Genomic DNA, 49,969 nt, shown 5'->3' on the forward strand with positions numbered 1-49,969 from the left:
TCGTTGGCTTGAGGAGGCGTATTCTACACTCTCCAGTGTCGGCGTCAAGGGCTTATTTTAATAAGTTTTTCAAGCGATGATTTCTTAATCACTCTCGTGAAAAGAAGCAAACCCGAAGCCCTTAAAGCGCTTGTCACCTGAATCAAATCTCGTGAGAAATTTAACTCTCTAACACTGCTGCAAGTCCCGTACTATCTAACCTTGCGGTAAGTTAGTTGGCCTGCTGTGCCGTGTCAGTGGATGCGCATTATAGGGAAATCCTGATAGAGCACAAGAGGGTTTGCTAATAAAAGTGTTGTTTTGTTACTGTTTGACCACAAAACACCCTGACTAGCTACTTTTTACGCTTTATAATGCTAAAAACAGCCACTTTAAGGATTTTGAGATGACTAGCTCGCAAAACAACAAGTCACTACGTTCATATAAAGGAATAGTGCCACAGCTTAAAAATGATGTTTATATCGATGAAGCATGCGTTCTAGTGGGTGATATCACCTTAGACGATGATTCGAGTGTTTGGCCTTTGGTCGCTGCCCGTGGTGATGTTAATCATATCTATATTGGTAAGAGAACCAACATTCAAGACGGCAGCGTATTACACGTCACTCGCAAATCTCCTTCTTTACCCGAAGGGCAGCCATTAATTATCGGTGATGACGTAACCGTTGGTCATAAAGCGATGCTGCACGGCTGTAAAGTCGGTAACCGTATCTTGGTAGGCATGGGCGCTATCATTCTTGACGGGGCAGTGTTGGAAGATGACGTGATCTTGGGTGCGGGTTCTTTGGTTCCACCCAATAAAGTATTAAAGAGTGGTTATCTATATGTAGGCAGTCCAGCAAAACAAGCTAGGCCTCTTACCGAAGCAGAGCTTGCCTTCTTACCTCAGTCTGCAGACAACTATGTCAGACTTAAAAATGAATATTTGCAAGAAGGCGAATAAAGCACCTTTGCTAGATAGCTTTATAAGAGTGCTATATCAGTAGCACTCTTCCAAGCTCATCGAATGACTCCTGTTCGACGAGCTGCTCTACCTCATCTTCTATATCAAAACGATACTCATCAAACAGAGCCAACGCCCAACTCGCTATATCTCGTTGCTCGGTATTAATCGGAGTCAGGGATAGTTGAGCCAATTTGGCGATCCCAATACGGCACTCTATATTGCTACCTTGTACTTGAACTGGGAAAATTACGCTCTGGGATTGCGGATCCCAGTCTTGTAAATCTGGAAACAATATACTTTGATTCATTTCACTCTCGATTAAAGCTCTGATCGTAACTGCGATAAAACAGTGTCAACGCCTGGCTTAACGTTACGCCATATCAAAAAACTCTGCGCTGCCTGCCCTACCAGCATACCCAAGCCATCAACGGCTTGCTTAGCGCCATGAGCTAATGCCCAGGTATTAAAGCTTGTTTGCTCTTTGCCATACATCATATCGTAGCAAACGGTGTCTTCACCTATCGTTTGGGGACTTATATTAGGTACATCACCGCTTAAGCTTGAGGATGTTGAGTTAATGATCACGTCATAGCTTTGCTCTGTATGCTCCATAGGTAATGTGCTGACATTGCCGTACTGACTGAATATCCCCACTAATGCTTCAGCTTTAGATTGGGTGCGATTAACAATCGTCAGCTTGGCGATGTCTGCTTGTAATAATGGCAATACACTACCTCTTGCCGCACCACCAGCACCAACGAGCAAAATATTTAAACCTTTAAGGCTACCGAATTGTCGTTGTAAGTCAGCAACCAGACCCAGCCCGTCGGTATTATCACCCCGAACTCTGCCGTCACTTAGGACAGATAATGTATTCACGGCACCCGCTAGTTGCGCTTGCTCGCTTAATTCATCACATAGTGTAAAAGCTTGTTCTTTGAAGGGCACGGTAACATTTGCGCCCAAACCTTGATTAGCAACAAAGGTACGAAAGCTAGCTTCAAATGCATCCACCGGCGCTAAAATAGCTTCATAGCGTAATAGTTGTGCTGTTTCAGCAGCAAACATCCCATGGATTTTTGGTGACTTACTATGCCCGATAGGATTGCCAAATACTGCGTATCTGTCCGTCATGATAAACACTCTGTTACTCGCTAAACTTAATATAAAATGAGTTTACCGCGGATTTAGCTGCGAGCAATCTATTCTGTCACAGTTATTTTCAGTACGTGTATTGCTACAACAGCAATCCTTGCGGATCAGATGAGAAGCCAGTAACGCCCTTTGGAGCTGACGAGACTGGTTCACTTAGATGACGTACCTGTAGTCTATGCGCTTAACCATTCTCTTGGCTTAAGATAATCGCTATATAAAGCAGCTTCTGGACTGCCCACCTCTGGGGTATAAGCGTATTCCCAACGCACCAGTGGTGGCATCGACATCAATATAGACTCGGTACGGCCACCCGTTTGTAATCCAAACAAAGTACCACGGTCATAAACGAGGTTAAATTCTACATAACGACCACGGCGATATAGCTGGAATTGACGCTCATGTTCGCCATATGCAGTATCTTTGCGACGCTCAACAATTGGCGCATAAGCGGTTATAAAGCCATTCCCCACTGCTTGCATAAAGGCAAAGCTCTTATCGAAGCCCTCTTCATTAAGATCATCAAAGAATAAACCGCCAACACCACGAGTCTCATTGCGATGTGGCAACCAGAAATACTCATCACACCATTGCTTATACTTTGGATATACCTCCTCGCCAAAAGATTCACACAATGACTTGGCATTTTGGTGCCACTCTACAACATCGTCTAAATAAGGGTAATAAGGAGTCAAATCAAAACCACCACCAAACCACCATACGGGATCAGCGCCCTCTTTATGAGCGATAAAGAAACGTACATTGGCATGAGTCGTTGGTATATGCGGATTTTTAGGGTGGATAACCAGTGAAACTCCCATCGCCTCAAAACTACGCCCAGCGAGCTCAGGACGATGCGCTGTTGCAGAAGCAGGCATAGACGCCCCTGTGACATGGGAAAAGTTAACGCCGGCTTGTTCGAATACCGCACCATTGGTCAATACGCGACTCTGTCCGCCGCCCCCCTCTTCACGCTTCCAGGAGTCCTCTACAAATTGTGCAGAGCCATCTAGCGTTTGGAGTCCATTACAAATTCGAGTTTGAAGATCGAGTAAGAAAGCTTTTACTGCTGCAGAATCTGGTGTGCTCATACTTTTCCTTGGTTAACCTTTTCTTATAATGTTGCCACTCTTGGCATCGACAATAGTAGAAGGAGCCGCCTGACTGCCTAGCTCTCCTACTACTAACCCAGCAATAATCCCTTCAAACTGCTGTAGGACAGCTGAAGGTGATAATGCAGGCTCCTGTCCTGATAAATTTGCACTGGTTGAAACAATGGGTTTATTGATTGCCGCACATAGTGCTTTTACACCGACATGTGAGGTCACTCGCACAGCGATAGAGTCAAAAGTGCCACTCAATAATTTGGACAACCCAGGCTTAATCGGCATGATAAAGGTAAAAGGACCTGGCCACTTACTGTGAACAAATGCCAGCTGCTCAGCGCTAAGCTCTGATTCATCTATATAGGGGAGTAGTTGCTGATAGTCACCCGCTACGAGTATTAATCCTTTTTGCCAAGGCCGTTGCTTAATTTGCAGCAATTGCTTAATAGCTTCGTCATTATCAGGATCGCAACCCAGACCATAAACAGCCTCAGTTGGATAGGCTACAACGCCCCCTTTCTCGATAACTTCGGCCATTTCAGCTGGCAATACTTGTAACATCGATCTCCCTAACCCTTACTTACATTAAGCTGTACCGTGCAATGTCGTTATGATCACTCAAAACCGACATTAGTGGAAGGTAATATGGTCATTTAGAGTGGTTGCTTAGACTGGTCGTTTATATTTGCACGCTTTTTCAGGGCATTCTAAACGCATTCCTGCCGCCCCTTTACGTTCAACTAAAATGCCAAAACCGCAATCAGGGCAAGCTTCAGCTACCGGTGGGTAATTCACTAAGAACTTACACTTTGGATAACCACTGCAAGCATAGAAGGATTTACCAAAGCGACTGGTTCGATGCTCAACATGCCCCGTTTTACATTTGGGACAATCGATTTCATCTTCAGCGTCTGCTTGGTCGTGTTTTTCAATATGACGGCATTGAGGATAATTGGTGCACCCAATAAAGATGCCGAACCTGCCTGACTTAACAGCCAACTCACTGGCACACTCAGGACAGGATGAGCCTTCAATCACTTGAGTTTCGATTGACTCGTGCTGTACTAACGGCCGAGTGTAGTCACAGCTAGGATAATTGTTACATCCAATAAACCCTCCGTGTTTACTGTGCCTAACTGACAGCTCACAGCCACACTTAGGGCAGAGTTCATACTCTTTCTCTAATGCATGCTCATGTGTTGTAAACAGTTGCTGATCGATTTTAGCCATGATTATCTCGGTTCATCAATATAACGCTATTCTACCAAGTATTAGCGTGACTTTTGTATTCATCTAATAGGTTTTCATAAAAAGCAGTGATATATTGTATTCAAAAAACAAAGAGGTGTGATTGATGAATACAAAAACCAAAATAGCGTTAACCATTATCGCTGCCCTATCAGGTTCAATATCTGGTTGTTCAACTACCAACAATGCCCCGCTTAACCCCGAGTTAATACAACAAATATCAACAACTTCAGAAGATGCATTATTTGATGCTGCGAGCCCACTGCTAACCGTTGCACACTTTCAACAGGCAAGCGCTGCTTTGGCCACCTCAGAAGATATTATTAGCGTTGACAAGCTGTTGTATTACTTCCGTGCATTTAGTTACTACGGCCCAACGGATAAGCTAGAAGAAGCAGACTACAGTGGCTTATCTGCTGCACTTGAGCAACTTGCTAATTCTAATCGATTAAATAATCAACCACGCTTGCAAGAGCAGTATGCGGTAACTATTTATCGCTACTTCTCAAGTAATGAACGTGCAGCGCAGCTCGCACCTTTACTACCGCAGTTAAACACTCAACTTGCTCAACTAGCAAACACCGCTAGCCAACAGTCAAACGACTACGCCCTGCTTGAAACATTAAAAGCCTATGGCTTTTTGTTTAGTGTCAGTCGCAAAGATATCGATGGTGAGCTTAATGCCGCTTTGCTATCCGCACAACTCAATGAGCCTTTGGTTGCATTTGCTGCCAGCTCAGCCAGTATTCGTGCTGAAAAAGACTGGCCAAGAACTAACGCATACTGGGCTTTAGCACTTTACCGGCTTGCACTACCATCATCAGAAGATGGCGAAGCAACAGATCTTGAACTTGCCGCCGATGAGGCAGTAGCAACTATTGCTAGGCAAGATGTCGCCATACGCGGAGATAGTGCCAAAGATGCTTACAGCAAGGGCTACCATGTTAATACCTTTGCCGCGCAAGAGCGTTGCCAGGAAAATAGCGATATATGCCGCAGCCCCGATCTTCAAGAAGCGCTTCCAATAGAGCATCATTGCTCCGACTCATTATTTATCTTAGCGCAAGATCTTAACCAGCAAGAACTAGCTGAGAGCTGTACTAAGCTCACCTCTCAAGAGTCACGTTTTCACCAGTTGCTGGAAACGAAACAACAGGCGACTGCCAACGATAACAATGATGCGCTAAGAGTGGTGGCTTTCAAAAACTGGAGCCAGTACCACTATTATGGACAGTTAGTATTCGACATCCAAACCGATAACGGTGGCATGTATATCGAAGGAACCCCATCAAAGCCCGGTAACCAAGCCACTTTCTTTGCCTATCGCCAATGGTGGATAGAACCTGATTTTGCGATTTGGAATTTGAACCATGAATATGTGCACTATTTAGATGGTCACTTTGTAAAGTATGGCGGCTTCGGGCATTTTCCTAGCAAGATGGTGTGGTGGTCTGAAGGTTTAGCAGAGTACATATCTAAAGGTGATAACAACCCCTCAGCCCTTCGCGTAATAAAGCGTGATATAGCGGAAGCGCCGACATTAGAAGAGATCTTTGCCACCGAATATAAAGACGGCCAAGATAGAACTTACAAATGGAGTTACATGGCTATTCGTTTTCTAGCTGAGAACCACCATGCAGATGTTGTACAGCTGAGCAAATATCTGAAAACCGATTACTTCGAAGGTTACGAGCAAGTCATGGCCTCTCTAACTCAACATCAAGCGCAATTTGCTAAATGGTTAGACACTCAAGTAGCCGAGTTTGATGATAACGAAGAGGAAGTAAAGCCAAGACTACACAAGCAAGGGCGATATGATTACCGCGACTATTTGCAACCACAGCACCTAGCTCACGGTGAAAATCACTTAACATTCTAATCAATTAAGGAAGCCACAAGCATACATCTATGTGTTGTGGCATAAATGTTTCGCACACAACTCCCCTCTAACGCTATCCCTGCGCCCGGGGATACATCCATGTACAAAGTCAATTTGTATCCATCCATGGCAAATTGACATAAGTGTTGCAGACACAAGAAAGGAGGCTTCAGCCTCCTTTCTTGTAACGCTATTGGGTAACACTATTATGAGTGCAATCGACCATCTGGCTGCTCAAAGATGAGATCTTCCATCTGCTCATAGGCCAATTCATGACCTGGTGCATTAAATAACACCATTAAGATAACCCATTTAAGATCATCCAAATTTAACGTCGTTTCGTCTAACTCCATGATACGATCGATAACCATCTCACGGGTTTCTACACTAAGCACTTTAATTTGCTCTAGAAACAGCAGAAAACCTCGGCTTTCCACATCAATTTTATTTATCTCATCTTTAGTATAAATACGGAAAGACTGTTGATCATGATTGCAAAGGTAAGGTGTTCCCGCCTCCTGCAACTCCGCTAAGCCTTCTAACCAGGTCAAAGCTTTAATTATCTCTGACTGGTGAAATCCAGCTCGCGTTAGCTCTTTTGTGAGTTCGTCTTCATCGACTAAAAACTCAGCTTCACTATGCACATAGTTTTCAAATAGATACATGAGGATATCAAACATGGCTAGCTCCTCTTAAGTCTTACATAACCACCGGGGACAGCAGTAACCCAACCTTGTAATTCAAGCTCAAGTAACTGCTCCAATACTAGCTCTATGGCTTTTCCACTATGTTCAACCACATCATCAATCGTTGTGGTTTCATAACTTACACTAGCTAACAGCGAAGCAAATGGCAAATCAGAGACTATCTCTCCCCCTATATGGTGGCAGGCCTTCACTTCTTCAAGGTGGAAGCCGGATAAAACCGCAACTTCTTCTAAAATATCGCCGGCCGACTCCACTAATTTGGCCCCTTCACGTAAAAGCTGATGACAGCCTTCGCTTTGACCACTCAATACACTCCCTGGCATAGCAAACACTTCGCGCCCCTGCTCATTGGCTAATCGAGCACTAATTAAAGAGCCACTTTTCAAGCTAGCTTCTACTACTAGTGTACCTATAGTTAGACCGCTAATAATACGGTTTCGTTTCGGAAAATTACCAGAATAGGGCTTAACAAGGGGCCAAAACTCACTTATAACACAGCCATCGTTTTGAATATCATGATAAATACTTCGATGCCTTTTGGGGTAAATAACTTCTGCCCCAGTACCGAGAACTGCGATGCTGGTGCCGCTGTTATCAATAGCAGCCTGATGTGCCGCCCCATCTATCCCTAGCGCCATACCGCTAACAATCGAAAGGTGATGAGCAGCCAATTGCGAAGACAACGAATAAGCCATCTTCAATCCACCTGGCGTTGCATTACGACTGCCCACAATGGCGATGCTCGGGCGCATCAAGCTGGTTATATTGCCTTTTATAAAAAGGATTGCTGGCGGATCGTTAATCTGTTTGAGTAGTGGCGGATAGAGAGGATCACTCAAACACACGAGGTGGTTGAACTCACTTTGTTGCTGCCATTCGAGTGCAGCATCAACTAAGGAGTAATCGGGGGCTAAATTAGCATTGAGTAGCGATTCAGGTAAAGGTAATGCATCGGGTTCATGGGTTAACCTTTGCCTTAACTCTTCCACATCCATGTAGTTTATTAATTGTTTAATCCGAGCGGGTCCTAGCCCGGATACTGTAGAAACAATTAGCCAATCGACCAGCTTTTCATTAATAGCATGTCCTCAGTAATTTCAGCGCAGCATTATCGCTGCACTGAGATTAACTCTAGACTATTCGCTGGCTATCAGCGAATCGGGAATGGTGAGCTTATCGGCCACCCGAACAGGCCTTTCATTGACCAGAATAATCCCTAGACTGACCTTTTCAAATACTTTAAAGACCATTAACTTTCCACGGTAAAGATCGGGCATTTGTGTCGCACTAGCCGTCGAAATACTAGCCAATATTTTCTCGTAACGGTTACGGTCATTAGGCTGTACCGGCTGACCATCACCATCGATAACGACGACATCGCCCTCTTTAAAAATAGAGAACACATGTCCCGTTTCAATACCGTCACTATCGCCACGATCAAGATAAACCACATCAAACTTACCCATCTCTCGAATATCTTGACCAGAAGCCAACACCGTCGTTGCTGCAGTTATTTCTGCTGCCTTCGGCTGGAAGTAGGCTGACATTAGTGAATCATCTTCAATTGGTAGGACGCGGTAACCTGCTTTTGTTTCACGCAAACTACTTAACAGCTCAACTTTCGAAACCGGACCTGACTCAACGACTCGACCACTTGCCGTTAAAACCACCTCTAATCCGAGCGCTACACCCTCCACATTAGAAAACTCACGCCCGCTGCTATATACGCCAAACTTATCACCAACGGTAAGCTCGCCTTGCACATAGACAATATCTGACACGATATGATGTCGAGATTCGCTTTCGCCGCCCATAATCATCGGCTGCTGTTCAAACCACTGCGCATCAACCACTCTATTTTGCAGTAAATAGGACTGGATAAGCGATAAATCAATAACAGGAATTGCGCTGTTCTTCGGTGATATACGCCCAGCTGGACTCTTACTTAAATGAGGTTTTACCACTAAGCGTGGCTCACCATCAATAAATACCAAGGTCAGTCTGTCACCGGGATAAATAAGGTGCGGATTAGCCACTTGTGGGTTTGCGCCCCACAGTTTAGGCCATCGCCAAGGATCTTTTAGGAAAAAAGCTGAAATATCCCAAAGAGTATCGCCTTTTTTGACAACGTAAGACTCTGGATGGCCAGATTTAAGTGTCAGTGTGTCAGCGAAAACGAACGTGCAACCAAATATAAGTGAAGCAAGTAATAGTAACCGTTTCATCAGGGTATCCATGCTATTTGCTCATTATTAAATTATAAGTAGAGCTTTTGCTGTTATTGAATGCCGCTAAGGACTAAAATTGAGCCATTAGCCAAAGCCAGTATAACCAACTGACTTAGATTTGACAGACTTGTTAAGAGTTTAGGTATGAGTTTACTAAAAGTTTTACGTTTTCCAGATGAAAGATTACGCACGATTGCCAAGCCAATAACAGAGTTTAACCCTGCACTGCAGACGCAAATCGATGATATGTTCGAAACAATGTATGAAGAGAAGGGGATTGGCCTAGCTGCAACCCAAGTTAATTTTCATCATCAGCTCATCGTTATCGACTTACAAGATGAAGTGGAACGACCAAAAGTGTTCATTAACTTAGAAATCATTGCCAAAAGCGGTGATTTTTGTAATGAAGAGGGCTGCCTGTCTGTTCCAGGAATATACGCTAAAGTCGATCGAGCAGAGTTTGTCACCATCAAAGCGTGTGACCGCGACGGTAATGAATTTACGTTAGAAGCTGATGGATTGTTTTCCATTTGTTTGCAACATGAACTCGACCATTTGGTAGGCAAACTATTTGTTGACTATCTATCACCATTAAAACGTCAACGTATTAAGCAAAAGCTAGAAAAAGAAGCTCGATTCGATGCGAAACAAGGATAAATTTTTGAAACCATTAAATGTCATTTTTGCAGGTACGCCAGACTTTGCCGCCCGCCATCTCCAAGCACTAATCGAATCTCAGCATAATGTTGTCGCGGTATACACTCAACCCGACCGCCCTGCTGGTCGAGGTAAAAAACTGCAATCGAGCCCAGTAAAGGCATTAGCACTCGAAAATGACATTCCAGTGCTACAACCTAAATCTTTGCGTGATGAAACGGCGCAGCAAGAACTTGCAGCCCTCAACGCCGACATCATGGTTGTTGTTGCCTACGGCTTAATTTTACCTAAAGTGGTGCTTGATACTCCGCGCTTAGGCTGTATTAACGTACATGGTTCAATATTACCTCGCTGGCGTGGCGCAGCTCCTATTCAACGCGCGTTGTGGGCAGGAGACGCTGAAACTGGTGTGACTATAATGCAGATGGATATCGGCTTGGATACCGGTGATATGCTGCTCAAAACTAAGCTCACCATTGAAGATGAAGATACCTCTGCCACTCTTTATGAGAAACTGGCCAAACAAGGCCCAAGTGCACTTATTGAGGCATTGGCTGCCATTGCTGAAGATCGCCTACCCGCTGAAAAGCAGGATGAAAGCTTAGCAAATTATGCTCATAAGCTTTCGAAAGAGGAAGCGCGCTTAGATTGGACAAAATCGGCAGAAGCACTCTGGCGTGAAATAAGAGCCTTTAACCCTTGGCCAGTGAGCCACTATCAGCATGAAGGCAACACTCTTAAAGTCTGGCAAAGTCATGTAAGTACTAGTACTAGCACCGCAGCGCCCGGCACCGTTATTTCTGCAGATAAAACCGGTATTAGTATCGCAACTGGAGATGGGGTATTAACCATTACCAGTATGCAACTGCCTGGCAAAAAGCCATTAAGTGTGGCTGACATTCTCAACTCTCGAGCAGACTGGTTTACTCCAGGCACCCTATTCGCTAACGCAATGGACGACCAAACCTAATGGCAATGAATTTACGAGCGCTAGCCGCAAAAGTGGTATTTCAGGTTCTTGAAAAAGGAATATCACTCTCAGTTGCCCTGCCCGATCAGCAGCGACACCTTGAAAGTGGTAAAGACAAAGGCCTTTTGGCCGAACTTTGCTACGGTGTAATGCGTCACTTGCCACAACTTGATAAGCAAGTGAGTGACTGTATGAGTAAGCCTCTCAAGGGCAAGCAGCGTATTGTGCATCAACTGCTGCTAGTTGGCTGTTATCAGCTTTACTTCACCCGCATACCAAGTCATGCGGCGATATCTGAAACTGCAGAAGCCTGTCGCCAGTTAAAATTCGAGGGTATGGTTAAAGTCGTCAATGGGGTATTGCGCACCATTCAGCGCCAAGAGAAACCATTAGCCACCGATAACGACACGCTAGCGTATAACACGCCAGCATGGATCATTAAGCGCCTCAAAGACGCCTACCCTGAAAACTGGCAAGAGATCATTGAACAAAGCCATCAACGCCCCCCGATGTGGTTGCGTAACAATCAGCAATCACAAACCCGTGACGCCTATCTAAGTGCATTAGCCGAAATTGAAGTTGAGGCGACAGCTGGCAGCAGTGATGACGCGATTTTATTGGCCAGCCCGCGAGATGTCATGCAGCTTCCCGGCTTTGAGACGGGTTCGGCCTCAGTACAAGATGGCGCAGCACAATGGGCTGCGACATTACTCGCACCACAAGACAACGAACTGATTCTCGATGCCTGCGCAGCACCCGGCGGTAAAACCTGTCACCTATTAGAGCTTGCGCCTGAGATCCAATTGGTTGCGGTTGATAATGACGCTAAACGACTCGAACGCGTGCAACAAAACCTAGACAGACTGTCACTAAAAGCAGAATTAATTCATGGTGATGCCGCTGATATTGATTCTTGGTGGCAAGGTGACAAGTTTGATCGCATCTTATTAGATGCACCTTGCTCGGCAACGGGTGTCATCCGTCGTCATCCCGATATCAAATGGCTCAGAAAAAACAATGATATTGAAGAGTTGGCGGCATTGCAGTCACAAATAGTTGATCATTGCTGGAAGTGGTTAAAACCAGGTGGCACACTCTTGTATGCTACATGTTCTATTTTGCCGCAAGAGAACAAAGATCAGGTCAGTGCCTTCTTACAAAGAACAGCAGACGCGACCTTGATACCTATTGAGCAACAAGCGAATCCCGAAGATGTGGGTTGGCAAATTGTTCCTGGGCAAGAAAACATGGATGGCTTTTATTACGCTCGCCTAGTGAAGGATTAGTACGGCAATGAAAATTATCATTTTGGGTGCAGGACAGGTTGGCGGCACATTGGCCGAGAACTTAGTGGGTGAAAATAACGATATCACCATTGTAGACACCGACAAAACGCGCTTACGTACCTTGCAAGATAAGTACGATTTACGCGTGATAGTGGGTCACGGTGCTCACCCAGATGTATTAAAGGAAGCCGGGGCAGAAGACGCCGATATGCTTATTGCCGTCACCAACAGTGATGAGTGTAATATGGCCGCTTGCCAAATTGCCTATTCGCTTTTTGGCACCCCAACTAAAATTGCCCGAATTCGTTCTGAGCAGTATCTGAACCTGCGCGACAAGTTGTTTATTGATAGCGAAACCAAGCATTCAGAAAATCGCCCTCGAGGCGGTTTTATTATTGATGAACTCATTGCGCCAGAACAACTCGTCACCGCCTACATTGGTCGTTTAGTTGAATACCCTGGTGCATTGCAGGTACTTGAGTTCGCTGAAGGCAGATTAAGCCTGGTTGCCGTTCGAGCCTATTATGGCGGCCCTCTTGTGGGTAATGCTTTAGCTGCGCTGCGAGAGCACATGCCCAATATTGATACCCGGGTTGCAGCAATCTTTAGGCAAGGCCGATCGATCATGCCGCGTGGCACCACCATTATTGAAGCTGATGACGAAGTCTTCTTTGTGGCCGATAGTCGCCATATCCGTGCAGTCATGAGTGAAATGCAAAAACTCGATAACTCATATCGCAACATTATGATTGCCGGCGGCGGTAATATTGGTCTTGGCTTAGCAAAACGACTGCAACGCAACCACTCGGTGAAACTGATCGAACACAGGCAAGAGCGCGCTGAAGAGTTGTCAGAAAAACTCGAAAAGACCACGGTATTTTGTGGTGACGCCTCAGATCAAGAGTTACTACTCGAAGAGCACATAGACCAAACTGACGTATTTATTGCGGTCACCAATGACGATGAAGCCAATATTATGGCCGCACTGCTTGCTAAACGTATGGGTGCCAAAAAAGTGATGGTGCTTATTCAACGAGAAGCCTATGTTGATATTGTGCAAGAGGCTAATATTGATATCGCGATCTCCCCACAACAAGCCACCATCTCAGCTTTATTGACCCATATCCGCCAAGGCGACATTTGTAACGTATATTCACTTCGACGTGGCGCCGCTGAAGCCATTGAAGCCATTGCCCACGGCGATAAAAACACCTCCAAAGTTGTTGGTAAGAAAATAAGCGATATTAAATTACCCCCTGGCACCACTATCGGTGCAATTGTCAGAGATGAAGAGGTCTTGATGGCACATGACAAAACGGTTATTGAGCAAGGTGACCATGTCATTCTATTCTTAGTAAACAAGAAGTTTATCGGTGAAGTAGAAAAACTATTCCAACCAAGTGCCTTCTTCTTTTAAACGTGTTCTCGGAGCTTAACGCAACACCATGCTGAACTATCGGCCTCTGCTGTTTATATTGGGGGTTTTCCTGTCAACGCTAACGGCGTTTATGTTAATCCCCGGTGCATTTGCACTTTACTACGGTGAGGAGACCGTCGGTGCATTTATGATTTCATCATTAGTTGCAGGTACCGCAGCCAGCTTTTGTATGCACCAAGGTCAATCTCAAAAACTACACCTCAACATACGGGACATGTTCCTGCTAACCAGCCTTACCTGGTTCATTGTTAGCTTATTTGCCGCACTCCCCTTCACCTTGTATCACGGCATTAATTACACCGATGCTTTTTTTGAGACCATGTCGGGGATCACGACCACAGGCTCAACAGTACTGTCAGGTCTCGACAGCATGGATCATAGTATTCTGATATGGCGCTCATTATTACAATGGCTCGGTGGTATTGGATTTATTGTGATGGCCGTTGCCGTACTGCCATTTCTAAACGTCGGTGGCATGCGGCTGTTTAGAACAGAATCTTCAGATTGGGGCGACAAGGCAACTCCCCGCACCCAACATATGGCAATGAGCCTATTTATTGTTTACGCCCTACTCACTTTTTTGTGTTTTCTGGCTTACCACAACAGCGGTATGAATTGGTTTCAGGCCATCAACCACGCCATGACAACCCTTTCAACCGGCGGCTATTCCACCTCAGACAACTCAATGGCTGCGTTTTCTAATCAAGCACACTGGGTTGGTATTACCTTTATGCTTGCTGGTGGTCTACCTCTACTGATGTTTGTCTATATGGTGCAGCAGAAGTCCCTAAAGGTCTGGAATGACGCTCAGGTAAAAGGCTTTTTAACATTTATCATTTTAGTGTCTTCATCAGTGGCATTTTGGTTATGGAGCAGCCGAGAGATAGACCCTATTGATGCCTTACGTCTAGCCAGCTTTAACGTTGTCTCAGTCGTGACAACCACGGGATATGGCTTAACGGATTACTCCGCTTGGGGCGCCGTTGCAAATATCGTATTCCTATTTCTAATGTTTGTTGGTAGCTGTTCTGGGTCGACATCTGGAGGCATTAAGATTTTCCGTTTCCAAATTGCTGGCGTGATAATGCGTGAGCAGCTCAAGCAACAATTTCATCCTAACGGTGTGTTTAAAGAGCGCTATAACAACCGCATTATCAGAGACGACATTGTGCGTTCACTGGTCACTTTTATCCTGCTCTTTACCCTGGTCATAGTGGGCTTATCTATCGTATTAGTGCTGACAGGGTTAGATCCTGTCACCAGTTTTACCGGTGCAATTACTGCTGTGACTAACGTTGGGCCAGGGCTCGGGCAGACGATTGGACCCGCGGGCAATTTCGCTACGCTACCCGATACGGCCAAATGGGCACTTTCGATTGGGATGTTACTAGGACGGCTGGAGATCTTAACCGTCGCGGTGTTGTTCCACCCCAGCTTCTGGAAGTACTAACGCATCTCTGGACAGGACTTATTCAATACATTAAAAGCCGCATCAAATGCGGCTTTTAAAAAAATTGAATTAACGTAGCGCTTTAATCACTTTAATCGAGCGTTCAATCACGTCTATCGCTTTGTCGCTATCCATATTAATTGACCAATCTTGCTGGTTAATCACTGAAACCCCTGTCGATAAATCGCTAAACCCTAGCTGTCCGAATGATCCAATACTCATTAGAACATTCTCTTCTGGTATGTAATAAGTTTGCATACCATAAGTCACCTTTCCAGCGCCATTTGCGAGGAATTGACCCGCGGGGTTAGCAGCAAGATTGTCATTTTTGACATCCATTGCCATTTCGTAAAAAGCTTTACCTGCTTTACCTTCGGCAATGTATTGGTGAAATAACGCATAGTCGATAGCGCTGACATTAATACCAAAAGACGGTGATGTAGTGCCATCGGAAGTTTTAGCGATAGAAGACTTATCTTGGTAGCCCGCTTCATTTGCTATCTCAGCAAGTAGCTCCGGCATTGCTCTTCCTGTCACTTTTTCAGCAATAAGCCCGAGAGTATCGGTGTTTTGATCGCTATACTCCCACCGTTCTCCCCTTGGAGCGTCGCTTGCCTTGGCCCCTTTAATGGCATTCAAATGGCCTTGAGGAGTACCATTTGTCTGTAAACCAATCTCAAGCTCCCACTCATACCCATTTGAGCCAGGTGTATGGTAATCACCCAACGCCTCTATCCCACTGGCCATATTGGCTATTTCTTGGATTGTGGCTTCCCCAATCACACTTCCCTTTAATGCAGCTAGGTAAGATTCAGCGGTTTTATCTAGGTCAATCAATCCTTGATCCACAAGTTTACCTATCACCACACCAGCGTATGTTTTGGAAGCCGATTGCAAGTTGTTTGTCATTCCTCGGTTATAACCATTGTCGTAAAACTCAACCAACAAGGTGTTACCTTTCATAACCACAAACCCTTTGGTCTGTGTAGCAACTAAATTCTCAATTAGACTCTGACCATTTTTAAACTCTTGGTTTAAATCAAAAACCTGATCAGAATATGTGAGCTTCGCAGACAGCTTCGCAGCTGGAATGTCAACAACACCATAAGCGACAAAGTCTTGCATATTCATGCTGACATATTTGTAATATGGCCAACTCTGCATCTTGCTTAGAGGAATATTTTTAGTATCAAATGCCTGATAGAATTTTTGCAGATCTTCACTTGGCCCAAATGCACTATCGGCTACAGCACCAAACGATAACGTTACTAAGGTAAATACAACCAGTGATTTTTTCATGCCGAATCTCCGTGGGATTAAAGTTAATTCAATTTAGAACACGGACATTATGCATTGGTGAAATATATACTAATATGTAGATTCCATTGGTTGAACCTATAGGTAATAGATGAGCAGTCCCGAGTTACTTCGTAGCTTTATTGCGGCGGCAGATGCGGGCTCGTTTAGCGCTGCAGCAAGGTTGCTTGGCAAGCATCAGGCAACGATAAGCGGAAACATTGCACGACTAGAAGATGAACTCGCTGTAACCTTGTTTGATCGTGTCGGCAAGTACCCTGAGATAACTCAGCAAGGACTCGCGCTCTATGACAGTGCAAAATTAGTCGTTGAGAGCTGTGCCAGGTTTGATAGAAATGCATTAAACCTGTCTGCGGGGTTACCCTTGCTAATAACGCTCGGTTTAGATGAAGATCTGCCAATAAGCCCGTTAATGGGCTTATTGATAAAAATTCGTAGGAAATATCCTTTATTAAAACTCAACATTCTAAGAGAACCTTCACAGCGGCTGTTTCAATTAATAGAACAAGAACAATTAGACTTAGCATTGTCATTAACGCTCGAAGGGCAGTCGAATATTTATGAGTATAAAGCGATAGGCAAGGCGGATTATTACTTGGTTTGTGGTGAACGCCATCCATTTGCTAGAAAAGCAGTCATTAGTACCGATGAGATGATGCACTCAACACAAATCTTACAACGTTCATTGGCTAAAGGTAGCTATACAACTGCAAAAGTCGCGTTCGACACATGGGAATGCCAAGGGTTCGAAGCACAATTAGAAGCGGTTAGAGCGAACATTGGCTGGGCTTTTCTAGCCAATTACCCAGAGCAACCTATGCCAGAGGGGATCACACGCTTTAATGCTGAATTTGCAGCAACTGACTTTACCTCTCAATATGATGTAATCTGGCCAAAAGGACGTGCTATCACAGAAATAGAACAATTTATTTCTGACCAACTGAGTGATCTATTCATTCGGGAATGAGTTAACGTTGACCCCGCAGAACAAAAAAGCCGCATCACATGCGGCTGTTATTTAATTCGACTTAAACGCTAGCGACACTATTTAGTTAGCTTAACCAAATGGTCTGCGTAAACGTTCACATCTTCCCAATCCGTGTAATCAATGACAGCCTTTGGATCGGTTGGACCCTTGGTCATTTTCATAATAAATTGGATCATTAAACGGTCATACCAGCGCCATGATGGATAATCAACTTTACCCGCAATCACCTTTACATCGAGTGGTTTCCAAGGTGAAAGCTCAATAAATTTCTGCAGGTACTTATTATTTTCAGGCACACGTTTCTCTGGGTTGCGGGCTACCACGTTAACGCTGAAGAAGCTGGCAGGTTTCGCTGAAAATGCTGCTTGATGTTCTGTAACAAAATCAAACACCGACTTATGATATGAGCCGTAAAGCACGCAAGCACCAAGTGCGACTGCATCATATTTAGACCAATCTACCCCTTCGGCCTTAGCTTCATTAATATGCATCATGTCGCACTGATGCCCTTCGCTAACGATACGGTCGGCAATCGCGCGACTAATCCTAGCAGTATGACCGCCACGAGAGTAGTAAAGTACCAATACTGATTTATTCATTATTCCAACTTGGAAGATTTCATATTGATTTCATTGTTACAGTAAACTAACGATTTAACAGAAGAATGGATCACAAATTAGGCACAGCTCATATTATCAACATCAAAAATTGAGATCCTTACACTGCATAGGTATATTGTTTTATAACTCCATCTCAATTAGAATAAACTAATTAAAGGCTATCAAGTGAGTAACCGTATGCAACAAGAAATCGATGTAAGTGCAATGGTAACTAATGCCCAGTGTGCTGCAAAATGGCTAAAAGCAATTGCAAACCCATACCGGTTAATGATTTTATGTTTACTCCTAGATAAAGAGTTAAGCGTGACCGAGTTAAATGAAACGGTACCACTAAGCCAATCAGCATTATCACAACATTTAGCCGTATTACGTTCTGAAGACTTAGTCGCTACTCGTAAAAGCTCACAAGTGGTGTTTTACACGCTAAAGAACGAGCAAGTTACCGAAGTCATCTCGATACTACATCGTAAATATTGCGCTTAAGCTTGCTCTTCGACATAAAAAAGCCTGCTCAATAGCAGGCTTTTTTGTCCGTCATAACCAAGGCTGGCGTCGATAATCATTACCGCTCTGCAAAGCTACGGGCAAACTCATCGACTTGAGTCCAATTAGTAAATTCAAATGTACCGCTGGTATCCGTTGGCCCTTTTGTCATCCACATAATAAAACGGATCATTGTCTTATCGAATAATCGATATTTAGGGTAATCAATTTTACCGGCAAACACCCCGAGTTGTTGCGGCTGCCACAATGAAAGTGCCAGAAACTTTTTCATATATGGGTTAGTTTCTGGGGTGTTTTTCTCGGGTTTTCTCGCCACCACATTCACCGATAAAAAGGCATTTGTCTTCGCACTCAATACAGCATGGTGACGATTAATAAACTGGTACAGCTCTGGCCTATGCTTACCATATCGAATACTAGCAGCAACTAAGATCTTGTCGAATTGAGCCAGGCCAATACTTTCAGCTTCATCTAACGATGCCAGCGTTACCGTCGCGCCGAACTGCTGATTAATATTTTTAACCTGTTCACAAATCGCTTTGGTTTGACCATCAACTGTCGAATAGATAACTAGTGTATTGCTCATTAACGTCCTACTATTTTCTGATTCAAATTATGGCCAAGGGCCCACGACTTTAATGTAATGCTGAATGATTAAAGCTAGCTTAGCAATCAATGTCATGCTGTACTTTTTTTAGTTTTTCCAAAAAGTCGGTGTAAACAAGATTAATAAGGTAAAGACCTCTAAGCGACCAAATAGCATCGCAAATAACAACACCCATTTCTCGCCATCGCCGATGCTGGCGTAGTTACTGGCAACCTCTCCTAAGCCTGGACCCAAATTGTTTAGGCATGCCGCGGTCGCACTAAATGCCGTAATCGCATCCATGCCCATCCCCATTAAAATGAGCATACACACCACAAATACCAAGGCGTAGGCAGAGAAAAATCCCCACACAGCATCGATAACCCGATCCGGCAGCGCTTTACCACTAATTCGAATTGAAAACATACCACGAGGATGTACCAATCGCTTCAGCTCACGTGAGCCTTGTAACAGCAGTAAGATAACCCTCATCACCTTAATACCACCAGCAGTAGAACCACCACTGCCACCGATGAAGCTCGAGAAAATCAACAGAATAGGTAAAAACAGTGGCCACGAATGAAAGCTTTCAGTGCCAAAACCAGCGGTAGTGGACACCGATACGGCCTGGAAAAGCGCATAATCTAGCGTTTCTTCAGCAGAGTCATAAATACCAGATTGGTACAGAGTCAAAAAACAGATCGTTGTTAACGCCAATTGAATCACAATCAACACTTTAAATTCAGCATCTTTGAAATAGACTTTAAGGTTGATCCTCCGGCGAGAAAAAGCGGCAAAATGCAGGCTGAAATTCAGTGCTGCAATGAGCAAAAAGACCACACAAACCATATTTATCGCAGGACTATCAAAATAACCCATACTGGCATCGTGAGTGGAGAACCCGCCTATCGCAATTGTTGAAAACGAATGACATATGGCATCAAATACATCCATACCAGCAGCCCAATAAGCGACGGCACAGGCTACCGTTAGGGCTAAATAGATATACCAAAGCGCCTTAGCCGTTTCTGCAATTCTCGGCGTCATCTTACTGTCTTTAACCGGCCCTGGCGTTTCAGCGCGATATAGCTGCATTCCCCCCACGCCAAGCACAGGTAAAATGGCGACGGCTAATACAATAATCCCCATTCCACCTAGCCACTGCAGTAGGTGTCGATAAAAAAGTATCGCTTTGGGGAGGCTGTCTAACCCAACAATAACGGTGGCACCCGTTGTCGTTAGTGCAGAGAAAGATTCAAAAAAACTATCGGTAAGACTAAGAGAGGGTTGGCCGGAGAAAATGAACGGCACGGCACCAATGGAGCCAAGTACCACCCAGAAGAGGACAACTAACAGAAACCCCTCTCGGGTACGCAGATCTTTACGATGACGACGGTTAGGATACCAAAGCGTAAACCCAAGTATGAGACACAAAACAAACGCCTGAATAAACGCCATGCCGCCGCCATCTTTATAGATAACAGCAACAAGGGCTGGCGGAAGTAAAGACATGGAAAACAACCCCATCAGTAGGCCTGTTATTCTTATTATTGTTCTATATTGCATTGGATCCCATTGCTAGCACATTTTTACTCAAATGCATTTTCGCATACTTCGTTATAATGTTCACAACCGATTTACTTATAGTAATCGTAATCCGATTGAGTTTACTCATAGACTGCGACTAACAGCCCTTGGCTAATGGTTGCCAGCTCTTGGTTCAAATCCTTTTTAAAGCGTTTGGGGATAGCAAATTGAATACTGATTTGCTCGGTAAAGGCTTTGTCTTCAATAACAACATCAAACAGTGAAAAAAGATGTTCGACGTCTTTAAGCTGATGATAGCCACACACCAAAAACCCAGGGTATCGGATCTGTTTTAGCTGAGTCTCTAGTTGAGGCAGCCCTTTTTTAAGCCCCGAACTATAAGCCCGAACCAGTCCACCCACACCTAATTTAGTGCCGCCAAAATAACGGATAACCACAGCACCGATCTCACCAATATTAGAGCCTTGTAGCGACGCTAACATAGGTCGCCCCGCACTGCCTGATGGTTCTCCGTCATCGCTAGAGCCTATATTGATACTATCATCCGGTGCGCCAGCCACAAATGCATAACAATAATGGTTAGCACCGGGGTATTCAGCCTTCAGGTTAGTAAGTACACACTTAAACGCTATAGCTGATTGACAATGAAAGATGCAAGAGATAAAGCGGCTATTTTTTATCTCTTCTTCAATCAATAGTTCGGCTGCAGGGATGAGATAACTCTCACTCAAAATAAGCGACTCATTTTATTTTTCAGGGTAAGTACTGCACTAAAATAGCTCATATATTTAGCGATTAAGCCCAAAGTTTCGGGTCATATTTTCAGTTCGGTCACTGTGAACTATCACGTTATCTTCAATGCGTATGCCACCAAATGGACGCAAGATATCGACGGTGTGCCAGTTTATCTGCTGCTGACGCTTATCTTGCTTCAACTCAGCCAATAAGGAGTCGATAATATAGACACCGGGCTCAATCGTTAATACTTGGTTTTCAGCTAAAGTGCGGGTACAGCGTAAAAATGGATGGGCTTTGGGTGAAGCAACATGAGTGCCCTTTTCATCGGCAAGGAACCCCCCCATATCATGCACCTGTAAACCAAGCATGTGTCCTAACCCGTGAGGGAAAAACACGCTGGTGATCCCCTGCTCAACCAAGCCGTTGGCATCACCTGAAACGACATCAAAATCAATCAGTATTTGTGCCAGTTTATGGTGAGTTGCAACATGCAAGTCAGCGTAATTAACGCCTGGTTTCATCATGGCAATGATCTGCAGCTGCATATTATCCATCGCAGTAATGAGATCGTCGAAAATGTTTTTCTCAAATGCGTAACTTCGAGTGATATCTGAGGCATAGCCATGAAAGTTAGCGCCGGCATCAATCAAGAAAGAGTGCCTATGGGCAGGTGTTGTTTGCTCAAGCGCAGTGTAATGCAATATCGCCGCATTCTCATTTAGCGCTACAATACTGCTGTAGGGCACTTGGTTTTCACCTTGCGCAATCGCGCTGAGGTAAACCTGCAGAATTTCAAATTCGCTAGCACCATTGTAGAAAGCCGTCTTTGCCGCTTGATGGCCGGTGACTGCAATGCTATTGGCCTTTCTCATACAAGCTAACTCATAGGCCGTTTTATCGGCTCTATGGTAGTTAAGGTAACTTAAGACTGAATCAGGATTACGCCTGCTAAACCCAAGTACGTCAGCAACATCTAGATGCTCGCCAATATAGGCCCAATCAACGATATCTTTTGGCAAAAACTCTGCCACTTTATCGGCCTTGGTTAGATACTTAATATCTACATACTCAGCCCAAAAATCGGTTGGTTCATCTGCCACTTTATGCCAGAAATCAACAGGACGATAAAAAATGAGTGTCGGTTTATCTCGACCATTAACCACTAACCAGGAGTTGGGATTATCGGTTACTGGTAACCAGGCTTTAAAGTGAGGGTTCACCTTAAATGGATAGTCCATGTCATCTAAAAACTGTCGATGGGGTTGGCCTGAATGGATCACTAGGCCAGACAAGTTTTCACGAGAAGTGATATCGGCCACGCGGCGATTTAACTCGCTAATATGGTCACGATAAAGATGCGCTAACTGTTCCATGAGAGTTACCTTATTGTTATATCGACGTTGGCTCAGTCTATCACAAGGGGGGTAAAACTCTAGATTTGTCGCAGCACGACAACTACTGCGAGCCACGAGCGTAAAAGGATGATATTCATGCAGAATTAAAAGGCGTAGTGCAGGCTGAATTTAGCAAACTCCTCATTTTTTAAGGCATATAAGCGTCGATCATCCTGACTTGCCGATAGTACCCCCATAACCTTGGCCTTAATACGCAAGTAATCACTCAATCGATATTGGCAACTAAGCTCAGCGTATTGACTGGCATAATCAAAATCATAGCTGTATAGCAACCTTATCTGAGCGGCATTTTCAGCAAATTCAAACTTAGTGCCGATAAACAGATCATTTTGCCCATGAGATTCGGCGCGTTCGCCCCGGTCATCAAAAACATACTCAGTAATCACCACCAAATCTTGTATTGTGTCTGCAAACACATATAACGGATATTCAATACCTATGTTACTTGCGACAAAACCACGCTCGAGCTCTCGACCCGTTTTGAACTCCCATTTGTAAGTGAGTGAGTCGGTTAAATAGACGGCGTCAAAGAGCAGATTTTCGGTTTGAATGTAGTAAGGTATCAACTGCTTGGTCTGCTGACTTGGGATCAACAATGGGTCTCGTCGAGTACCGCTAAAGTAGCCAATGGCAAACTCAACATCATCAATATAGAACAGCCCTCTAGCCGCGATACCGCCATCCTCCTTATTATCCTCGAAGGTATTTTGCTCCGATATAGGCAAACCATAAGCAGGTCTCAGTGGAAAATCGCGTGCGGTGAATGTCGGTATGAAATAAACACCTAGCTCCCCTGCATCCAATCGATAGCTCAGTGAGGCAAACACCTGCCCTTGCTTTACCTTAGTATCGAGACTTTCTCTAATGTCAGACTGGTTAATGACGTTGACTAAATTAATCGACTCTGACACCCCCCAAAAGAAGGTATCAATACCACCAGCGACACTGATGTTACCCCAGCGCCCTGACACCTTTGCTTGTCGAATGTCGGTATAACGTCTGTTGTCGTCGGCACTGTCCCATTGAGCAAAAAGCTTGCCATCAAGCTTGATAGGGCCAAAGCGATGAGCCGCTTGAATCTCTCCACGCGCACCATACGCTAGGTCATCAATATTAATTTGCGGGCTGGCAGTCTCTTCAAAGTAATAGCGAGTGGTTGCAGCAAGATCAATATTCAGCGTATCGATTAGGGGCTGTGCTAAGGCGTTAGCACAACCCATGGTAAGCAATATTCCTACAACCAGTTTTGCCGGCAAACCTAATCTCCTAAAGCACTACGATGAAAGTCTTGCTCAGTTAAGCCAGAAGCGAATATGATATTTTGATAACTGAGTATGGTCGCCTTCCCCGTCTGAACATTCTTCATCTGAACCAGATCGGGTCGCCAGTATTTATCTTGATATAACTTAAAACCAGAGGCGCTAAAGACCTTTAATAATGACTTTTTCCTATCGAAGTATTTGATCTGAATAATCTTACTGTCTTGATTATCAATCCATAACTCCTGCTTGCTATAGCCGGAATGTTTATCCACTGGAAAGCGTTCAATAACATCACACTGCTTACCGGCAAACTCTGCCGCACTGGCTGCAATCAGCTCACAGGGCTGACTAAACAGATAGTTATAGCTGTAATCCTCTAGATCTTTATTGGTCATATCCTCAAAGGAGAACTCGCTACCGACAAAGGCGCCCGCTTTATTACGAGAACCGATACGTTTAACTCGGCTAACTTCTGGAAGGTATAACCACTGTTCGTCGGATGCTGATTTTGCCGGGTGAGTCAGCAGTGCAGTGCCATTGATATCAGCAGGGAAGGTAAACTTAATCAGCGACTTATCACCGTCAATTTCATTTTCCAATACGCTAATATCTAGCTTGCGCGTGGTCTTAGCACCGCTTTTGCTATAAAGCTCCATCGTTAACATGGCGCGACTATCTGTAAAGCCTTGATCTCGCTGCTCAACAACGCTGGCAATAGCATAACCTTTTTGCTCCGTGTCAGTATTGGCTTGGCTTACAGCTGCAAAGCACAGGCTGTAACCACAGATCATACCGGCAAGAGTTGTGTTATATTTTTTCATCTTGTGCTCACTTGGCTTGTTCTAGGGTCAATTGGGTTTGTGCTTGCCGATGGGGCAGCTTGCGCATAAACTTTAAGACAATGGCGGGCAATACAATAAGATCAAACAGCAGCGCTAACACTATAGTGCCACTGGTTAATAACCCCATTTGCGCATTCTTTTCAAAAGAGGAGCTCGATAGCAGCATAAAGCCGACAACCAATAAAATGGAGCTGATCACAATCGCACTCATGGTATGTTCAAAGGTGACGGTGACACTTTGCTCTGGCGTCAATCCTCTCTTTAACCCTTCAATATATTGATAAAGAAAATGCACCGTATCATCGACAATAATCCCTATCGCCATCGCCGAGACACCTGCCAAACCCATTGATATATGCCCCTGTACGCAATACCAGAAACCAAATGCGGCGCCAACCGGAATAAGGTTAGGGATCAGTGTGAGGATGCCAATATAGAAAGAACGGAATACCGCCGCTAACGCGAGGGAGATAACCAGAAAAGCGACTAATGCTCCCTGTAACAGGCTATAGATATTGCTCTGGCCAACATGGGAGAAGATAAGCGACGGGCTAGAGTGCTCAAACGTCAGCCCTTGAACATTATTAAGCTGTAACCAAGCGGATACTCTGGTTTCAAATGCTAACATCTCCACCGAGGTCATATTTTTTAACCTAGCCGTTAATTTTAGCGATGACTTATCAAAGCTCACTTGGTTACCGACATCTTTACCAAAGGGCAATGACATCTCATAAAGTAAAAAGTGTTGCGCTGCAATTCTTGCGGTTTCAGGTATGCGGTAGTACTGGCTATCATCACCGTGCATTAATCGATTCAGTTGTTTTATTCGATGCAATGGACTATCGGTGATCACCACCTCTTTTTGCTGCAACAGCCAAGTATCAAACTGTTCAATAAACTGCAGGTAGGATGGCGAGAAAATACCATTCTCTTTATTACTCGAAAGTGAGTAGCCAATGTTATATAGACCAGAAAAGTGCTGATCGATCTCTTCCGCTTGTACTCTAAAAGGAACGCTCTCGTTAAAGTACTTAATCAAGTCATCATCGGTTTCGTTCAAAAAGCTCAATGAAGCAAACAGGATACTAGCAGGCAAGAAGATAAACAGTATTGGGTTGCGGTATTGAATAACGACTGCGGCCAAGCCATTCATGCGCTGAAAAATATGAGTCACCATGGTCTGCTTAGCCGATATTCGCATCGACAAAAGCAGTCGTGGTAATAAGGTGAATGACAGTAATAGAGAAAACAATACGCCAAACGCGACGATGTTACCTAAATCTCTAAACGGTGGCGAGTCACTGGTATTCATCGCCAGAAAACCGATAACAGTGGTTAAATGGCTAACAATAATAGGCTTGGCATTATGCTGATATGAACTCAATACCGCATCAAATTGCGAGACACCCAATATCAACTGCCGCTTTACGTAACTGATAATATGGATGCTAGAAGCAACAATAACGGTAAACATAATGATTGGTGCCGATACCGAAGGCGCTGAAAGATTGATCCCTAACCAACCAGCGAGGCCTAACGCTGCCATTAATGACAGCACTAACACCATTAGAATACTAAGTGCAGCTTGGGCAGAGCCCAGAATCACTCCAGCAGCCACCAGCACAAATACAATCATTAACGGTATTAGGGTGGTGAAGTCTTTTTTAGCGGCTTTAAAAAATGCCCCATTCATAGTGACAAGCCCTGTCACATAAAATGAATGATCTGGATAGACTTTTTCAAACTCAGCGACATACATCTCTACCGCTTGGGTAATGGCGAGTATTTCCGCTTTGTGATTATCACCAGGCATTAGCGTGGTGACATTAATGGCAGTATATAAGCCATCTCTAGTGACTAAGCTGCCGAGTAAATCTCGTTCTCCCTCAGCGGCTTGCTTAATAAAATTTAGTCTGGCTAAGTCCAACTGTTCAGGTTCATAAAGTAGCTCTTCAATTTCGATATCGTCGCCAGTAGCCCAGCTGAAAGGGAAATTAGTCAGAGAATCAACTCTTGACGAAAAGGGTATTTGCCACAGTTTGTCGGTCAGTTGGTAGATAAGCGAGATAGTTTCAATGTTATATATCTGCCCCTGCTTCGGCTTGATCATGATAAAAACATTATCTGTCGCCGTATAGGTTGCATCCATCTGCTCTAAAGCCAGTAGATCGGTGTCTTGCTCATCAAAAAATATTTTATAGTCGCTCGCCAAACCCATATCTTTAAGGCCAACGATACTGATGCCAGTAATAACTAAGCAGATAAATAGCATCCAAGAAGCCGTTTTGGAGGTCAATATGTCGCGCCATAGAGTGTCCTTACTCATAGCAAACTCCTTTTTTAATAAATGATTCAACTTGGCTAATCACCAAGTTAACATCCTTCTCTACGCCTAAAATCAGCTCAGAGGCTCGGCAACTAAGCCACTTTTGCCCAATCAAAAAGAGTCCAGGCTCAGGGGTGAGCCCTCGATCTTGGGTGAAACCTCGCTCATCAATACACTCAGGAATTTTAAGCCAGTCGGTTTTATCACGATAACCAATGGCCCAGATAACGACATCGACCCCATCTAAACGACCATCATTGAAATAAACACGACGATCAGCCACCCGTACCAAACGGCCCTTTAACGTGACTCCCATGGCGCGTAAATGTTTATTATTAAACTGTCCACAGGGCACTGGGTTACGCTTTTTGATGATCTGCGCAACTTTACTACTAGGGTCTGCAAACAAAATACCCGCGACTTTTAGCCACCAGAATATATCCTTACCGAGAATAATATTAGGCGGAAAAGTGCGCTTTTTGCCTTGAGATAGAGTGACATTACAACGCGTCGCCAAGCCACCCGCTATTTGCCGCCCCGTAGCGCCATCGCCCACCACCAGCACTCGAGTCCCACTTTCGATATCTGCTAATGATGGTAATAATGCAGAATGTTGAACGACTTTTCCTGACAAGCCATCGGCAAGCTTGGGGATAATGGGTGATTGGTTTGCCCCAGTGGTATTGATAACCACTTTAGCCGACAGCTCTGTACCGTTCTGAGTTGTAATACAAAACGCCCCCAGCCTTTTCTCCATCGCAATGACTGCAGTTTGCTGCTGAATATTAAGATTGAAGGTGTCGGCATAGCGGCGTAAGTATTGGCCCATCTCCGACACGGCGGGGAAATCTTGTGGGTCACCTGGAAATTCCAGCCCAGGAAGTTGGCAGAACTGACGGGAGGTAAACAACTTCATACCTTGTAAGCGATGATCCCATACCTCACCGATATTATTGCGTTCCAAAACAAGGTAATTAATACCCTGTTCCTGCAATCTTTTAGCGGCATATAAGCCATTTTGGCCAGCACCAATAACAACAACATCGATTAATGACACCCTATGCAACCTCTACAGCTTGCACTGATTTTTTTTCTAAGAATTGAATCAATGAGTTAATCGTTGGGTAATCGAAGGCTATCGTTGGCTCAATTTCAACTTGGGTGTGATCTTCAATAATGGCAGATAGCTGTACATGCCCAGTAGAGTCCAGCCCTAAGCGAGAGAACGAAGTATCAAGATGCTGCTCAGCGCTAAACTCTTCAACCGCTTCGCTGAGATATTGGCTTATAGCCTTGGTTAATGTCTGTTTACAAAATTTCATGGTTAAGTCCTTTAACAAAGTCGAGCTTCATAAGAGTGCACTACAAGCGGTACGTTTGACTTTACCGCTGGTGGTTTTAGGGATGGTGCCAGGTGGGACGACTAAGATACGGTCGAGGGTGATCTCATGTTCCTCAGTCACCATTGCCTTAAGGTCATCAGTCATTCGACTGAGTTTGTTATCAGCTAACGCCTGTCGGCTGACCTCTACAATTGCGGCAAGTTTGGTCTGGGAGTCTCGCTGAAACGAAAATACTGCGGCGCCATTGCCTTTAGCGGCATAGCGATAAGAGCGGCAAGTTCTTTCTATATCATAAGGATAAATATTACGGCCTCGGACAATAAGCAGCTCCTTAATTCTGCCGCTAATATATAACTGCTGAGCTAAGATAAACCCCATATCACCCGTGCGAAGGAAGGTTTGCGGATCACCACTGGATAACTTGGCGTAAAACTCATCTGCGGTTTTAGCGGGTTGATTTAGGTAACCCGCGGCAACAGAGTCACCAGCGATCCAAATCTCTCCCGTTTCATTTGAACGACATATTTCAAACGTATCGGGGTTAACGATACGAACAGTAAAATCGTCATTGATCGCGCCGCAACACACCACTTTGACACCATCGGCCTTAGTCTCTACACGGCCAAGCTCAAATAATGCCTTATCTACAGTGATGGACTGCACCCCTGTACCTTTGGGTCCACCGGAGACAAAAAGCGTTGTTTCTGCCATGCCATAGCTGGGAAAAAAAGCATTGCTATCAAAACCTAAATGATAGAATCGCTGGGAAAACTGCTGCATTGTTGAGGCACTTACGGGTTCGGAACCATTCAAAGCAATCTTCCAACAACTTAAGTCTAAATCGGACAAGTCTTCAGTTTCACGGATCAAATTGACGCAGTGTTCATAACCAAAATTAGGGGCGGCAGAGCAGAAAATTCGATACTGCGAAATGAGCTTGAGCCAGCGACTGGGTCGCTGAATGAAACTCATCGGAGGCATAAAAACATATCGCCCAGCAAGATAGAGCGGCAGCAGCATATGCCCTACTAGGCCCATATCATGGAACTGTGGTAACCAACCGCCAACAACGGCGCCTTTAGGATGCTGACATGACTGCTGCATAACCTGCATGTTATGCACAATATTGGCTTGTGTGACCATCACCCCTTTAGGGCTGCTCGTTGAACCCGAGGTGTACTGAATAAACGCAACTTGATCCGAAGTTACTGCAGGAATATCTATATCTTCCAGCGTTCGGTAATGCTCATCAATCCAGATAAAATCAGACTCATGGCCGCCTTGAGTTTCGGTCAGCTGTTTGCAGAGGGATTTTTGGGTATCGGCAGTGGTTAGAATCGCCTTTACTTTGGCATCCTCTAAAATGGTTAACGTACGTTCAAATTGCTTAGCGTTGCGAGTAACATTAAGCGGGATAGCAATAACACCAGCACGTAAACAAGCTAAGAAATCAACAATAAACTCTAACCCAGATGGGAAAAGCAGTGCCACATGTTTGTTTCTATATCCCAATAAGGTCAGCAGTTTTGCCCTAACTTCAACTTTTTCCACTAAGGCTTTATAGGTCAAGTGTAAGGCGGTCTCTGGGCCTCGAGGTTGAAATGAGCAGGCGATGCTACTGGCTTCATTCCGTGCATGATTTGTGATGATATCAGTTAACAAAGGCGTGGCCGGTGTATTACTCATGACGGTTCACTGCCACTGATCCGCAGCAACTGCTGCACTTCAGTCACTAAGGCATCGACAAACCGACTAATTTGCTGCTCATCAGTAAAACAACCAAAGCTCACTCTAATTGCCCCAAGCACTTGCTCTTCGGTCAACCCCATCGCCGTTAGCACATGGGACAGTTGCTTAGTTTTGTTGTTGCTGCAGGCTGACCCGACGGAAATAATAAAACCATGCAACATCTCCATCCTCAGCGCCAGCGCCTCGCCACGGATCCCATTAATGGAAATGTTGAGTGTGTTAGAAAGTGCTGACGCATAATTCGTAGCGCCATTAAACGTGAGTGCGATAGGAGAGTTTTCCAATAACGTCATCATTTGCTGCTTTAACTTAAAGCAATGACGGTCCCAAAATACCAGATCCTTTTTAGCTTCGTCTGCGGCAATGGAGATCCCCGTCATTGCGACCAAGTTCTCGGTACCTGAACGCATAGAAAACTCTTGCCCACCACCATGGATCAACGGCTCTATGGAGTCTCTGTCTTTTATGTAAAGACTACCAACCCCCTTAGGACCATAAAATTTGTGTGCTGAAAGCGATAGGTAATCCACCCCAAGCTGCTGAACATCAACTAAACGTTTGCCAACGAACTGCACCGCATCAACATGAACAGGAATCGCCTTTTCTGCGGCAACCTTGCAGATCTGTTCGATAGGTTGAATAGCGCCGGTTTCATTATTGGCAAACATAATGGTGGCCAATTGGGTATTAGCTTGGATCGCGGACTCAAAATCGGCAACCGATATATGACCATCGATATTGGGCTGTAAATAGGTCACGCTAAAGCCGAGTCGCTCGACACAGTACTTAACAGTATCGAGTACCGATGCATGCTCCATCGAGGTGGTAATGATGTGGCCAGGATGACTCAGATGTTTAAATAACACCCCTTTAATCGCCCAGTTGTTGGCTTCAGAACCACCGGAGGTGAAAAAAATATTCTCCGAACTAGCACCAAGCAGCCCAGCGAGGTTTTCTCTTGCTTGCGAAATCACCGCTCTATTATTGACCGAATACCGATTAGGGCTAGAGGGATTGGCAAAGAGATTAATAATGGGTTGCATAGACAATGCAACGCCCTTAGAGATTGGCGTCGTTGCATTGTAGTCAAAATATCCTTGCAGATGCTGTTGGTCCACCTGCTAACCCTCTTCCAGTGATACAGCGAGACTTAACTCTCGATGCAACTCATTGAGGATATTGACGCAATGTTGCTGTGAAGGCTCTAACTCTCCTAGCATCGCGGAAATTTCAGCGGTTTGTCGCGCTGAAACCTCAGCAAAGGACTTGCCTATAATTGACCGGCAAAAAACATTCGCAGCGGCAACGGAGGTAGCACATCCCCACGCCCTGAATCGACTGTCTAGGATAGAGTCACCATCTAGGCTAACCTGCATTTGAATACGGTCACCACACACTGGATTGCCTATTTCAAACTGGTGATCAGCGGACTCTAGATCGCCAACAAACTCAGGGTGACTAAAGTTATCAATAATAATATCGTTATACATAACGCAATCTCTTTGGGTAATTGTTGGTAACTTAAGACACTATCGGGCAAGCATTGTCACGCTCAGCTTCAACGTCATCCAAACGCTTATCGAGGTTTACCGCACAACAGCCAAACTCTTTCGATTCAGGTAAACGCATCACATACTGCATTCGCTGTCCGCTGCGGCCAGATTCATCAGTTTTAGGCAATAAACGGATCAGATCTTCAGTCAAAATAAAGCCTGGAGTCGATCGCGATAACGGGTCCAATATAGCCAGCTGACCAATGTCACCGACCTTTACTTCCTTATCTAAATTTTTTGGGTCACGTACAGAGAAATGCACGAATGGCGATACATGCTTAACGCCATTCTCGTCATCGATAGCAATGACGTTCGATTCAACTAACGCGTAGATATCGCGGATTTGCTCCGCTCTTACGCCCAGATACTCGATACACTCTTGATTAAACTCAGCTCTAGACATCATCTCGCCATTGAAGCGTTTCCAACCTCCTAAAGTAATCACCAAGGTATTTTTATCTAATTTGAGTCGAGTATTTGTGGCTTTCAAATAGCGGATAAAGCGATTAATAAGAAACGGAGGCCCAATAATATGACGGTCAAACCTCCCGCCCCACCCTTGCAACTGTTCTAGGGCATCTTCTGGAGCAAAAGTTTCATTTTTAACCATAAACTTATGGGTATCGAGCAGCCCTGATAATAAATTAAGCGCCTTGATCATGCCCATTTCAGGGATCTCTTCAGTCGAAGGGCAAAGATATAAGCCGGCACCTTTTGATAATTTCAGGAACTCGCGATACATGGCGTAAATGCCTAATATCGCGTTATCTACCGTGTCACTGCAACGACGTGACACACTTGGAATGCCGGATGTCCCCGTGCTACGCATTTCCAACTCAATCGTGTTAAGGCTTTTTGAAAGTAACTTATGACTGTCGTTGGCTTTAAAAAGATGGATCGGTAATAACGGAATTTTGATTAAGTCATCAGTACAGAGGATTTGCGTTGGCGTGATACCACGAGCTTCGCAAGCATTGCGAAAGAAGGTGTTATTTTGATAATGAAATTCAAACGACTCAACCACTAATGAATGCTTAAATGACAAAAGATCAATTTCACTCATGGCGTACAATTGTCCAACAGAAGACAGGGCAACCTTGATAGGATCGAGCCCTGCTTGTTCTAACGTTCTATATAATTCCATTTAATTGCAATCGCCTTTATTAATAATCACTTATCACTTTAAAAACCAAGTAGCTCCATCAGAGATAAAGCCCGGCTGATATTTAATTGTTAGTGTTCAAGTCGTAGTTAGGAAGAAAAAAGTGCTGTAGCCAATCAAGGGAGAAATAGCTACAACACGAAACGGTCAGCGAGCACGCCGCTTTAAGACATAAGACTTAGGAGTTAGGACTTAGTGCCACACCCATTAATGTAAAATAATTGCTGTCGAGTATATTGCCTGTCGGCCTAGGAATACTTGAACAAACTGGCTAACTTTGTAGCAGCACTGGTCATTGTTTTAATACAAAGCAGTCGCTGTCAGTCGTTAAATGGGGAGCGTCAATAAGAGGCAAGTTAACGACGTTGATGAGCCATTATAGTGATGCGAAAAGTGCTTTAGCCTGCTGAATTGAAATACCGAACATAGCCCTGAATGTTCGACTTAGATGAGCGCTATCAGCAAAGCCTGTTAGATGTGCCGATTCGGTTGCGGTATGCCCAGACATCATCGCGGTGATAGCGCAGGATAAACGGCGCCATCTTAGATAAGGCCGCCAAGCAATCCCCATCTGGGTACTAAATAGATGCCTAAAACGACTCTCAGACATGAAGAGTTCACTGGCCACCTCACTGGCTCGCCAATTAGCTGGCTTTTGACAGGCACCTTGTAGACATAGGTCGAGCCTGGTTAATAGGGTTTGAATCCGCTTATCCAATGTCGGCGTGGATTGCGGGTCTTTGGCAACAGAGATATTTAATGCTTTCAGCAAGGGTGCTAGCACTTCGTTCGGACTATCTTGGGGTTTTTCAGCTAAGTAAGCGCCTAGCAGATGGTTAAATGGCACCACCTCCTTGTCGGCAATCATCTTAGTTAAATTGATACCAAGCTCACACTGCGGTTCCACCAGCAATATCCAGCCTTCATCTAGCTGCAGTTTATGCTCCACTTGGGAGTCGATAATCAAATTGCCACTCGCATGCCCCCCTGACCATTGGCATGAGGAATCCCCTTTCGCCCACACAAGCTGTATAGCATGATGGCGATGTAATGCTGTATCGAGTGCGGCACCATAGGTAATCAACACTCCATGTCGAATCCAAACTTGTGGCTTCAAAATACCCTCTGTAATAAATGAATTCCCTTCACCGAAATTCGCTTGCAATTGCTATGCAGTCAATCGAAAAGTCGCTGCCTCAATCAAACTACCTTAACAAGCGAGGTTTGCAAGTTAGAAAACCTCACGCTAGTTTACTTGATTCACTAATTTAGCGCTTCAAACACTTAAAGCTGATTTAATAGCTATGCTTTCTAGGTAAAAGCCAATGAAAACCGGCAAGCTAATAAAGATAAGTATTTGATTACACACCACTATTACTTAACAACACAGAATAACTAAACGATCGTTTAAATTGGGTGTTGTAATTTAATGTGATTCATCGCACACTGAGCAACAACTGGTCAAATGATGGCCGAAGCTGCTGTGAAGAAAAGAGTTATATTTACTCATTACACGACGAGTAGATAGTTAACTTACGCTATAAGGAAGCAAGCAATGATCTACCAAAGCCCTACAATTGAGGTTGAGTTACTTGAGGACAACATCGCTCATTTGTGTTTTAACGCACAAGGTTCGGTCAATAAGTTCGATAGAGAAACCATCGACTCTTTAAATGCTGCACTCGACAGCATTAAGCAAAATAACAATATCAAAGGTTTAATGCTGACGTCATCGAAATCAACATTTATTGTTGGTGCAGACATCACTGAATTCTTGGGACTTTTTGCTGAGGAAGATTCAGTACTATTGTCTTGGTTGCAAGAAGCTAATGTTGTTTTCAATAAATTGGAAGATCTGCCGTTTCCGACAATTTCAGCGATTAATGGCTTTGCGCTAGGGGCTGGATGTGAAACCATTCTGGCCACCGATCTCCGTATTGCAGACACCACAGCTCGCATCGGGCTACCTGAAACTAAGTTAGGTATCATCCCAGGTTTTGGCGGTACAGTGCGCTTACCTCGCGTAGTCGGTGCAGACAATGCGCTTGAGTGGATCACGTCAGGTAAAGATCAACGACCAGAAGCAGCATTAAAAATTGGCGCTATCGATGCGCTCGTGGCACCAGAGCAGTTGCAAAGTGCAGCACTAAGAATGTTGAAAGATGCTGTAGCAGAAAAGCTTGATTGGCAGACGCGCCGCGCTAAAAAACTGGCGCCACTAACGCTGCCAAAACTTGAAGCTATGATGTCATTCGCTACCGCTAAAGGTATGGTCTTTAAGGTTGCCGGTAAACACTACCCAGCGCCAATGGCGGTAGTCAGTGTTATCGAGCAGGCAGCCAAGTGCTCCCGCGCTGAAGCCCTTAAGATTGAGCATCAAGCCTTTGCTAAACTAGCAAAGACCGAAGTTGCTCAAGCATTGATTGGCATCTTCCTTAATGATCAGCTGGTAAAAGGCAAAGCTAAGAAAGCCGGCAAACTGGCTAAGAAAGTAAACTCTGCTGCGGTATTAGGTGCTGGGATAATGGGTGGCGGTATCGCCTACCAGAGCGCCAGCAAGGGTACACCGATTGTGATGAAAGATATTGCACAACCGGCGCTAGAGCTAGGGCTTAACGAAGCATCTAAACTGCTAACGGCGCAAGTTAAGCGCGGTCGTTCGACTCCAGCCAAAATGGCTACAGTACTGAACAACATCACTCCAACGCTGGACTACGGACCAGTGAAAGCCGTTGATATTATTGTTGAAGCTGTGGTTGAGCATCCAAAAGTGAAAGCTATGGTGCTTGCAGAAGTTGAACAGCATGTCACTGAAGATGCCATCATCACGTCAAACACTTCAACTATCTCAATCAACCTCCTCGCTAAGAGCCTGAAAAAGCCTGAACGCTTCTGTGGTATGCACTTCTTTAACCCGGTGCACAAGATGCCATTGGTTGAAGTTATTCGCGGTGAAAACAGCTCTGAAGAGACTATTGCTTCCGTTGTCGCTTACGCAAGTAAAATGGGTAAAACCCCTATCGTCGTCAACGACTGTCCTGGTTTCTTTGTTAACCGTGTATTGTTCCCATATTTTGCCGGTTTTAGTGGCCTACTCGCTGATGGTGCCGACTTTGCAGCTATCGATAAGGTGATGGAAAAACAGTTTGGCTGGCCTATGGGTCCGGCATACTTACTGGATGTTGTTGGTCTTGATACGGGTCACCATGCTCAAGCCGTTATGGCTGAAGGCTTCCCTGAGCGCATGGGTAAAACAGCTAAAGATGCTATTGACGTCATGTTTGAAGCTGAGCGATTTGGTCAGAAGAATAACAAAGGCTTTTACCAATATTCAATTGACCGCCGTGGTAAGCCAAAGAAAGATTTAGACCCAACCAGCTATGAGTTACTCCAAGCTGAGTTTGGTGAGAAGAAAGCATTCGAATCAGATGAGATCATCGCTCGTACCATGATCCCAATGATCATCGAGACGGTACGCTGTCTTGAAGAAGGTATTATCGCTTCGCCTGCTGAAGCGGATATGGGCTTAGTTTACGGCCTTGGTTTCCCACCCTTTAGAGGCGGTGTATTCCGTTACCTAGATACCATGGGTGTGGCAAACTTTGTCGCATTAGCTGACAAATATGCTCACTTAGGTGGTCTATACCAAGTCACCGACGCTATGCGTGAACTCGCCGCCAACAATGGCAGCTACTACCAGCAGGCTTAAGCAGCAAGGATTAGAACAATGAAAAATGCCGTAATCGTAGATTGCATTCGCACTCCAATGGGCCGTTCAAAGGCTGGAGTATTTAGAAATGTACGTGCAGAAACTCTTTCTGCAGAACTAATGAAGTCACTGCTTGAGCGTAACCCTAAGCTTGACCCAAACACCATTGAAGACGTGATCTGGGGTTGTGTACAACAGACTCTGGAGCAGGGCTTTAATATTGCCCGTAATGCCGCACTACTTGCGGGTATTCCTAAGCAAGTAGGTGCCGTTACCGTAAACCGTTTGTGTGGTTCATCGATGGATGCACTGCATCAAGCAGCACGCGCCATTATGACAGGCCAAGGCGATACCTTTATCGTCGGTGGTGTTGAGCATATGGGCCATGTACCGATGAACCATGGCGTGGACTTCCACCCAGGCCTTGCCAATAACGTTGCTAAAGCATCAGGCATGATGGGCCTTACCGCGGAAATGCTCGGTAAAATGCATGGCATCACTCGTGAGCAACAAGATGCATTTGCGGTACGTTCACACCAACGAGCACAAGCAGCTACTGTTGAAGGTCGCTTCGCCAATGAGATCGTTGCTATAGAGGGTCACGATGCTGACGGCGCACTGATTAAAGTTGAGCATGACGAAGTGATCCGCCCAGAAACATCAATGGAGTCGTTATCAGGATTACGCCCAGCGTTTGATCCCGTCAACGGAACAGTTACCGCAGGTACCTCTTCAGCACTTTCAGATGGCGCCTCTGCCATGTTGGTGATGGAAGAGGAGAAAGCAAAAGCACTAGGCTTGCCAATTAGAGCACGCATTCGTTCAATGGCCATTGCTGGCTGTGATGCTGCGATTATGGGCTACGGCCCAGTACCGGCCACTAAGAAGGCACTGGCACGTGCAGGCCTTACCGTTGATGATCTAGACGTTATTGAGCTCAACGAAGCCTTTGCTGCACAATCATTACCTTGCGTTAAAGATCTTGGCTTGATGGATGTGGTCGATGAGAAGGTTAACCTTAACGGCGGCGCAATTGCATTGGGTCATCCACTAGGTTGTTCGGGTACACGCATCTCAACGACGCTGATCAACTTGATGGAAGCCAAAGATGCCAAATATGGTCTTGCGACCATGTGTATTGGTCTAGGCCAAGGTATCGCAACCATTTTTGAGCGACCGTAAACTCTACTCGGTCATAAAAAAAGCCAGCTGATGCTGGCTTTTTTATTATCTGAATGCCAACTAAATCTTATTTTGATAAAGCTCTATTCGACTACTTACCTTTTTAAGATAATGCTTGGTCTCATCATAAGGTAGATTATGTAACAGGTGCTGATAAACCTCATCTGGTGTCATCTTGTTAATCACCTTGGCAGCTTTTCTAATATTTCGTGCGCCATCGGCATTGAAAGCTTTAGCCACGTTTCCCGCACCGGTGTTGTACGCCGCAATCATGCAATACAGTCGACTCTCGTCATTTTCAATAGACTTAAGATAGCGCTTATCCAAAATATTTAAATAAGCTGCGCCCGTTTCAACGTTAACACCAGGAACATACAAGTCGCCAGAACTCATAGGAGCACTTATTTTTCTGACGATTTGGTTTACATCATAACCTGCTGTTGTAGGCACAATCTGCATTAGACCATAAGCGGGTATCGGCGATGTAGCTTTTGGGTCAAAACTCGATTCAGAGTGAATAACCGCCATAATCAGTGCTGATGAAATATGCCACTTCTCAGCCTCTAATTGAGCAAAATCAACAACCGCACTCGCCCGTGAACTGAGGCCATTTTTAGGCAATTTAACCTTATACTCGACAATCTTTTTTTCAGTTAATTCTGCAGTCTTCTGCGCTCTGTGTTTATCATAATCACTCGCAACCGCGACGAGTCGCTCTTTGGTTACCACGAGTAACTTTTTCTTTTTCTGAATAGAGACTTGCTCGATCATCTCAATAGATAGGTTATCCGTTTTCGTTAGCTGCGCCTTATCGGACTCTTTATCTATCTCTCTTAATTGTGCTTTTGTTTGTTCAATAATAACCTGTTTAGCTTGTTTCTCGTTTTCAGCAGAAAAGGCCACCTGCGTAACTTTAACTGCCGCTATCGCTTCAGGCTCAATGGACCTAATAACTTTCGATACATTCGATGCTGGCGCAGTAGCAAGTACCTCTATCTGCTTTGTTAACTCAGCCTTTGCATCTTCATCAGAGGTATCACTATCAACGAGTATTGAAACCGATATCTCATTGTTATCATAATCAATGATTGATTTTACGGTTTGATCCGCTGAATACTCAACATTCCGATGGCGTTCAGAGACGTCACCTACGCCCCATTTTTCTATGATTTCGGCACGAAATTGATCAAACTCCTTTAAGTACTCGACGCGCCAATTTTCATATTCAGCCATGTATGCAAAAATAAAATCCTGATATTCCTTATCTATTTGCTCTTGAGTAAAGTTCGCTTTATCAATTTCAGCATCAATCTCTGCAAAACGGTCAGCCGCGAGAACTGACGGCACGCTTAATATTAAGCAGGTCATTAAACCTGTTAAACGAGTTTTCATTATTGAATCCTTTCGTCACCAGATGAAAAGTAAAAGACACAACCAAAAGCAAGAGGGAAGCTTAGCGCTTCCCTCTCTTATCTACTGGTTAAAGCTTTTGTAACGAAGACAACACCGCATCTAACTCTTCAGCTGCTTTCTTGTTATTAAACTTATTCCATAGTTCAGGCTCTTTCTTACCCGCTGCAGCCACAACCTTGGCAATATTATCGTCATAGGTCGCTTTGTCCATGCCAACTAGCGTATAAAGTCCGCCTCCAGGACTGCGCTGAGTAACGATCACTCGACTATTTGATAAGGTTCGACTGGTGACATTTTTAGTCACAGATTCAAAATACTCATTAACCTCTTCTGACACACTTGCTGTTGTCGACACTATGTTTGCTGTTGTCGCTTGCTTAAACAAGGTGTTTACGTTCGACTCGAACTGCTGCGCCAATCTTGCACGAGCATCGTTCGTCGCCACATCACGCATAATGCTCAAACCAGCAACACTTTTCTTAGCATAACCGACTGCACCCATCTCAATGCCTTCTGGCATCACATCACACACCCAACGCGGTGCAGCGACTGTTGGCGCATCAGGATAAGAGCAATCAATTTGCTGTACATTTTGCACTGTATCATTGCTTTGGCAGCCGCCTAACATTCCCAGAACAGCGGCAGTTATCAATATTTTTCTCATTCTATCTCCTTAAAATTTCAGCAAGTCACTTAAACTGGTGTCCGATATTTTTTCATCTGCATCGTGACAAAAACTTCCGAAAAATGAGCCCAATGAGTTACACACACTCTCGAACTTAACTTTAACGGTATCGCCACGCTTTACTTTGCCCGCCATATCTTTGTCGATAATAACCCAAGCATGGTTTGGTTTAATGCCGTGTTCGGCATTATTGATCACTACACCTTCACCATAGCCACTGGTTTCTATCTCCATTACACCTGCATAGTTAATGACTTTTTCATGAGTAATAAAGTCAACATCCCACTCAGGCTCTACGCCATGACGACTACCCATATCGATACGAACCATAGTGCCAGCATCGCATTGACGCATCTCAACGACACTTGCTCTAGGTGCTAGTAAGTTTTTCAATTCATCACTGCGGGTCACCGCACTCTTTGCCGCTTTAGCAATCATGCTGTTAATTTGATCTTGAGGGATAGGACAGCGAGAGTTTGTCGTATCATATGAGTAGGTGCTATCACCCACAAATTCTATTTGATCCAAAGTTAACATATCAGGCAGTGATACCGCTCGAGTACTAGCCTCGATTTTCGCCTCAAAATTACATGCTGCAGCGACCATTACACGTCTATCTTTTATCGGGTCATAGGACTCATGAGCACCTTTAAACTCGCGAGAAAAATTTGCGATGCCAATATCAGTAAAGATGGCAAAATCCGCGATAGGTACACCTTCAGAACTGTACCGCCCACTCGCTTCTGCAATTTGTAGCTCTGACTTAAGTTTCTTCGCTAGGCTTCGGTCAACAATTGTTGAGCCTGTCATATCGACCTGCTTGCTTAACGATTGGTGAAATGAAGCCGTGATTCTCTCTGCGGTGCTACTAGTATCGACTTTTAGGTCAGGCTCAAACACTATCACCTTAGTGCTCGCGGTTCCTTTAACAACATGACCACTGACAGGTAACTCAACTCGAGTCGAAGCGGAGCAAACATTGGGGCCAGTAGACTTACAACCAGTAATCGTGGTTAACACGGCCAGTGCAACAAAAGCTTTTTTTAACATATCTATATCCATATTAAATTAAATTAAAAAAATAAACTAAAGCCCTAAGGCTTTCCAAAAATCCTGCTCTTTTAATTCGGCAGAAAAACGGCGTGAAGCACCCTCATCGGCGCGCTCAAAACTGGTCACGGAATTTGCATTGGCGATGATCTCATTACTAGCCACCACTAGATTATGACTATTCTTTAGTACGAGGTTCACTTGCACAGTAGAGATATACATATCGGAGATATAGTTCTTACGCCAATCGCTATCGAGAATGAGTTTGTGGCTGAAACTGCCTTTGTCACTGTCAACAACCTGGATTTCGTACTCTGTGAAATACGCTGTTATAGACTTTTTCATCCATCGATCTTGCGGCTCAGCTGCAATAACAACTTTAATGCCTGAGTGTACTTCAGCCACTTTTGCCTTCAATTTAGGAATGAGATTGGTTGGCGTGTTAGTTGTTGATGACAAGGCAGATAGCATTGATAATCTGCTGTTCATGTTGCTTTCAAGCTCACTCACATCGACATTTCTTAACCACCAAACGAGTGGGTCTGTTTGCGCTAATGTGTCCAATTCAAATTGAGCCTGACTATTGTAGTTTTTAATATCTGCAATCAGCTGAGTCTTAACATTATCCTTGGCGACCTTTGCTTCAACATAAAACGTATCGCCCGCTTGCTGCGCTTTTGAAAAAATCACGCCATTTAGGATCACGGCTGATGTTTTGGTATTTACGCTAAAGTCGTTCAGCTGCTGATAATGCTCCTGACCATTAATGTCATTAGCAATATTGCGGCTCAACCCGCTAGACTTAACTTCAGTCCACAATTGTTGATTTAGCGCGCTCATTGCTTTTTGCTTAGCTTGATTAAGTGAAGTGCCCTGACCAACAGCAACCAACTCAGCAGCATTTGTCACCACAGGGTTTAAGTACCAATCAGGCGTCTTACTTGTCGACTGACAAGCCACAACGAGAGTTAGCCCCAAGAAAATAGTGCTAAGTTTTAGATTCATGTTTCGTCCTTGATATTAATCTATTTTCAAAAGTGTTTTATATTCAAAGTGCGTTAGCAACCCTTCGACCATCACCTTAGGCGCAAGCTCAGTAACGGCAAAATAATTAGGATGTAAATTTCTGCTGACAGCTAAAGCATTACTGACATCTTCAATGCCGCGGTCCAAATCAGCGTTCAATTTTTTTACCGCTGAGCTGTCGCTATGACTAAAGTTGCCGTAATTTACAGAACCCAGTATTAAGTTGTAGAACATCACTTTCTTACCTAAATCATGGGATTCAGCGTAATACTCAATGTTATTTGCGTCAGAAAAATAAGTTTCTGTTTCAGCAAAATAACTGTCTAACGGAGTCGATAATAATGTCTGTGTTGTATAAGGTACCGAAACTTGAAAGTCAGGCTCTAGGCCAACAATGGCATAGCCAGATAAGCGTTGATCTTTGATCGCTAACGTCAGTTGATACTTTTTATTTCCATAGTAGAAAAAAACAATATCGGTATCTGACTGAGATTTTTTGGAAACGTGGGGATTACCGAAAACGCTAGTGACATAGGCTTGAGTTTGACCAACATGTAGAGTCGATATTTGCTTATATTCAATATCGTTAGTCCAGTTGGCAACAAACGCCTCATAAACAGAACTGAGTGCATCTTTAGTGTCATTCCACTGCCCCAGCGATAACATTATCGCAACAACTGTCAGGGCAACACTTTGTAACTTACTCCAGAAACTAACCTTAATTGGTTGTTCACAACTATCCATGTTGATTTAATCTTCCTTCAAATAATATCCATGGTCAAAAACACTAACCAATCGCAATAAACACACAATACCACAACAACTTAAAAAAAACCGAGCAACATTCCCAACTTATAAAAAACAGATATAAGCTCCATAAATAGACTTTTTATTTTATTGGTATCGGGTATATTGACTTAAAGACGACATATTTAACCATATTTCCCCGACGCTTTATTCAACACTACATAAGCAAATGTTAAATTAATGTTCTAATTAATGCTTAAAGGAGATATGCACTAATGCAGCTATTTTTACTGGCAGAAAAACCACAAGCGTTACCTCAAATTGCGACATGGTATAGCGATGAATGGGGCTATATCGGCGAAGGCCGCAGCACCGTAGAACTTGAATTGAAACTCGGAGATTATCTCAATCATAGTAAACTGCCACTGATTATCTTGGCACAAGATGAGGGCAAACTGATGGGGGCGGCACAACTGCGCTTCCATGAAATGGACATATATCTCAATAGAGAACATTGGTTAGGTGGTGTTTATGTTGCTCCAGCTTATAGAGGGATGGGTGTCGGCAAGGCACTCGTTGAAGCTGTGATAGAAAAAGCCAAGTTGCTAGGGGTAAACTGCATCAACTTACAAACCGAAGACAAATCTGGTGGGCTGTATAGCGCGCTTGGTTGGCAAGCAGTGGAACAGGTTAATTACCACGGTGTAGACGTATTAGTCATGGAAAAGCAGCTCTAAACCAAAGGGCTGCAAGAGTAGGAGTTAAACCTGTTATCAGTAGCAAAAAATAAAGCCACTTTCTCGGTAAAGAAAATGGCCTTAATGATAGAGTAAACACATTATTCAGCTAACGCTAATATTACTTTACCGCTAACTTCTTAACAGCGGCTCACTCTTCATTGCTGTCGATCAGATTACTAATCGCTCTTGATACTAGGTCTTTTTTCATCTTAGTGCGGGTCACAGGTTGTTCAAACCAGAAGTTCATCGGCTGATCAAAGCCAATACCGTGCATGTAATTGTAGATAGCCTTACGCAGACCTTCACCAAGCATTTCATGATCCGTGCCGGTTGGATCGGTAAAATCCACATCGTTTTCAGCGAATAAGATCTCAGGCCGCTCAGCAAGCGTAATGCCAAATTTCTCAGGGTTAATGCCAATCGGGCTGTGAATCGTGGCCACAAAACGGTGCCAATAGGCGGATTGGAAGCAACCTTGATCCATCATCTGACGCACCATTTCCAGCGAATCGATAGTTTCTTGTTCAGTTTGTGTTGGAAAGCCATACATCAAATAGGCGTGAACCAATATACCTGCATCACTGAAGGCTTTGGTTACCTGGGCGACCCGCTCAACGCTCACACCTTTTTTCATCAGTTTCAACAGACGATCTGACGCCACCTCAAGCCCACCGCTAACAGCGATACAACCGGAATCAGCTAGCAACTGACAACGCGCTTGGCTAAACGTCCTCTCGAAACGGATATTACCCCACCAGCTGATCACCACATTACGTTCAATAAGCCTTTTTGCAAACGTATACAAAAGCTTGGGAGGTAGTGCTTCATCAACGAAATGAAAACCTGTCTCGCCAGTTTCTTCAATGAGCGCCTCGATTCTGTCCACCAGAACATCGGCTCCAGCGGCATCAAAACGGTCGATATAGTCCAGACTGACATCGCAAAAGCTACATTTACGCCAGTAACAGCCATGAGCTATGGTCAGCTTATTCCAGCGTCCATCGCTCCAAATGCGATGCATTGGGTTTAGCATTTCACATAAAGACAGATATTCACCCAATGGCAGGCCATCGTATATCGGCGCGCCTACTTCGGTTTGTGGGATATCCTGCAGCAGTGCATTTTCATTGAAGTGTACGTGTGGCAGGCCATTTTCATCTTCTGCGAGGAAATAGGTTCGCACCAGCTCATCTACCTCACGCTTGCCTTCAAAGTATTCCAGCAATGTGATAAAAGGCCGTTCGCCATCGTCCAGACAGATAAAATCGATAAACTCGAACACTCGGGGGTCTTTCAGCGCGCGCAGTTCGGTATTGATAAAACCACCCCCTATGACGATGGGGATCTCAGGATTGATGGCTTTACAGGTTTGTGCAATACGTAAGGCGCCAAGCATATTACCAGGAAAAGGCACGGTTAACGCGACGACGCTAGGCTGGGTTTCTTCCAGATACTGCTCGACTAATTGTTCTAAGATTTCCGAGCTGAAACTCGGTTCGTCCATCAAGGTATCGTAGAGATTATCAAAGCTTGGGTTAGCCGCCGCTAATTGCTCGCCATATCGACTCACCTCGAAGTAGGGATCAACCCCCTGAGTAATGACGTTCGACAGATCATTTATAAACAACGTTGCTAAATACTTTGCTTTATCTTGTACCCCTAGATTACCAAAGGCCGCTTGCAACACATCGCCGGATACGGCTTCCATCTGAGCAATAGCATCAAACGCCGGGCCTTCTGGTAAAAAGCGACGAGAGTTAATACGCAGTGCAAGGCTTGGATCTTTACCCTGCAAAAAGCGAATAGCGGATTCAACTGTCAGGTGGTAACGGTCAAACTCAGCCAGAAAGTTTCTGATAACATCAGGCAGCTCGTCGTCTTCAAAGTGCTCAAAGTTTTCTTCCACATGCTGACGAATAATCTCCAGCGCTGGCGCTGTCATCATCTCTAAGAAAAGCTCAATCGCAGGATCTCGCTGAACCGCCTCATAGCCTTGTGAGCGTAAAAAACCCGTTAAATACGCCGTTGCCGGATAAGGCGTATTCAGCTGGGTCATAGGTGGAGTCATTAGAAGAACGGTCATAGCCTGCCTTTAAATAGTAACACTGGAATACTCTGTACATAACAATAAGTACGAACTGAGTGTGGCGCCAACCCCCTATGTCAGGGTTACGGCCAAAAAATATGAGTGGATTCTAACAAATGAAGCATACCTGTTCTACTTCAAAGTGCAGGTATCAGAACAAACTGAGCGTTTCTAAATTGGCGAAACATTTAATGCGATTGGGATTATGACGTTAACGATGTTCCACGTGGAACCTAGTGCTGTTAACAAACTAAGCCAAGCTCACAAAATCTAGTGACAAGCTTGGATATACATCAGTGCTGGAGTAATATTAGCCTCTTCTGTTTAATCGTTCTGCTGAGGTAATATGAGCGACCAATTTAGTACTGCACAACACCAACTCGATGCTTTAGGACTAAGATGTCCGGAACCGGTGATGATGGTACGTAAGTCAGTAAGACGCATGAACGACGGTGAAACCTTACTCATTACTGCTGATGATCCTGCTACAACTCGTGACATCCCCAGTTTTTGCGAATTCATGGATCACACTCTTATAGCCAGTCAAACAGAAGCGACCCCTTATCAATATTTAATAAAGAAAGGGCTGTAACCACAGATATTTCGGATACCCGCTTTAGCTTAAGCAAGGCGGCTTTACCCTCTTCAACCGCTCAATAAAGTCATCCAATTTAAATCCACTTAGCCGATAAAACTCTACTCACCTTAATTTCAATATACGCCATCAGCGCTTTAACTAATTGAAACAGTATTTCTGTTTTACTGTTAACGAATTTATGCGATAACAGTTACCACAGTTGACTCAATTAATTCCCAATATTGTCACTCCTGAACAATTACAAAAATAACGATAGGACTAGCATGTTAAAGAATAAGCTCACCCCGCTATACGCAGCCATCGCACTTAGTTTTAGTATTCCCAGTTTAGCGGAAGAAGATAAGCAAGCGTGGCAAGTCAATGCACCAGAAAACGCGCCGCTAGAGCAGATTAAAATAGAGGTTAATGAAGGCACGTGGATGAACGTCAGCGTCAGCCCTGACGGTAAGCATGTACTGTTCGATCTACTTGGAGACATCTATCAAATTCCTATGGACGGTGGCGAAGCTAAGCCCTTGGCGAGCGGTATTGCTTGGCAGATGCAGCCCGTCTACAGCCCTGACGGCAAGTATATTGCGTTTACATCAGATGAAGATGGCGGCGATAACATCTGGATCATGGAAGCCGATGGTAGCAACCCTCGCCCAGTCACCACAGAAACATTCCGCCTGTTAAACAGCCCTGCGTGGAGCCCTGACGGACAATATCTCGTTGCCCGTAAACATTATACTGGTAGCCGTAGTTTAGGCGCTGGTGAAGTGTGGATGTACCACGTTGCCGGTGGTGAAGGTGTTAAGTTAACTAAGAGACCGAATGAGCAAAAAGACCTGGGCGAACCCGCATATTCACCCGATGGGCGTTACATCTACTTTAGCCAAGACGCGACGCCAGGAAAAACCTTCCACTACTCAAAAGATTCAGTGAAAGGCATTTATAAAATCAAACGTTACGATACTGAAACTGGCGACATTGAAGTGCTTATTCAAGGTACTGGTGGCGCAATTCGTCCAACACCAAGCCCTGATGGTGAAAAACTTGCTTATATTAAGCGTGATGGTTTTCAATCATCACTCTATTTACTCGATCTAAAATCCGGTAAAACCGAGAAACTTTACGGCGACCTAGATCGTGACATGCAAGAAACCTGGGCCATTCACGGTGTATATCCAACCATGAGCTGGACTGCAGATAACCAAGAGATCGTATTCTGGGCCAAGGGTAAAATTAACAAACTTGAAGTTGAATCTAAGACCGTCGAGCAGATCCCCTTCACGGTTAAGTCGGAACGCGCAGTGCAACCCGCTGTTCGCTTCCAACAAGATCTGGATAAAGATGTCTTCGATGTGAAGATGCTACGAATGGCGCAAGTCTCGCCAGACGGTAAAAAAGTCGCTTTCGAAGCCCTCGGTAAGATTTGGGTCAAGAGCCTGCCTGATGGGAAAATGGGGCGTTTAACCAAGCTCGACAGTGATCTTCGTGAACTGTTCCCACAATGGTCTCGAGATGGAAAACGTATTGTATTCACCACCTGGGATGATCAACAGCAAGGCACAGTCAGCTTAGCAAGGGTACGTAATAAACGCGTAAAAGTACTGACTAAAGAGCCTGGTAAATACGTGGAACCCACCTTCTCTCCAGACGGCGAAACCATTGTTTACCGTAAAGCCAAAGGCGGATATATCACGCCACGAACATGGTCACAGGAAACAGGTCTGTACCAAGTCGATGTTGATGGCGATAACAATACTAAGATAACCGCTTCCGGCTATCAGCCACAATTTGGCGCAGACAATAAACGCGTCTACTTTATGGAAAGTGATGAAACGCCACAACTAGCCTCTATTGGCTTGAACGGTTTCGAGAAGAGAGTCCACTACACCAGTAAACACGCCACAGAGTTTAGAGTTTCACCTGACGGTAAACAGCTCGCTTTTGCAGAACGCTTTAAGGTTTTTGTGACCCCTTTTGCTAAGCATGGCGAAACCGTGGAGATAGGCCCTAAGGCCAGCAACTTACCAGTAGCCCAACTTAGCGTTCGCGCTGGTGAAAGCATCAGTTGGAATAACAGCAACGACCAGCTTTACTGGACGCTTGGCCCAGAGCTATATCAGGTTAAAGTCGATACTCAATACAGCGAACAAGCTGAAGATACCAAAGTAGAACCGACAATTACCGATCTGGGTTTCACCAACAAAGCTGATGTTCCACGTGGAACAATTGCCTTTGTTGGTGGCAGGATTATCACCATGGAAAATGATCAGGTCATCGAAAACGGCACTGTTATCGTAAAAGATAATCACATTATTAGTGTTGGTTCAGCCGCTGTCATCGATATTCCTAGTGACGCCAAAGTCATCGACATTAAAGGCAAGACGCTAATGCCGGGTCTGTTTGATGCCCATGCTCATGGCGCTCAAGGTGAAAGCGAAATTATTCCGCAACAAAACTGGGAGCTCTACTCTAACCTGTCCCTTGGTGTCACGGCGATTCATGATCCATCAAATGACACTAGCGAAATTTTTGCTGCATCAGAGCAACAAAAAGCAGGTAACATCGCCGGTCCGCGTATCTTCTCAACCGGAACCATCTTGTATGGTGCCAATGCACCTGGCTATACATCGCATATCGATTCGTTAGATGACGCTAAATTCCATCTAGAGCGCCTAAAGAAAGTCGGTGCTTTTAGCGTGAAGAGTTACAACCAGCCAAGACGAAATCAACGTCAACAAGTTATCGCAGCTGCTCGTGAACTTGAAATGATGGTGGTACCTGAGGGCGGAAGCTTGCTGCAACATAACCTTACTATGATTGCCGACGGTCACACAGGTATTGAACATTCGCTACCTGCGGCAAATATCTATAGCGATATAAAACAGTTCTGGAGTCAAACCGAGGTAGGTTATACACCAACATTGGTGGTTGCTTATGGTGGCATATCTGGAGAAAACTACTGGTACGATAAAACAGATGTTTGGGCTCACCCTCGCCTTTCAATGTATGTGCCATCCGATATTTTGGATGCGCGTTCAATGCGTCGCCCTACTGCGCCCGATGAACATTACAACCATTTCAATGTTGCCCGTGTTGCCAATGAACTGAATGACATTGGAGTTAAGCCAAACATTGGTGCTCACGGTCAGCGAGAAGGTTTAGCTGCTCATTGGGAGATGTGGATGTTTGCTCAAGGCGGAATGAGTAATCTTGAAGTGCTAAAAACAGCAACCATTAATCCAGCCAAGCACTTTGCCATGGATCATCAAATTGGTTCAATCAAGCAAGGTAAATTAGCTGACTTGATTGTTATCGACGGCAACCCTCTTGAAGATATTCGAGTAACCGATCGGGTCACTTACACCATGGTGAACGGTAAACTATACAATGCCGAAACCATGGACCAGTTAAATGGCGGTGCTAAAAACAGCGGAAAACAGAGAAAGCCGTTCTTTTTTGAAAAATGAAATCATTTCTAATTTTAAAATCTAGCTAACTTAGCTATGACTTTTTAATTTGAGGAAAATTATTTTTTGAGCCAAAAACTCAATAAAATCTAAATTTTCAGTGTAAATACAAAAAGGATGTTCCACGTGGAACATCCTTTTTTTGTTCTAGGTTCTAGGTTCTAGGTTCTAGGTTCTAGGTTCTAGGTTCTAGGTTCTAGGTTCTAGCAAAGCATAAAATCAACATCAAAAGCCAAAGGGTGTTTTCTGTTGATT

44 protein-coding genes are annotated in these 49,969 nt (G+C 44.4%); 14 read left to right on the plus strand and 30 right to left on the minus strand.

Features of this window, described 5'->3' with window-relative positions; translation table 11 throughout:
• The first annotated feature begins 385 nt into the window (after positions 1–385).
• Positions 386–943, plus strand: coding sequence for a gamma carbonic anhydrase family protein (locus L2755_RS15405; protein ID WP_248981568.1), 558 nt, complete (start codon positions 386–388; stop codon positions 941–943).
• 31 nt (positions 944–974) lie between these two features.
• Here L2755_RS15405 and L2755_RS15410 read toward each other — a convergent pair whose 3' ends face one another.
• From L2755_RS15410 to L2755_RS15430, 5 genes are all read right to left on the minus strand, one after another.
• The gene (locus L2755_RS15410) at positions 975–1,253 is read right to left on the minus strand and encodes a DUF1488 family protein (protein ID WP_248981569.1); all 279 of its coding nucleotides are present in this window, start codon (positions 1,251–1,253) and stop codon (positions 975–977) included.
• Positions 1,254–1,264: 11 nt separating this feature from the next.
• Positions 1,265–2,080, minus strand: coding sequence for a shikimate dehydrogenase (aroE, locus tag L2755_RS15415; protein ID WP_248981570.1), 816 nt, complete (start codon positions 2,078–2,080; stop codon positions 1,265–1,267).
• A 194-nt stretch (positions 2,081–2,274) separates the two neighbouring features.
• Positions 2,275–3,189, minus strand: a complete 915-nt coding sequence (gene hemF / locus L2755_RS15420) for an oxygen-dependent coproporphyrinogen oxidase (RefSeq protein WP_248981571.1) — start codon at positions 3,187–3,189, stop codon at positions 2,275–2,277.
• A gap of 12 nt (positions 3,190–3,201) precedes the next feature.
• The gene (gene tsaC / locus L2755_RS15425; RefSeq protein ID WP_248981572.1) at positions 3,202–3,765 is read right to left on the minus strand and encodes an L-threonylcarbamoyladenylate synthase type 1 TsaC; all 564 of its coding nucleotides are present in this window, start codon (positions 3,763–3,765) and stop codon (positions 3,202–3,204) included.
• A 105-nt stretch (positions 3,766–3,870) separates the two neighbouring features.
• Positions 3,871–4,434 (minus strand): DNA topoisomerase family protein, encoded by a 564-nt coding sequence (locus L2755_RS15430; protein WP_248981573.1) that lies wholly within the window; start codon positions 4,432–4,434, stop codon positions 3,871–3,873.
• A 124-nt stretch (positions 4,435–4,558) separates the two neighbouring features.
• On the opposite strand from L2755_RS15430, the gene L2755_RS15435 reads away from it, so the two are divergent.
• The gene (locus L2755_RS15435) at positions 4,559–6,331 is read left to right on the plus strand and encodes a collagenase (RefSeq protein ID WP_248981574.1); all 1,773 of its coding nucleotides are present in this window, start codon (positions 4,559–4,561) and stop codon (positions 6,329–6,331) included.
• Positions 6,332–6,537: 206 nt separating this feature from the next.
• Here the strand turns inward: L2755_RS15435 and L2755_RS15440 are convergent, their stop codons facing one another.
• The 3 genes from L2755_RS15440 to L2755_RS15450 all read right to left on the minus strand — a co-directional run bounded on the left by L2755_RS15440 (position 6,538) and on the right by L2755_RS15450 (position 9,275).
• Entirely contained in the window at positions 6,538–7,011 is a 474-nt protein-coding gene (locus tag L2755_RS15440) for a DUF494 family protein (RefSeq protein ID WP_248981575.1), read from the minus strand.
• A gap of 2 nt (positions 7,012–7,013) precedes the next feature.
• A complete protein-coding gene (dprA, locus tag L2755_RS15445; RefSeq protein WP_248981576.1) occupies positions 7,014–8,033 on the minus strand; it encodes a DNA-processing protein DprA in 1,020 nt (339 codons plus the stop codon).
• A gap of 141 nt (positions 8,034–8,174) precedes the next feature.
• Positions 8,175–9,275, minus strand: a complete 1,101-nt coding sequence (locus tag L2755_RS15450; RefSeq protein ID WP_248981577.1) for a LysM peptidoglycan-binding domain-containing protein — start codon at positions 9,273–9,275, stop codon at positions 8,175–8,177.
• A 135-nt stretch (positions 9,276–9,410) separates the two neighbouring features.
• Between L2755_RS15450 and def the strand changes: the two genes are divergently transcribed.
• Genes def through L2755_RS15475 form a run of 5 tightly spaced genes read left to right on the plus strand, consistent with a single transcriptional unit; the run spans position 9,411 to position 15,067 of the window.
• Positions 9,411–9,923, plus strand: a complete 513-nt coding sequence (def, locus tag L2755_RS15455; protein WP_248981578.1) for a peptide deformylase — start codon at positions 9,411–9,413, stop codon at positions 9,921–9,923.
• 4 nt (positions 9,924–9,927) lie between these two features.
• The gene (gene fmt / locus L2755_RS15460; protein WP_248981579.1) at positions 9,928–10,893 is read left to right on the plus strand and encodes a methionyl-tRNA formyltransferase; all 966 of its coding nucleotides are present in this window, start codon (positions 9,928–9,930) and stop codon (positions 10,891–10,893) included.
• Positions 10,894–10,898: 5 nt separating this feature from the next.
• Positions 10,899–12,179: a 16S rRNA (cytosine(967)-C(5))-methyltransferase RsmB gene (rsmB, locus tag L2755_RS15465; protein ID WP_248981610.1), complete on the plus strand. Its 1,281-nt coding sequence runs from the start codon at positions 10,899–10,901 to the stop codon at positions 12,177–12,179.
• 7 nt (positions 12,180–12,186) lie between these two features.
• The gene (trkA, locus tag L2755_RS15470; protein WP_248981580.1) at positions 12,187–13,596 is read left to right on the plus strand and encodes a Trk system potassium transporter TrkA; all 1,410 of its coding nucleotides are present in this window, start codon (positions 12,187–12,189) and stop codon (positions 13,594–13,596) included.
• 28 nt (positions 13,597–13,624) lie between these two features.
• A complete protein-coding gene (locus tag L2755_RS15475) occupies positions 13,625–15,067 on the plus strand; it encodes a TrkH family potassium uptake protein (RefSeq protein WP_248981581.1) in 1,443 nt (480 codons plus the stop codon).
• Between the two features lie 69 nt (positions 15,068–15,136).
• Here L2755_RS15475 and L2755_RS15480 read toward each other — a convergent pair whose 3' ends face one another.
• Entirely contained in the window at positions 15,137–16,366 is a 1,230-nt protein-coding gene (locus L2755_RS15480) for a serine hydrolase domain-containing protein (protein WP_248981582.1), read from the minus strand.
• Positions 16,367–16,475: 109 nt separating this feature from the next.
• Here L2755_RS15480 and L2755_RS15485 point away from each other — a divergent pair, with 109 nt between their 5' ends.
• Positions 16,476–17,351, plus strand: coding sequence for a LysR family transcriptional regulator (locus L2755_RS15485; RefSeq protein WP_248981583.1), 876 nt, complete (start codon positions 16,476–16,478; stop codon positions 17,349–17,351).
• Between the two features lie 77 nt (positions 17,352–17,428).
• Here L2755_RS15485 and hemG (L2755_RS15490) read toward each other — a convergent pair whose 3' ends face one another.
• Entirely contained in the window at positions 17,429–17,971 is a 543-nt protein-coding gene (hemG, locus tag L2755_RS15490; protein ID WP_248981584.1) for a menaquinone-dependent protoporphyrinogen IX dehydrogenase, read from the minus strand.
• A gap of 198 nt (positions 17,972–18,169) precedes the next feature.
• Here hemG (L2755_RS15490) and L2755_RS15495 point away from each other — a divergent pair, with 198 nt between their 5' ends.
• Positions 18,170–18,475, plus strand: a complete 306-nt coding sequence (locus tag L2755_RS15495; protein ID WP_248981611.1) for an ArsR/SmtB family transcription factor — start codon at positions 18,170–18,172, stop codon at positions 18,473–18,475.
• A 79-nt stretch (positions 18,476–18,554) separates the two neighbouring features.
• Here L2755_RS15495 and hemG (L2755_RS15500) read toward each other — a convergent pair whose 3' ends face one another.
• The 14 genes from hemG (L2755_RS15500) to L2755_RS15565 form a co-directional block, all read right to left on the minus strand.
• Positions 18,555–19,082 carry a menaquinone-dependent protoporphyrinogen IX dehydrogenase gene (gene hemG / locus L2755_RS15500; RefSeq protein WP_248981585.1) on the minus strand — a complete coding sequence of 176 codons (528 nt, stop codon included), beginning with the start codon at positions 19,080–19,082 and terminating at the stop codon, positions 18,555–18,557.
• A 108-nt stretch (positions 19,083–19,190) separates the two neighbouring features.
• Entirely contained in the window at positions 19,191–20,648 is a 1,458-nt protein-coding gene (locus L2755_RS15505) for a TrkH family potassium uptake protein (RefSeq protein ID WP_248981586.1), read from the minus strand.
• Positions 20,649–20,749: 101 nt separating this feature from the next.
• Positions 20,750–21,361 carry a YigZ family protein gene (locus L2755_RS15510; protein ID WP_248981587.1) on the minus strand — a complete coding sequence of 204 codons (612 nt, stop codon included), beginning with the start codon at positions 21,359–21,361 and terminating at the stop codon, positions 20,750–20,752.
• A 57-nt stretch (positions 21,362–21,418) separates the two neighbouring features.
• Positions 21,419–22,741, minus strand: a complete 1,323-nt coding sequence (pepQ, locus tag L2755_RS15515; RefSeq protein ID WP_248981588.1) for a Xaa-Pro dipeptidase — start codon at positions 22,739–22,741, stop codon at positions 21,419–21,421.
• A gap of 125 nt (positions 22,742–22,866) precedes the next feature.
• Positions 22,867–24,039: a hypothetical protein gene (locus L2755_RS15520; RefSeq protein ID WP_248981589.1), complete on the minus strand. Its 1,173-nt coding sequence runs from the start codon at positions 24,037–24,039 to the stop codon at positions 22,867–22,869.
• A 2-nt stretch (positions 24,040–24,041) separates the two neighbouring features.
• Positions 24,042–24,866 (minus strand): outer membrane lipoprotein-sorting protein, encoded by an 825-nt coding sequence (locus L2755_RS15525; protein WP_248981590.1) that lies wholly within the window; start codon positions 24,864–24,866, stop codon positions 24,042–24,044.
• A gap of 7 nt (positions 24,867–24,873) precedes the next feature.
• Positions 24,874–27,213: an efflux RND transporter permease subunit gene (locus L2755_RS15530; RefSeq protein WP_248981591.1), complete on the minus strand. Its 2,340-nt coding sequence runs from the start codon at positions 27,211–27,213 to the stop codon at positions 24,874–24,876.
• Positions 27,206–28,270 carry a flavin-containing monooxygenase gene (locus tag L2755_RS15535; protein WP_248981592.1) on the minus strand — a complete coding sequence of 355 codons (1,065 nt, stop codon included), beginning with the start codon at positions 28,268–28,270 and terminating at the stop codon, positions 27,206–27,208. The genes L2755_RS15530 and L2755_RS15535 overlap by 8 nt, the downstream gene beginning before the upstream one ends.
• 1 nt (position 28,271) lies before the next feature.
• Complete coding sequence (locus tag L2755_RS15540) at positions 28,272–28,535, minus strand: acyl carrier protein (RefSeq protein WP_248981593.1); 264 nt, start codon at positions 28,533–28,535, stop codon at positions 28,272–28,274.
• Between the two features lie 27 nt (positions 28,536–28,562).
• Positions 28,563–30,242 (minus strand): fatty acyl-AMP ligase, encoded by a 1,680-nt coding sequence (locus tag L2755_RS15545; RefSeq protein ID WP_248981594.1) that lies wholly within the window; start codon positions 30,240–30,242, stop codon positions 28,563–28,565.
• Positions 30,239–31,423 carry a cysteine desulfurase family protein gene (locus tag L2755_RS15550; RefSeq protein ID WP_248981595.1) on the minus strand — a complete coding sequence of 395 codons (1,185 nt, stop codon included), beginning with the start codon at positions 31,421–31,423 and terminating at the stop codon, positions 30,239–30,241. Before L2755_RS15550 ends, L2755_RS15545 begins: the two co-directional genes overlap by 4 nt.
• Positions 31,424–31,426: 3 nt before the next feature.
• The gene (locus L2755_RS15555) at positions 31,427–31,795 is read right to left on the minus strand and encodes an iron-sulfur cluster assembly scaffold protein (protein ID WP_248981596.1); all 369 of its coding nucleotides are present in this window, start codon (positions 31,793–31,795) and stop codon (positions 31,427–31,429) included.
• 31 nt (positions 31,796–31,826) lie between these two features.
• The gene (locus L2755_RS15560) at positions 31,827–33,002 is read right to left on the minus strand and encodes a LuxE/PaaK family acyltransferase (RefSeq protein WP_248981597.1); all 1,176 of its coding nucleotides are present in this window, start codon (positions 33,000–33,002) and stop codon (positions 31,827–31,829) included.
• Positions 33,003–33,396: 394 nt separating this feature from the next.
• The gene (locus L2755_RS15565; protein ID WP_248981598.1) at positions 33,397–34,107 is read right to left on the minus strand and encodes a helix-turn-helix transcriptional regulator; all 711 of its coding nucleotides are present in this window, start codon (positions 34,105–34,107) and stop codon (positions 33,397–33,399) included.
• A 468-nt stretch (positions 34,108–34,575) separates the two neighbouring features.
• Here L2755_RS15565 and fadB point away from each other — a divergent pair, with 468 nt between their 5' ends.
• Together fadB and fadA are read left to right on the plus strand one after the other, a co-directional pair.
• Complete coding sequence (gene fadB / locus L2755_RS15570; RefSeq protein WP_248981599.1) at positions 34,576–36,729, plus strand: fatty acid oxidation complex subunit alpha FadB; 2,154 nt, start codon at positions 34,576–34,578, stop codon at positions 36,727–36,729.
• An 18-nt stretch (positions 36,730–36,747) separates the two neighbouring features.
• Complete coding sequence (fadA, locus tag L2755_RS15575) at positions 36,748–37,911, plus strand: acetyl-CoA C-acyltransferase FadA (RefSeq protein WP_248981600.1); 1,164 nt, start codon at positions 36,748–36,750, stop codon at positions 37,909–37,911.
• Positions 37,912–37,971: 60 nt separating this feature from the next.
• On the opposite strand, the gene L2755_RS15580 is transcribed toward fadA, so the two are convergent.
• The 5 genes from L2755_RS15580 to L2755_RS15600 form a co-directional block, all read right to left on the minus strand.
• Positions 37,972–39,303, minus strand: a complete 1,332-nt coding sequence (locus tag L2755_RS15580; protein WP_248981601.1) for a transglycosylase SLT domain-containing protein — start codon at positions 39,301–39,303, stop codon at positions 37,972–37,974.
• Positions 39,304–39,391: 88 nt separating this feature from the next.
• The gene (locus tag L2755_RS15585) at positions 39,392–39,988 is read right to left on the minus strand and encodes an LPP20 family lipoprotein (RefSeq protein WP_248981602.1); all 597 of its coding nucleotides are present in this window, start codon (positions 39,986–39,988) and stop codon (positions 39,392–39,394) included.
• Positions 39,989–39,997: 9 nt separating this feature from the next.
• A complete protein-coding gene (locus L2755_RS15590) occupies positions 39,998–41,059 on the minus strand; it encodes a hypothetical protein (protein WP_248981603.1) in 1,062 nt (353 codons plus the stop codon).
• 36 nt (positions 41,060–41,095) lie between these two features.
• The gene (locus tag L2755_RS15595) at positions 41,096–42,064 is read right to left on the minus strand and encodes an LPP20 family lipoprotein (RefSeq protein ID WP_248981604.1); all 969 of its coding nucleotides are present in this window, start codon (positions 42,062–42,064) and stop codon (positions 41,096–41,098) included.
• 15 nt (positions 42,065–42,079) lie between these two features.
• Positions 42,080–42,829, minus strand: coding sequence for an ETEC_3214 domain-containing protein (locus tag L2755_RS15600; protein ID WP_248981605.1), 750 nt, complete (start codon positions 42,827–42,829; stop codon positions 42,080–42,082).
• A 278-nt stretch (positions 42,830–43,107) separates the two neighbouring features.
• Here L2755_RS15600 and L2755_RS15605 point away from each other — a divergent pair, with 278 nt between their 5' ends.
• Entirely contained in the window at positions 43,108–43,569 is a 462-nt protein-coding gene (locus tag L2755_RS15605; protein WP_248981606.1) for a GNAT family N-acetyltransferase, read from the plus strand.
• A gap of 151 nt (positions 43,570–43,720) precedes the next feature.
• On the opposite strand, the gene L2755_RS15610 is transcribed toward L2755_RS15605, so the two are convergent.
• A complete protein-coding gene (locus tag L2755_RS15610; RefSeq protein ID WP_248981607.1) occupies positions 43,721–45,655 on the minus strand; it encodes a B12-binding domain-containing radical SAM protein in 1,935 nt (644 codons plus the stop codon).
• 349 nt (positions 45,656–46,004) lie between these two features.
• Between L2755_RS15610 and tusA the strand changes: the two genes are divergently transcribed.
• A complete protein-coding gene (tusA, locus tag L2755_RS15615) occupies positions 46,005–46,250 on the plus strand; it encodes a sulfurtransferase TusA (protein WP_248981608.1) in 246 nt (81 codons plus the stop codon).
• Between the two features lie 269 nt (positions 46,251–46,519).
• Entirely contained in the window at positions 46,520–49,714 is a 3,195-nt protein-coding gene (locus tag L2755_RS15620) for an amidohydrolase family protein (protein WP_248981609.1), read from the plus strand.
• Positions 49,715–49,969: the final 255 nt, after the last annotated feature.

It is taken from the genome of Shewanella abyssi (genome assembly GCF_023284025.1).
In the GTDB taxonomy this organism is placed as follows: Bacteria; Pseudomonadota; Gammaproteobacteria; order Enterobacterales; family Shewanellaceae; genus Shewanella; species Shewanella abyssi.

Excerpts from the sequence above, each read along its gene's own strand:
- L2755_RS15405 (WP_248981568.1), top strand. The coding sequence starts at position 386 with ATGACTAGCTCGCAAAACAACAAGTCACTACGTTCATATAAAGGAATA.
- L2755_RS15410 (WP_248981569.1), bottom strand. The coding sequence starts at position 1,253 with ATGAATCAAAGTATATTGTTTCCAGATTTACAAGACTGGGATCCGCAA.
- aroE (WP_248981570.1), bottom strand. The coding sequence starts at position 2,080 with ATGACGGACAGATACGCAGTATTTGGCAATCCTATCGGGCATAGTAAG.
- hemF (WP_248981571.1), bottom strand. The coding sequence starts at position 3,189 with ATGAGCACACCAGATTCTGCAGCAGTAAAAGCTTTCTTACTCGATCTT.
- tsaC (WP_248981572.1), bottom strand. The coding sequence starts at position 3,765 with ATGTTACAAGTATTGCCAGCTGAAATGGCCGAAGTTATCGAGAAAGGG.
- L2755_RS15430 (WP_248981573.1), bottom strand. The coding sequence starts at position 4,434 with ATGGCTAAAATCGATCAGCAACTGTTTACAACACATGAGCATGCATTA.
- L2755_RS15435 (WP_248981574.1), top strand. The coding sequence starts at position 4,559 with ATGAATACAAAAACCAAAATAGCGTTAACCATTATCGCTGCCCTATCA.
- L2755_RS15440 (WP_248981575.1), bottom strand. The coding sequence starts at position 7,011 with ATGTTTGATATCCTCATGTATCTATTTGAAAACTATGTGCATAGTGAA.
- dprA (WP_248981576.1), bottom strand. The coding sequence starts at position 8,033 with ATGGATGTGGAAGAGTTAAGGCAAAGGTTAACCCATGAACCCGATGCA.
- L2755_RS15450 (WP_248981577.1), bottom strand. The coding sequence starts at position 9,275 with ATGGATACCCTGATGAAACGGTTACTATTACTTGCTTCACTTATATTT.
- def (WP_248981578.1), top strand. The coding sequence starts at position 9,411 with ATGAGTTTACTAAAAGTTTTACGTTTTCCAGATGAAAGATTACGCACG.
- rsmB (WP_248981610.1), top strand. The coding sequence starts at position 10,899 with ATGAATTTACGAGCGCTAGCCGCAAAAGTGGTATTTCAGGTTCTTGAA.
- trkA (WP_248981580.1), top strand. The coding sequence starts at position 12,187 with ATGAAAATTATCATTTTGGGTGCAGGACAGGTTGGCGGCACATTGGCC.
- L2755_RS15475 (WP_248981581.1), top strand. The coding sequence starts at position 13,625 with ATGCTGAACTATCGGCCTCTGCTGTTTATATTGGGGGTTTTCCTGTCA.
- L2755_RS15480 (WP_248981582.1), bottom strand. The coding sequence starts at position 16,366 with ATGAAAAAATCACTGGTTGTATTTACCTTAGTAACGTTATCGTTTGGT.
- L2755_RS15485 (WP_248981583.1), top strand. The coding sequence starts at position 16,476 with ATGAGCAGTCCCGAGTTACTTCGTAGCTTTATTGCGGCGGCAGATGCG.
- hemG (WP_248981584.1), bottom strand. The coding sequence starts at position 17,971 with ATGAATAAATCAGTATTGGTACTTTACTACTCTCGTGGCGGTCATACT.
- L2755_RS15495 (WP_248981611.1), top strand. The coding sequence starts at position 18,170 with ATGCAACAAGAAATCGATGTAAGTGCAATGGTAACTAATGCCCAGTGT.
- hemG (WP_248981585.1), bottom strand. The coding sequence starts at position 19,082 with ATGAGCAATACACTAGTTATCTATTCGACAGTTGATGGTCAAACCAAA.
- L2755_RS15505 (WP_248981586.1), bottom strand. The coding sequence starts at position 20,648 with ATGCAATATAGAACAATAATAAGAATAACAGGCCTACTGATGGGGTTG.
- pepQ (WP_248981588.1), bottom strand. The coding sequence starts at position 22,741 with ATGGAACAGTTAGCGCATCTTTATCGTGACCATATTAGCGAGTTAAAT.
- L2755_RS15525 (WP_248981590.1), bottom strand. The coding sequence starts at position 24,866 with ATGAAAAAATATAACACAACTCTTGCCGGTATGATCTGTGGTTACAGC.
- L2755_RS15530 (WP_248981591.1), bottom strand. The coding sequence starts at position 27,213 with ATGAGTAAGGACACTCTATGGCGCGACATATTGACCTCCAAAACGGCT.
- L2755_RS15540 (WP_248981593.1), bottom strand. The coding sequence starts at position 28,535 with ATGAAATTTTGTAAACAGACATTAACCAAGGCTATAAGCCAATATCTC.
- L2755_RS15545 (WP_248981594.1), bottom strand. The coding sequence starts at position 30,242 with ATGAGTAATACACCGGCCACGCCTTTGTTAACTGATATCATCACAAAT.
- L2755_RS15555 (WP_248981596.1), bottom strand. The coding sequence starts at position 31,795 with ATGTATAACGATATTATTATTGATAACTTTAGTCACCCTGAGTTTGTT.
- L2755_RS15560 (WP_248981597.1), bottom strand. The coding sequence starts at position 33,002 with ATGGAATTATATAGAACGTTAGAACAAGCAGGGCTCGATCCTATCAAG.
- fadB (WP_248981599.1), top strand. The coding sequence starts at position 34,576 with ATGATCTACCAAAGCCCTACAATTGAGGTTGAGTTACTTGAGGACAAC.
- fadA (WP_248981600.1), top strand. The coding sequence starts at position 36,748 with ATGAAAAATGCCGTAATCGTAGATTGCATTCGCACTCCAATGGGCCGT.
- L2755_RS15580 (WP_248981601.1), bottom strand. The coding sequence starts at position 39,303 with ATGAAAACTCGTTTAACAGGTTTAATGACCTGCTTAATATTAAGCGTG.
- L2755_RS15585 (WP_248981602.1), bottom strand. The coding sequence starts at position 39,988 with ATGAGAAAAATATTGATAACTGCCGCTGTTCTGGGAATGTTAGGCGGC.
- L2755_RS15590 (WP_248981603.1), bottom strand. The coding sequence starts at position 41,059 with ATGTTAAAAAAAGCTTTTGTTGCACTGGCCGTGTTAACCACGATTACT.
- L2755_RS15595 (WP_248981604.1), bottom strand. The coding sequence starts at position 42,064 with ATGAATCTAAAACTTAGCACTATTTTCTTGGGGCTAACTCTCGTTGTG.
- L2755_RS15600 (WP_248981605.1), bottom strand. The coding sequence starts at position 42,829 with ATGGATAGTTGTGAACAACCAATTAAGGTTAGTTTCTGGAGTAAGTTA.
- L2755_RS15605 (WP_248981606.1), top strand. The coding sequence starts at position 43,108 with ATGCAGCTATTTTTACTGGCAGAAAAACCACAAGCGTTACCTCAAATT.
- L2755_RS15610 (WP_248981607.1), bottom strand. The coding sequence starts at position 45,655 with ATGACCGTTCTTCTAATGACTCCACCTATGACCCAGCTGAATACGCCT.
- tusA (WP_248981608.1), top strand. The coding sequence starts at position 46,005 with ATGAGCGACCAATTTAGTACTGCACAACACCAACTCGATGCTTTAGGA.
- L2755_RS15620 (WP_248981609.1), top strand. The coding sequence starts at position 46,520 with ATGTTAAAGAATAAGCTCACCCCGCTATACGCAGCCATCGCACTTAGT.